This window comes from Micromonospora sp. NPDC049175 (assembly GCF_043197345.1).
GTDB lineage: Bacteria > Actinomycetota > Actinomycetes > Mycobacteriales > Micromonosporaceae > Micromonospora.
Map to the genome: position 1 here is coordinate 1 of NZ_JBICSY010000007.1, position 55480 is coordinate 55480.

Annotated in this window: 55 protein-coding genes (1 of these 55 cut by a window edge); 23 read left to right on the plus strand and 32 right to left on the minus strand. The window is 72.1% G+C overall.

Annotation, left to right across the window (positions count from 1 at the left end):
• Positions 1-61 precede the first annotated feature (61 nt).
• Positions 62-334 (minus strand): hypothetical protein, encoded by a 273-nt coding sequence (locus ACGFH8_RS25925; RefSeq protein WP_393371789.1) that lies wholly within the window; start codon positions 332-334, stop codon positions 62-64.
• 80 nt (positions 335-414) lie between these two features.
• Here ACGFH8_RS25925 and ACGFH8_RS25930 point away from each other — a divergent pair, with 80 nt between their 5' ends.
• Entirely contained in the window at positions 415-807 is a 393-nt protein-coding gene (locus tag ACGFH8_RS25930) for a hypothetical protein (protein ID WP_393371792.1), read from the plus strand.
• Positions 800-1216, plus strand: coding sequence for a hypothetical protein (locus ACGFH8_RS25935; RefSeq protein ID WP_393371795.1), 417 nt, complete (start codon positions 800-802; stop codon positions 1214-1216). Before ACGFH8_RS25930 ends, ACGFH8_RS25935 begins: the two co-directional genes overlap by 8 nt.
• A gap of 151 nt (positions 1217-1367) precedes the next feature.
• Here ACGFH8_RS25935 and fabG read toward each other — a convergent pair whose 3' ends face one another.
• A complete protein-coding gene (gene fabG / locus ACGFH8_RS25940) occupies positions 1368-2126 on the minus strand; it encodes a 3-oxoacyl-ACP reductase FabG (protein ID WP_393371797.1) in 759 nt (252 codons plus the stop codon).
• A gap of 43 nt (positions 2127-2169) precedes the next feature.
• On the minus strand, positions 2170-3822 hold the full coding sequence (locus ACGFH8_RS25945; protein WP_393371800.1) for an alpha-amylase family protein: 1653 nt from the start codon (positions 3820-3822) through the stop codon (positions 2170-2172).
• A 57-nt stretch (positions 3823-3879) separates the two neighbouring features.
• Here ACGFH8_RS25945 and ACGFH8_RS25950 point away from each other — a divergent pair, with 57 nt between their 5' ends.
• Both ACGFH8_RS25950 and ACGFH8_RS25955 read left to right on the plus strand, forming a co-directional pair.
• On the plus strand, positions 3880-4494 hold the full coding sequence (locus ACGFH8_RS25950; protein WP_393371803.1) for a DUF1349 domain-containing protein: 615 nt from the start codon (positions 3880-3882) through the stop codon (positions 4492-4494).
• Between the two features lie 57 nt (positions 4495-4551).
• Entirely contained in the window at positions 4552-5223 is a 672-nt protein-coding gene (locus tag ACGFH8_RS25955; RefSeq protein WP_393371806.1) for a DedA family protein, read from the plus strand.
• 8 nt (positions 5224-5231) lie between these two features.
• Here the strand turns inward: ACGFH8_RS25955 and ACGFH8_RS25960 are convergent, their stop codons facing one another.
• Together ACGFH8_RS25960 and ACGFH8_RS25965 are read right to left on the minus strand one after the other, a co-directional pair.
• A complete protein-coding gene (locus ACGFH8_RS25960; RefSeq protein ID WP_393371808.1) occupies positions 5232-5978 on the minus strand; it encodes a YidC/Oxa1 family membrane protein insertase in 747 nt (248 codons plus the stop codon).
• Positions 5979-6095: 117 nt separating this feature from the next.
• Positions 6096-6389 (minus strand): DUF6412 domain-containing protein, encoded by a 294-nt coding sequence (locus ACGFH8_RS25965; RefSeq protein WP_357246498.1) that lies wholly within the window; start codon positions 6387-6389, stop codon positions 6096-6098.
• Positions 6390-6549: 160 nt separating this feature from the next.
• Between ACGFH8_RS25965 and ACGFH8_RS25970 the strand changes: the two genes are divergently transcribed.
• The 3 genes from ACGFH8_RS25970 (at position 6550) to ACGFH8_RS25980 (ending at position 10132) form a co-directional block, all read left to right on the plus strand.
• Positions 6550-7686 carry a glutamate--cysteine ligase gene (locus ACGFH8_RS25970; protein WP_393371811.1) on the plus strand — a complete coding sequence of 379 codons (1137 nt, stop codon included), beginning with the start codon at positions 6550-6552 and terminating at the stop codon, positions 7684-7686.
• 23 nt (positions 7687-7709) lie between these two features.
• Positions 7710-9089: an FAD-dependent oxidoreductase gene (locus ACGFH8_RS25975; RefSeq protein WP_393371814.1), complete on the plus strand. Its 1380-nt coding sequence runs from the start codon at positions 7710-7712 to the stop codon at positions 9087-9089.
• Between the two features lie 71 nt (positions 9090-9160).
• On the plus strand, positions 9161-10132 hold the full coding sequence (locus ACGFH8_RS25980) for a LacI family DNA-binding transcriptional regulator (RefSeq protein ID WP_393372418.1): 972 nt from the start codon (positions 9161-9163) through the stop codon (positions 10130-10132).
• Between the two features lie 161 nt (positions 10133-10293).
• On the opposite strand, the gene ACGFH8_RS25985 is transcribed toward ACGFH8_RS25980, so the two are convergent.
• The 3 genes from ACGFH8_RS25985 to ACGFH8_RS25995 all read right to left on the minus strand — a co-directional run bounded on the left by ACGFH8_RS25985 (position 10294) and on the right by ACGFH8_RS25995 (position 13383).
• Positions 10294-11247 (minus strand): carbohydrate kinase, encoded by a 954-nt coding sequence (locus ACGFH8_RS25985; protein ID WP_393371817.1) that lies wholly within the window; start codon positions 11245-11247, stop codon positions 10294-10296.
• Entirely contained in the window at positions 11244-12509 is a 1266-nt protein-coding gene (locus ACGFH8_RS25990) for an AGE family epimerase/isomerase (protein ID WP_393371820.1), read from the minus strand. The genes ACGFH8_RS25985 and ACGFH8_RS25990 overlap by 4 nt, the downstream gene beginning before the upstream one ends.
• 229 nt (positions 12510-12738) lie before the next feature.
• Positions 12739-13383, minus strand: a complete 645-nt coding sequence (locus ACGFH8_RS25995; protein ID WP_393371823.1) for a TetR/AcrR family transcriptional regulator — start codon at positions 13381-13383, stop codon at positions 12739-12741.
• 76 nt (positions 13384-13459) lie between these two features.
• Between ACGFH8_RS25995 and ACGFH8_RS26000 the strand changes: the two genes are divergently transcribed.
• On the plus strand, positions 13460-14308 hold the full coding sequence (locus ACGFH8_RS26000) for an arylamine N-acetyltransferase (protein WP_393371826.1): 849 nt from the start codon (positions 13460-13462) through the stop codon (positions 14306-14308).
• Positions 14309-14327: 19 nt separating this feature from the next.
• On the opposite strand, the gene ACGFH8_RS26005 is transcribed toward ACGFH8_RS26000, so the two are convergent.
• Positions 14328-15224, minus strand: a complete 897-nt coding sequence (locus ACGFH8_RS26005; RefSeq protein ID WP_393371829.1) for an NmrA/HSCARG family protein — start codon at positions 15222-15224, stop codon at positions 14328-14330.
• A 101-nt stretch (positions 15225-15325) separates the two neighbouring features.
• Between ACGFH8_RS26005 and ACGFH8_RS26010 the strand changes: the two genes are divergently transcribed.
• The gene (locus tag ACGFH8_RS26010; RefSeq protein ID WP_393371830.1) at positions 15326-15805 is read left to right on the plus strand and encodes a MarR family winged helix-turn-helix transcriptional regulator; all 480 of its coding nucleotides are present in this window, start codon (positions 15326-15328) and stop codon (positions 15803-15805) included.
• Between the two features lie 28 nt (positions 15806-15833).
• Here ACGFH8_RS26010 and ACGFH8_RS26015 read toward each other — a convergent pair whose 3' ends face one another.
• Both ACGFH8_RS26015 and ACGFH8_RS26020 read right to left on the minus strand, forming a co-directional pair.
• On the minus strand, positions 15834-16259 hold the full coding sequence (locus ACGFH8_RS26015) for a nucleoside deaminase (RefSeq protein WP_393371832.1): 426 nt from the start codon (positions 16257-16259) through the stop codon (positions 15834-15836).
• Positions 16256-17107, minus strand: a complete 852-nt coding sequence (locus tag ACGFH8_RS26020; protein ID WP_393371834.1) for an LLM class flavin-dependent oxidoreductase — start codon at positions 17105-17107, stop codon at positions 16256-16258. Before ACGFH8_RS26020 ends, ACGFH8_RS26015 begins: the two co-directional genes overlap by 4 nt.
• A 19-nt stretch (positions 17108-17126) precedes the next feature.
• On the opposite strand from ACGFH8_RS26020, the gene ACGFH8_RS26025 reads away from it, so the two are divergent.
• Entirely contained in the window at positions 17127-18029 is a 903-nt protein-coding gene (locus ACGFH8_RS26025) for an aminoglycoside phosphotransferase family protein (protein WP_393371835.1), read from the plus strand.
• A gap of 260 nt (positions 18030-18289) precedes the next feature.
• Here the strand turns inward: ACGFH8_RS26025 and ACGFH8_RS26030 are convergent, their stop codons facing one another.
• From ACGFH8_RS26030 to ACGFH8_RS26040, 3 genes are all read right to left on the minus strand, one after another.
• The gene (locus tag ACGFH8_RS26030) at positions 18290-19099 is read right to left on the minus strand and encodes an Fpg/Nei family DNA glycosylase (protein ID WP_393371837.1); all 810 of its coding nucleotides are present in this window, start codon (positions 19097-19099) and stop codon (positions 18290-18292) included.
• Between the two features lie 482 nt (positions 19100-19581).
• Entirely contained in the window at positions 19582-19782 is a 201-nt protein-coding gene (locus ACGFH8_RS26035; protein WP_393371840.1) for a DUF397 domain-containing protein, read from the minus strand.
• Positions 19775-20662, minus strand: coding sequence for a helix-turn-helix domain-containing protein (locus ACGFH8_RS26040; protein ID WP_393371842.1), 888 nt, complete (start codon positions 20660-20662; stop codon positions 19775-19777). The genes ACGFH8_RS26035 and ACGFH8_RS26040 overlap by 8 nt, the downstream gene beginning before the upstream one ends.
• Positions 20663-20879: 217 nt before the next feature.
• Here ACGFH8_RS26040 and ACGFH8_RS26045 point away from each other — a divergent pair, with 217 nt between their 5' ends.
• The 5 genes from ACGFH8_RS26045 to rocD all read left to right on the plus strand — a co-directional run bounded on the left by ACGFH8_RS26045 (position 20880) and on the right by rocD (position 25186).
• Positions 20880-21050, plus strand: a complete 171-nt coding sequence (locus ACGFH8_RS26045) for a hypothetical protein (RefSeq protein WP_393371845.1) — start codon at positions 20880-20882, stop codon at positions 21048-21050.
• Complete coding sequence (locus ACGFH8_RS26050; RefSeq protein WP_393371848.1) at positions 21047-21388, plus strand: hypothetical protein; 342 nt, start codon at positions 21047-21049, stop codon at positions 21386-21388. Before ACGFH8_RS26045 ends, ACGFH8_RS26050 begins: the two co-directional genes overlap by 4 nt.
• 202 nt (positions 21389-21590) lie before the next feature.
• Complete coding sequence (locus ACGFH8_RS26055; protein WP_393371851.1) at positions 21591-22538, plus strand: thrombospondin; 948 nt, start codon at positions 21591-21593, stop codon at positions 22536-22538.
• Positions 22539-23159: 621 nt separating this feature from the next.
• The gene (gene ddaH, locus ACGFH8_RS26060; RefSeq protein WP_393372421.1) at positions 23160-23975 is read left to right on the plus strand and encodes a dimethylargininase; all 816 of its coding nucleotides are present in this window, start codon (positions 23160-23162) and stop codon (positions 23973-23975) included.
• Positions 23972-25186 carry an ornithine--oxo-acid transaminase gene (rocD, locus tag ACGFH8_RS26065; protein ID WP_393371854.1) on the plus strand — a complete coding sequence of 405 codons (1215 nt, stop codon included), beginning with the start codon at positions 23972-23974 and terminating at the stop codon, positions 25184-25186. Before ddaH ends, rocD begins: the two co-directional genes overlap by 4 nt.
• 140 nt (positions 25187-25326) lie before the next feature.
• Here the strand turns inward: rocD and ACGFH8_RS26070 are convergent, their stop codons facing one another.
• From ACGFH8_RS26070 to ACGFH8_RS26110, 9 genes are all read right to left on the minus strand, one after another.
• Entirely contained in the window at positions 25327-26481 is a 1155-nt protein-coding gene (locus ACGFH8_RS26070; protein WP_393371857.1) for an FHA domain-containing protein, read from the minus strand.
• On the minus strand, positions 26478-26771 hold the full coding sequence (locus tag ACGFH8_RS26075; RefSeq protein ID WP_393371860.1) for a 4a-hydroxytetrahydrobiopterin dehydratase: 294 nt from the start codon (positions 26769-26771) through the stop codon (positions 26478-26480). Before ACGFH8_RS26075 ends, ACGFH8_RS26070 begins: the two co-directional genes overlap by 4 nt.
• Before the next feature lie 61 nt (positions 26772-26832).
• Positions 26833-27093, minus strand: a complete 261-nt coding sequence (locus ACGFH8_RS26080; RefSeq protein WP_393371862.1) for a MafI family immunity protein — start codon at positions 27091-27093, stop codon at positions 26833-26835.
• Positions 27094-27145: 52 nt separating this feature from the next.
• A complete protein-coding gene (locus ACGFH8_RS26085; protein WP_393371864.1) occupies positions 27146-27460 on the minus strand; it encodes a hypothetical protein in 315 nt (104 codons plus the stop codon).
• 171 nt (positions 27461-27631) lie between these two features.
• Complete coding sequence (locus ACGFH8_RS26090; protein ID WP_393371867.1) at positions 27632-28681, minus strand: fatty acid desaturase family protein; 1050 nt, start codon at positions 28679-28681, stop codon at positions 27632-27634.
• A 139-nt stretch (positions 28682-28820) separates the two neighbouring features.
• Positions 28821-32354 carry an SCO7613 C-terminal domain-containing membrane protein gene (locus tag ACGFH8_RS26095; protein WP_393371869.1) on the minus strand — a complete coding sequence of 1178 codons (3534 nt, stop codon included), beginning with the start codon at positions 32352-32354 and terminating at the stop codon, positions 28821-28823.
• 48 nt (positions 32355-32402) lie between these two features.
• Positions 32403-32723, minus strand: coding sequence for a divalent-cation tolerance protein CutA (gene cutA, locus ACGFH8_RS26100; RefSeq protein ID WP_393371872.1), 321 nt, complete (start codon positions 32721-32723; stop codon positions 32403-32405).
• Positions 32724-32796: 73 nt separating this feature from the next.
• Positions 32797-33801 (minus strand): 1-acyl-sn-glycerol-3-phosphate acyltransferase, encoded by a 1005-nt coding sequence (locus ACGFH8_RS26105; protein ID WP_393371875.1) that lies wholly within the window; start codon positions 33799-33801, stop codon positions 32797-32799.
• Positions 33801-34634 (minus strand): patatin-like phospholipase family protein, encoded by an 834-nt coding sequence (locus tag ACGFH8_RS26110; protein WP_393371878.1) that lies wholly within the window; start codon positions 34632-34634, stop codon positions 33801-33803. The genes ACGFH8_RS26105 and ACGFH8_RS26110 overlap by 1 nt, the downstream gene beginning before the upstream one ends.
• Positions 34635-34799: 165 nt before the next feature.
• On the opposite strand from ACGFH8_RS26110, the gene ACGFH8_RS26115 reads away from it, so the two are divergent.
• Complete coding sequence (locus ACGFH8_RS26115; RefSeq protein ID WP_393371880.1) at positions 34800-36260, plus strand: serine/threonine-protein kinase; 1461 nt, start codon at positions 34800-34802, stop codon at positions 36258-36260.
• Between the two features lie 17 nt (positions 36261-36277).
• Here the strand turns inward: ACGFH8_RS26115 and ACGFH8_RS26120 are convergent, their stop codons facing one another.
• The 9 genes from ACGFH8_RS26120 to ACGFH8_RS26160 form a co-directional block, all read right to left on the minus strand.
• A complete protein-coding gene (locus ACGFH8_RS26120; RefSeq protein WP_393372424.1) occupies positions 36278-37333 on the minus strand; it encodes a glycosyltransferase family 4 protein in 1056 nt (351 codons plus the stop codon).
• Positions 37334-37490: 157 nt separating this feature from the next.
• On the minus strand, positions 37491-38162 hold the full coding sequence (locus tag ACGFH8_RS26125) for a BON domain-containing protein (RefSeq protein ID WP_393371883.1): 672 nt from the start codon (positions 38160-38162) through the stop codon (positions 37491-37493).
• Between the two features lie 185 nt (positions 38163-38347).
• The gene (locus ACGFH8_RS26130; protein ID WP_393371886.1) at positions 38348-40042 is read right to left on the minus strand and encodes a trypsin-like peptidase domain-containing protein; all 1695 of its coding nucleotides are present in this window, start codon (positions 40040-40042) and stop codon (positions 38348-38350) included.
• Positions 40043-40104: 62 nt separating this feature from the next.
• A complete protein-coding gene (locus ACGFH8_RS26135; protein WP_393371889.1) occupies positions 40105-41652 on the minus strand; it encodes a sensor histidine kinase in 1548 nt (515 codons plus the stop codon).
• Entirely contained in the window at positions 41649-42350 is a 702-nt protein-coding gene (locus ACGFH8_RS26140; protein WP_355033347.1) for a response regulator transcription factor, read from the minus strand. Before ACGFH8_RS26140 ends, ACGFH8_RS26135 begins: the two co-directional genes overlap by 4 nt.
• 108 nt (positions 42351-42458) lie before the next feature.
• Positions 42459-43070 carry a PadR family transcriptional regulator gene (locus ACGFH8_RS26145; RefSeq protein WP_357806225.1) on the minus strand — a complete coding sequence of 204 codons (612 nt, stop codon included), beginning with the start codon at positions 43068-43070 and terminating at the stop codon, positions 42459-42461.
• Positions 43067-43891, minus strand: coding sequence for a DUF4097 domain-containing protein (locus ACGFH8_RS26150; protein WP_393371892.1), 825 nt, complete (start codon positions 43889-43891; stop codon positions 43067-43069). The genes ACGFH8_RS26145 and ACGFH8_RS26150 overlap by 4 nt, the downstream gene beginning before the upstream one ends.
• Positions 43892-44104: 213 nt before the next feature.
• Positions 44105-45049 (minus strand): lysophospholipid acyltransferase family protein, encoded by a 945-nt coding sequence (locus ACGFH8_RS26155; protein ID WP_393371893.1) that lies wholly within the window; start codon positions 45047-45049, stop codon positions 44105-44107.
• Positions 45046-45819 (minus strand): GNAT family N-acetyltransferase, encoded by a 774-nt coding sequence (locus tag ACGFH8_RS26160; protein ID WP_393371895.1) that lies wholly within the window; start codon positions 45817-45819, stop codon positions 45046-45048. Before ACGFH8_RS26160 ends, ACGFH8_RS26155 begins: the two co-directional genes overlap by 4 nt.
• A gap of 150 nt (positions 45820-45969) precedes the next feature.
• Here ACGFH8_RS26160 and ACGFH8_RS26165 point away from each other — a divergent pair, with 150 nt between their 5' ends.
• From ACGFH8_RS26165 to ACGFH8_RS26195, 7 genes are all read left to right on the plus strand, one after another.
• Positions 45970-46617: a hypothetical protein gene (locus ACGFH8_RS26165; protein ID WP_393371897.1), complete on the plus strand. Its 648-nt coding sequence runs from the start codon at positions 45970-45972 to the stop codon at positions 46615-46617.
• Positions 46618-46760: 143 nt separating this feature from the next.
• Complete coding sequence (locus ACGFH8_RS26170; protein ID WP_393371900.1) at positions 46761-47696, plus strand: ABC transporter ATP-binding protein; 936 nt, start codon at positions 46761-46763, stop codon at positions 47694-47696.
• Positions 47693-48505: an ABC transporter permease gene (locus ACGFH8_RS26175; RefSeq protein ID WP_393371903.1), complete on the plus strand. Its 813-nt coding sequence runs from the start codon at positions 47693-47695 to the stop codon at positions 48503-48505. The genes ACGFH8_RS26170 and ACGFH8_RS26175 overlap by 4 nt, the downstream gene beginning before the upstream one ends.
• A 274-nt stretch (positions 48506-48779) precedes the next feature.
• Positions 48780-52526: a multifunctional oxoglutarate decarboxylase/oxoglutarate dehydrogenase thiamine pyrophosphate-binding subunit/dihydrolipoyllysine-residue succinyltransferase subunit gene (locus ACGFH8_RS26180; protein WP_393371906.1), complete on the plus strand. Its 3747-nt coding sequence runs from the start codon at positions 48780-48782 to the stop codon at positions 52524-52526.
• A gap of 140 nt (positions 52527-52666) precedes the next feature.
• A complete protein-coding gene (locus ACGFH8_RS26185; RefSeq protein ID WP_007464679.1) occupies positions 52667-52852 on the plus strand; it encodes a DUF6104 family protein in 186 nt (61 codons plus the stop codon).
• Positions 52853-53117: 265 nt separating this feature from the next.
• The gene (gene pta / locus ACGFH8_RS26190; protein ID WP_393371908.1) at positions 53118-55187 is read left to right on the plus strand and encodes a phosphate acetyltransferase; all 2070 of its coding nucleotides are present in this window, start codon (positions 53118-53120) and stop codon (positions 55185-55187) included.
• Positions 55184-55480, plus strand: partial view of an acetate/propionate family kinase gene (locus ACGFH8_RS26195; protein ID WP_393371910.1) — the beginning only. Its footprint extends 819 nt past the window's final position; only the first 297 of its 1116 coding nucleotides appear in the window; the start codon lies at positions 55184-55186; its stop codon lies off the right edge, out of view. The genes pta and ACGFH8_RS26195 overlap by 4 nt, the downstream gene beginning before the upstream one ends.

The window sequence follows — 55480 nt, forward strand, 5'->3', positions numbered from 1 at the left end:
TACCCGGCACCATGAACCAGCACGCCCAAGATCCCTACCGAGTGACACATGTATCGGGACTTCAACACTGACAGATGTCATGGGACTGAATAGTTCCGCGCGAACGGAAAGTGTCCAAGATCTCGCGACGCGCGGCCGAAGCACCGCCGAATCGCGGCCGAAGCGCGACGGGCGGTGCAGGACAGCCGGCCTCGAAGGCGGCCAAGCAAAAGATGGCCAAACCGAGGGCGACCACGCCGGGGGCGGCCACGCCGGGGGCGGCCACGCCGAACACGGCCAACCCGAAGCCGGCCACGCCGAACACGACCACGCCGACCAGGACCACGCCGACCACGGCGAGGTGGGGTCACTTGATTACTACGACGGTTAGTAGGCTGTGCCGGTGACCGAGGCAACGACGACCGGGCAGGTCCGGTGGCAAGCGTGAGCGCCGACTCGCCGGTGGACGGCATCGTCGCGACGGTGTCGATCGTGCTGTCGCTGCTCGTCGCGGTGTGGGCGCTGGTGGCCGCGGTACGCCAACGGCCACCGGACCGGGTGCAGTTCATCGGCCTTGGCGTACTCGAAGTGGCATTGCTCGTGTTGAGCGTGCTGGCCCTGGTCGCGGTCGGCGGCGGCGAGCGGCCCGGTGAGCCCGGCGCATTCTTCGGTTATCTGGTCACGCTTGTGTGTCTGCCGCCGTTGGCCTGGGTGCTGGCCCGGATGGAGCCGACCCGTTGGGGTTCGGCGATCGTCTGCGCGGTCTGCCTGGTGGCCCCGGTGGTGGTGGTCCGGTTGCAGCAGACCTGGGAGGTGCTCGGTGGTTGAGACACGACCGGCCGGACGCGCCACGAACGCCGGCCCCGGTCGGCTGCTGATCGCGGTCTACCTGCTCTTCGCCATCGCGGCGACAAGCCGGGCCGGTCTGCAACTCGCCACCAAGTTCGACGAGGCCCCGGTGGCGTACCTGCTCTCGGGGGTGGCGGCGCTCATCTACATCGTGGCGGCGGTGGGGTTGGCCCGGGCCGGGCACACCGGCCGACGGGTCGCGCTGGCCTGCTGTTCCGTGGAGTTGGTGGGGGTGGTCGCGGTCGGCATCCTGAGCCTCGTCGACAAGGAGCTGTTCCCGGACGAGACGGTCTGGTCGCAGTTCGGCAGCGGGTACGGCTACATCCCGCTTGTGTTGCCGGTGCTCGGCCTGATCTGGCTCTGGCGCACCCGTCGCGCCCCCGCCTGAAAGAACGGACCGTCGCGGGCTCAGCCGCCACCTGCGGCAGCGGCAGCGGCCAGCGGCCAGCGACCAGCGACCAGCGACAGCGACCAGCGACAGTGATCCGCGGCGACGAGGGCACCCCTTCCCGAAGGAGCGCCCTCGTCGGGAGGACGTGTCAGTCCCGGGGCCCGCCGGCGACGTAGATGACCTGACCGGAGACGAAGCCGGCACCCTCGCTCGCCAGGAACGAGATGGTGTGCGCGACGTCCTCCGGGAACCCCGGTCGACGCACCGGGATCTCGGACGCCGCGTGCTTCTTGAAGTCCTCGAAGTCGACCTTCACCCGGGCGGCGGTGGCAGCGGTCATGTCGGTGACGATGAAGCCGGGCGCGACCGCGTTGACTGTCACCCCGAACGGCCCCAACTCGATGGCGAGCGTCTTCGTGAAGCCCTGGAGGCCGGCCTTCGCGGCGGCGTAGTTCGCCTGACCCCGGTTGCCCAACGCGGAGGTGCTGGAGAGGTTGACGATTCGCCCCCACTTCCGGTCCACCATGTGCTTCTGGGCGGCCTGGCTGAACAGGAACGCGCCCCGTAGGTGCACCCCCATCACCGTGTCCCAGTCGGCGTTCGTCATCTTGAACAGCAGGTTGTCGCGGAGCACACCGGCGTTGTTGACGAGCACGGCGGGCGCGCCCAGCTCCGCCGCGACCCGGGCCACCGCCGCCTCGACCTGGTCCCGGTCGGACACGTCGGCGCCGACTCCGAGCGCCCGGCCGCCGGCGGCGGCGATGGCGTCCACCGTCTCCTTGGTGGCTGTCTCCTCGATGTCGACCACGGCGACGGCCATTCCGTCGGCGGCCAGCCGCCGGGCGGTGGCCGCGCCGATACCGCGTGCGGCTCCGGTGACGATGGCGACGCGGGGCTCCTCCGACATGATTACCTCCCGGTAACGTGGGGTCGATCGGAGGAGCTTAACGTCAACAGGCCGGCCCCCGGCATAGGCGAATCCACCGGTATCCGTGGCCGGAGACCTTCACCGCGCCCAGCTTGCCCAACTCGCCGTAGCCACGGTCGGTGAGCACGTCGATCGGCATGTCGGCCTCCGGTTCGAGACTGCTCAGGTCCACCTCGACGTCGTCGGTGCCCAGGTTGTGCACGAAGACCATGGTCCCGGTGGGCCCGTCCGCCCGGTGCGTCAGCACGCCGGGCGGCACCGGCACGTCGATGTGGGTGGTCGAGCCGGAGCCGATCTCCGGAGCCTCCCGCAGCGTGCGGATCATGCGCTCGAACCAGGCGAGCAGCGACTTCGGGTCGCTACGCTGGGCGGTGACGTTGATGTTCTGGTAGCCGAACTCACCCTTGTCGATCACCGGGCGGATCAGCTTCTCCGGGTCCGCCGTGGAGAAGCCGGCGTTCGGCTTGTACGACCACTGCATCGGGGTACGGATCGCGTCCCGACCGCGCAGCGACAGGTCCTCGCCCATCCCGATCTCCTCGCCGTAGCGCAGCACGGGCGTGCCGCGCATGGAGAACTGCAGTGCGTACGCCAGCTCGATGCGCCGTCGGTCGTTGCCGAGCATCGGGGCGAGCCGGCGACGGATGCCCCGGTCGTAGATGCGCATGTTCTCGTCCGGGCCGAACTCCGCGTACACCTGGTTGCGCTGTTCGGTCGTCAGCCGGGACAGGTCGATCTCGTCGTGGTTGCGCAGGAAGGTGGCCCACTGCCCACCGACGGGCAGTTTCGGGGTGTCGTGCAACGCGTCGATCAACTGCTCCGGGTCCTGCCGGGCCAGGGAGAGCATGAGTCGCCCGTTGAGCATGAAGTCGAAGAGCATGTGGATCCGGTTGCCCGACCCGCTGGTGTCGCCGAAGAACGTCGGCAGTTGGTCCGGTTCGACGTTCGCCTCGGCCAGCAGGACGGCGTCGCCGCGACGCCACTGCACGTGCTGGCGCATCTCGGTGAGGAACTCGAAGTCCTTCGGGGAGTTCGGGTTGCCCGGCTCGGTCAGCTCGATGATGAACGGCACCGCGTCCATCCGGAAGCCGGAGACGCCGAGCTGGAGCCAGAACGACATGATCTTCTTGATCTCGGCCCGGACCTGCGGGTTGGCGAAGTTGAGGTCCGGCTGGAACTTGTAGAACCGGTGGTAGAACCACGCCTTGGCGGTCCGGTCGTAGCTCCAGGTCTCGTCCTGCTCACCCGGGAAGACCATGCCCTGGTGCCGGTCGGCCGGCTCGGTGTCGGACCAGACGTACCAGTCGCGGTACGGCGAGTCCGGCGAGGACCGGGCGGACTGGAACCACGGGTGCTCGTCGGAGGTGTGGTTGACCACCAGGTCGATGATCACCCGGATGCCCCGGTTCTGGGCCTGGTGCAGCAGCTCGGCGAAGTCGCCGAGGGTGCCGAAGCGCGGGTCCACGTTGTAGAAGTCGGTGGCGTCGTAGCCGTCGTCGCGGTTGGGCGACGGGTGGATCGGGTGCAGCCACAGGCAGGTCACGCCGAGCCGGGCCAGGTAGTCGAGCCTCCCGATGAGCCCACGGATGTCACCGACCCCGTCGCCGTCGGAGTCGGCGTACGTGTCGATGTCGAGGCAGTAGACGACGGCTTCGGAATACCAACGGTCACCCATGCCGGAGGAACATCTCCGTTCGATCACCGCGGCAAACCCTTGGCTATCGTGCCTGTCATGGGAAACGACCTCGTACCGCCGAGCGAACCGTTGGACTGGTCTGCGGGCCGGTGGCTGCACCCGCCCGTACGCGTCGAGGAGGGCCCGACCGGCCAGCTCGTCGTCGAACCGGCGGCGGAGAGCGACTTCTGGCGGCGGACCAGCTACGGGTTCGTCCACGACAACGGCCCGGCGCTGCTGGCCCCCCTGCCGGTCGGCACCGCCACGGAGGTGAGTTTCCGGCTCGACTTCGCGGAGCAGTTCGACCAGGCCGGTGCGTTCGTCCGTGTCGACGAGCGGACCTGGACCAAGGCCGGCGTCGAGATCAGCGACGGTGAGGCGCAGGTCGGCGCGGTGGTGACCCGGGAGTTCTCCGACTGGTCGGTGGCGCCGGTGCCGCAGTGGGTGGGCCGGGAGGTGACCGTCCGGGTCAGCCGGGCCGGCGACGCGCTGACCGTCCGCGCCCGCGCCGACGACGAGCCGTGGCGACTGGTCCGGCTCACCCCGCTGGATCCGGCGGCCGAGGCGGTGGCCGGGCCGTTCTGCTGTGCGCCGTCGCGCGCCGGCCTGACCGTGGTGTTCACCGGCTGGCGGCAGGGGCCGGCGGACGCCGCGCTGCACCCCGAGGTGTAGCAATCGCCTTACCGGGTAAGACCTTCTGATCCCCGACAGCCGACCGGAAGGACGACCATGGCGTACGCCCAGAGTGGCGACCCGGCCGAGTTCACCGGGTTGACCGGTTGGGTGGCCTCGGTGATCGAGGTGATGGGCCCGGTGGGCGTGGCGCTGTTGGTGGCGTTGGAGAGCATCGTCCCGCCGATCCCCAGCGAGATCGTGTTGGCGCTCGCCGGCTTCCTGGCCCACGAGGGGCAGTTCAACGTCCTGCTCGTGATGCTTGCCGCGACGGTCGGCTCGCTCGTCGGCGCGCTGGTGCTGTACTGGCTCGGCGCGGCGCTCGGCGAGGAGCGGCTCAAGCGGTGGTTGGACCGCATCCCGCTCGTCGACAGCGACGACCTGGAGAGGGCCGACAAGTGGTTCGAGCGGCACGGCCGGTGGGCGGTGCTGATCGGTCGGGTGGTGCCCGTCGTCCGCAGTCTGGTCTCCGTTCCGGCCGGGGCCAACCGGATGCCGCTGGGCGAGTTCATCCTGTTCACCACGATCGGCAGCGGCGTGTGGAACGGTCTGATCGTCGGGGCCGGCTACGGGCTCGGGAGCCGTTGGCAGGACGTGGCGCGCTACAGCGACTGGTTCAACTACGCGATCGGCGCGGTCTTCGTGGTGATGGTCGCCAGTTGGGTGATCCGCAAGGTTCGCAAGCGCCGGGAGCGCGACGACCGGCGGTCGGTGACCGCCGGTCGCTGATCCGCGTCTTACCTGTCGGCCGGCGCCGCCACGGCCTGCGGCCGGCGCAGGATCGCCTGCTCGACCGCCGACCACACGCTCGTGGTCACGAGATAGATGACCGCGGCGAGCGGCAGCACCAGCGCCACCAGCACAGTCGTGAACGGCAGCAGGGGCAGCAGCCGCCCGAGCACGGCCGCCCCCGGCCCCTCGGTGGGCGTACCGGCCACCGTGCCGACGGCCGCCGACGCACGCCGTGCCCGCCGCGACGACCACCAGGCCACCGCGACCAGCACTGCCAGCAGTACGGCGAAGAGCGGGCCGGCCGCCCCGGTCACACCGTCGGTGAGGTGGTGGCCCAGCGGCACCCCGGCGAGCCGCTCGTCGAGCAGCCCGGTGCCGCCCTCGTTGGTGCTGAACAGCCGGTAGAGCACGAGCAGGAACGGCGCCTGGAGCAGCAACGGCAGGCAGCCGGTGATCGGGTTGGCGCCGGCCTCCCGGTACAGCGCGAACACCTCGCGCTGAAGCGCCGCCGGGTCGTCGGCGTACCGCCGCTGGAGGTCGCGCACCTGCGGGGCGAGCGCCGCGCGGCGCCGCTCGCCGCGGACCTGCGCGACGGTGAGCGGCGAGATCAACAGCCGGACGGCGATGGTGAACAGCACGATGGCGGCGGCGGTCGCCATGCCGCCGGCGAGCGGTGCGAGCAGGTCGGTGAGCCAGGACAGTGCCGTGCCGGCAGCGCCGACGACGTCGTGCAGTGGTGCGAAGGCAAGCATGGACAACCCCTCGGGTCCGATTCCGGTGGGGTCCTCCCCTGAGCGACGGCCGACAGCACGAGCGACGCTCGACAGGGGGACCGGTGACGGCGGGATCGGCCGCGTGGCGGCGTGGCGCTACGCGGCCGAGGGGTGTCCCGGTGCACGGGGGCGAGGGCGACCGGCGGCGTCCGGGTCGATCTGCCGGGGCATTCGGCGACCACGGGACCGGGCCCGCAGCCCGGCCCACCGCGGCCCGGTGCCGGGCGTGCCCGATCTGCCGAGCACCCGCGCCGCGAGCACCACGGCGAGCAGCACCAGGGCGGTCAGCGCGGCACCCGCGAGCAGGTCGGTCGGACGGCCGGCGAGCAGGGTGAGCTGGGCGAACGCGACCATCCACGCGACCCCGACAAACCCCAGTGGCACCGGCACGGGCTCAGCATAGGACCCGCTGTCACGTCGTCTCGCCGAAACCGGCGGCACGCCCGGGCACGGCAAGCCACGCCACGTTTCCCGGTGTCGCCACGTTGGGTAACCAGACAGGGCACCGACGCGGATGGACCGCGAACGGTAGGAACGGACGGTGGTGTCGATGACCGGTCAGGTGGCGGAGGCGCCCAGCGAGATGGCTGGGGCGACCGGATTGCTCACCGTGGGTGTCGAGGAGGAGTTCCTGCTCGTCGACCCGCACACCGGGGCCGCGGTCCCGGCCGTCGACCTGGTGATGGAGCAGGTGCCGGCCGAACTTCGCGGGCAGGTGGAGCGGGAGTTCCAGACCAGTCAGATCGAGATCGGCAGTCCGCCCGGCCTGGAGCTTTCGTCGATCAGGCACTCCCTCGGCGTACTGCGGCGGGCACTCTCCGACGCCGCCGAGCGGGCCGGCGTACGCCTACTCGCCATCGGCACGGGTCCGGTGGACGGTCCGGTGCCGCCGGTGGTGGACAAGCCCCGCTTCGACCGGATGATCGAGCGGTTCCGGCTGCTCGTCCCGGGTCCGGGCAACAACGGCATGCACGTGCACGTCGGTGTCCCCGATCCGGAGACCGGTGTGCAGGTGCTCAACCACGTACGCCCCTGGCTGCCGATGCTGCACGCGATGACCACCAACTCCCCGTTCTCCCGGGGCGAGGACACCGGTTACGCGAGTTGGCGCTCGGTGGAGTGGGAGCGCTGGCCCTCGGTGGCGCCGACGCCGTGGCTGGAGTCGCACGAGCACTACCAGCGGCTGATCCGTCAGTTGATCTCCAGTGGGGTGATGCTCGACGAGGGGATGCTCTACTGGTACGCCCGCCTGTCGGCGAAGTACCCGACGGTGGAGCTGCGGATCGGCGACGTCTGCCCGTCGGTGGACGACGCGGTGCTGGTCGCCGCCCTGGTGCGGGCCCTGGTGGCCACCGCGATGGCCGATGTCGAGGCCGGCCGGCCGGCGTTGCAGACCGACCACCACCTGCTGGTCGGGGCACACTGGCGGGCCGCGCACGACGGCCTGGAGGGCGACGCCGTCGACGTCACCACCGGCGAGGTGCGCCCGGCCTGGGAGTTGCTGGACCGGTTCGTCGAGCGGCTGCGGCCGGCGCTGGAGCAGCACGGCGACTGGGCCGAGGTCACCGACCTGCTGGGTGGGTTGCGTCGGCACGGCAGCGGCGCGGCCCGGCAGCGCGCGGTGTACGAGCGCACCGGCCGACTCACCGACGTGGTGCAGGACGTCGCACGACAGACCCGTGGCTGATCACGACGTGACAGGATGAGGCCGTGGCGCAACGGCTGATCGTTATCGGCGGGGACGCCGCCGGCATGTCGGCGGCGTCCCAGGCCCGACGCCGCCGCGACCGCGACGACCTGGAGATCGTGGTCTTCGAGCGGGGCCACTTCACCTCCTACTCGGCGTGTGGCATCCCGTACTGGATCAGTGGTCTGGTGGACGGCCCGGAGGCGTTGATCGCCCGGGACCCGGAGACGTTCCGCACGAAGTACGCGATGGACGTCCGGCTGCGCCACGAGGTCACGGCCATCGACCTGGACCGCCGCGAGGTGGTCGCCCGGGACCTGGAAGGCGGCGGCGAGGTCCGCGAGCGCTTCGACGACCTGATGTACGCCACCGGCGCGGTGCCGGTGCAACCGCCCTGGGCGGCCACCGACGCGGGCGGCGTGTTCGGCATGCAGACCCTCGACGACGGGGCGGCGCTGCGCGAGTGGCTGGACGCCGAGCCGCGGCCGGGCCGGGCCGTGGTGGTCGGCGGCGGCTACATCGGCGTCGAGATGGCCGAGGCGCTGATCCTGCGCGGCCTGTCGGTGACCCTGATCGAGGCGGGCTCACAGCCCATGGCGACCGTCGACGGCGACATGGCCGAGCTGGTCGCCGCCGCGATGCGCGACGTGGGTGTCACGATCCGTACCGACCTGCCGGTGACCGGCCTGGACCAGCGGGACGGCCGGGTGTCCGCGGTGGTCACGGCCGAGGGGCCGATCCCGGCCGACGTCGTGGTCCTGGGCCTGGGAGTACGCCCCAACACCGCGCTCGCCGAGGCTGCCGGTTTCCCGATCGGGCCGACCGGAGGAATCCGGGTGGACCGCCGGATGCGGGTGGCCGGGTTGTCCGGCGTCTGGGCGGCGGGCGACTGTGTGGAGACGTTGCACCGGGTCAGCGGGATGCCTGTGCACGTGCCGCTGGGCACGCACGCCAACAAGCAGGGCCGCGCGGCCGGGATCAACATCGGCGGCGGGTACGCCACCTTCGCCGGCGTGATCGGCACGGCCGTGACGAAGGTCTGCGACCTGGAGGTGGGGCGCACCGGCCTGCGGGAGCGGGAGGCCACCCTGGCCGGCTTCGACTTCGTCTCGGTGGTCGCCGAATCGACGAACCGGGCCGGCTACTACCCCGGCGCGCGGCCGATGACCGTCAAGTTGATCGCCGAACGGCCCAGCGGCCGGTTGCTCGGCGCGCAGATCGTCGGCTGGTCCGAGGCGGCCAAACGGATCGACACGCTTGCCGTGGCACTCTGGAACGGCATGACGGTGGACGATATGACATCACTGGACCTGGGCTACGCTCCGCCGTACGCGCCGGTGTGGGATCCGGTGCTCGTCGCCGCCCGGAAGGCGGTCGACGCGCTCGCTGCCCTCGACCGCTGACCGGTGCCCGCCGTGGAGGACCACCCGTGACCCAGACTCCGACCCGGCCGACGACGCGTCGGCGCCCGACGATGGTCGACGTGGCCCGGCACGCCGGGGTCAGCCTGAAGACGGTCTCCCGGGTGGTCAACGACGAGCCGGTGGGTCAGGAGCTGGTCAACCGGGTGCTGGCGGCCATTGCCGAGCTGGGTTTCCGGCGCAACGACATCGCCCGCAACCTTCGGTCCCGGCAGCTCAACGCCACGGTGGGGCTGCTCATCGAGGAGATCGCCAACCCGTTCTACGCGACGATCGCCAGTGTCGCCGCCGAGATCGCCGCCGCCCACGGCACGATGCTGATCACCGCCTCGTCGGAGGAGGATCCGGAGCGGGAACGCGCCCTGCTCCAGGACTTCACCCAGCGTCGGGTCGACGGGCTGCTCGTGGTGCCGGCGGGCCTCGACCACTCGTTCCTGAGGCGCGAGGTGGAGCTGGGGATGCCCGTGGTGTTCCTGGACCGGCCGCCGCAGGGGCTGCACGCCGACGCCGTGTTGTTGGACAACCGGGGCGGCAGCCACGCCGGTGTCGGCGCGTTGCTCGACCAGGGGCACCGCCGGATCGGCCTGCTGCTCGGCGCGCCGAGCGTGCCCACGATGCGCGAACGACTGGCCGGGGCGCGGGCGGCGCTGGCCGGGGCCGGGGTCGACGCGGACGATTCGCTGATCTGCGAGCGGCTCATCGCGCCCGAGGAGGCCGGGCGGGCGGTCGCCGCGCTGCTCGACCGGGCGGACCCGCCGACGGCCTTCTTCTGCGCCAACAACCGGCTCACCGTCGGCGCGCTCCAGGAGCTGCACCGCCGGGGCAGTGCCGCCGCGCTTGTCGGCTTCGACGACTTCGAACTGTCCCACCTGATGCCCCGGCCGCTGACCGTGGTCGCCTACGACACCCGAGAGCTGGCCCGGGTAGCCACCGAGCGGCTGTTCCAGCGAATCGCCGGCGACGACGACACCCCGCCGTCCACCACGGTCCTCCCCACCAAACTCCTCAAACGAGGCCTAACCTAACCCGCCCCCACCCCGCCCTCGCCCTCGCCCTCGCCCTCGCCCTCGCCCTCGCCCTCGCCCTCGCCCTCGCGATCTTGCACTTTCGGTTGTCGTTTCGCCCGAGATAGGGCGGTTCATCACCGCAGAAAGTGCAAGATCGCGGGGCAGGGTGGGGGCAGGGGTTACGGGGTCGGGGTGAGGAGGGCTTGGACTTCTGCTTTGCGGGGCGGGTCGGCGCCTTGGCGGGCGCAGGTCAGCGCGGCCACCGTCGCGGCCTGTCGGAGCACCGCGTCCCACTGCTGCTCGGTCACCCCGGCGAGCCGGTCGGCCGGCCGGTCGCCGAGCGCGTCGAGGTCGGCCAGCGCGGCCAGCAGGCCGCCGGTGAACGAGTCACCGGCCCCGACGGTGTCGACCACTGTGGTGCGTACCGCCGGTTGCTCGTACAGCGATCCGTTCGGGGCGAGCAGCCAGACGCCCTCGCCACCCCGGGTCACCAGCGCGCAGGACACCCCGGCGTCGCGCCACTCGGCCAGCACGTCGCCCACCGACCGGTCCGGGTAGAGCCAGGCCAGGTCCTCGTCGCTGGCCTTCACCAGGTTCGCGAGGGGCACCTGGCGTCGTACCCTGGCCTGCTCGGCCGCCCGGTCGGTGACGATGCTCGGCCGCAGGTTGAGGTCGATCGAGACGGTGAGCCCGTTCCGGCGGTGTTCGCGGGTGAGCAGGTCTTCCAGCACCTGCGCTCCGGGCGCCAGCGCGAGCGCGAGGGACCCGGTGTGCAGCGCGGTCGCCGGCGCCCCGGTCAGGTCGGGCAACTCCTCCGGCGTCCACTGCCAGTCCGCGGTGCCCGCCAGCCGGAACTCGTAGCTGGCCTGCCCGTTGGCGTCCAACGTCGCCACCGCCACCGAGGTGGGCTCCGGGGCGCGGACCGCCCAGTCCAACTCCACCCGGTTGGCGCTGAGGTGCGCGGCGAGCTGCCGACCGTACTCGTCGGCGCCGAGCCGGGCCAGCAGCCGCACCGGCTGGTCGAGCCGGGCCAGGGTGACGGCCACGTTCGCCGGGGAGCCACCCGGCACGGCCCGCTCCCCGTCGGCGGTGACCACCAGGTCGATGAGCGCCTCACCCGCGACCACGATCATGCGGTCACCTCGCCCGGCGCGAGCGGGCCGGGGCCACCGAGCCCGGTGGCCGAGCGGGACAGCAGCACCGCCTGGTACGCGTGGTAGACGTCCGGCCGACCGTGCCAGACCGTGTCGGCGGGCAGATTCCGCGCGTCCAACTCGTGCCGCCAGCCGGTGCCGTCGACCAGGTAGCGGCGCGCGTACGCCCAGAAGGCCCGGTACCAGTCGGCGTAGACGTCGTCGCCGGTGCGGCGGTGCAGGGTCACCGCCGCCCCGATGGCCTCGGCGAGCACCCAGTGCATCCGGGAGCGCACCACCGGCCGGTCGTCCCAGTCGATCGTGTAGACGAAACCGTCGGCGCCGTCCACGGCCCAGCCCCGGCGTACGGCGGCGGCGAACAGGTGACGGGCGTCGGTGAGCAGCCAGCGGGGCGGATGCGGCAGGACCGCCTCCAACTCCAGCAGCAGCCGGGCCCACTCCAACCAGTGGCCCATCGTCGAGCCGTACGGCCGGAACTGGTCGGCGGGCTGGTCCCGGTTGTAGTCGAGCTGCGGCGTCCAGTCGGCGGTGAAGTGCTCGGGCAGCCGCCAGTCGTGCCGGGCGGCCTCGGTGTGCACCAGGTGGTAGGCGATCCGCAGGGCGCGGTCGGCCCAGTTAGCGTCGCCGGTGGCGGCGGCAGCGGCGAGGAACGCCTCGACCATGTGCATGCTGCTGTTCGCGCCGCGGTAGTCCTCGGTGACCGTCCAGTCCCGGTTCCACGATTCGCGGACCGCGCCCACCTCGTCGTCCCAGAACCGGTCGCGCACCACGGTCAGCACGTCGGCGAGCAACTCCTCCGCGCCGGGCCGGCCGGCGCGCGCGGCGCTGGATGCGGCGAGCAGCACGAACGCGTGGTCGTAGCCGGCCTTGCGGTCGTCGACGGGCGTCCCCTGCTGGTCCACCGCGCCGAACCAGCCGCCGTACCGGTCGTCGCGCAGCAGGGTGCCGAGCGCGGCGATTCCGTGGTCGACAAGGGCGGCGGCGTCCGGGTCGCCGCCCAGGTGGGCGAGGGCTGCCACGTGGGTCATCCGGCAGGTGATCCAGGTGTACACCGGTTCGCCACGATCCGGGGTGCGGTCGTCGGTCAACCACCAGAAGCCGCCCTCGGCCCGGACCGCGCGGCGGGCCGTGTCGAGCAGCGTGCGGGTCTGGTCGGCGAGGAAGTCGTCCAGGTCGGGTAGGTCGGGTGACCCTGCGGGAGCCGGGGTCGTGGTGGCGTCGGGTCGGGGCACGTCGGTCATCTCAGCTGGTCACCGTCGGGTAGGAAAGGGACATACGGCCAGGATCGGCGGACGGACCGGGTCCGCGCCGCAAAACCGTCAACGGTACGGCCTCACGCCGCAGGCGCAACGAAGGATCATGAGCGTTTTCCTCCTGTTTGCCCGTTGACATCGTTGTCACAACTCAACCCTGCTCCGACAGCCGGCCGACTGTCAATTCCGGCCCGCCACGCTGGCTGGTCCCCACAATTCATCGGGCGCCCCCGAGGTCGGTCAGGCCGATCTCGGCGGGGGGAAGGTCTTGGATGTCCGGGCCGGCACGCAGACCCTCGAGCATGAGGATCAGGAAGCGGTCCACGCTGCGTTGGGTGAGTTCGGCGCGCAGACCGGGCAACGGCCGCAGCAGCAGCGCCATCATGAGGGTCAGGTCGCCGGCGTCCACGTCGCGACGCAGATCACCGTCGGCCTGGGCACGGCGGACGAGCCGGTCGAGGATCTTCAGCAGGGCTTGACGCAGCCGCTGCTCCTCGGGCTCGGCGTGCAGTTGCTCCCAGGTGCTGGTGAACCAGATCGACAGCCAGGTGGCCAGCCGCAGCTCGGCGGCGGCCCGGCGGATGAAGCGTGCCAGCGCACGCCACGCGTCCGGCTCCTCGTCCTCGGCATCGCGCGCGATGGCGACCACACGGTCGAAGCCGTCAAGTGCCACCCCGCGCACCAGAGCCTCACGGTCGGGGAAGCGGCGATAGAGGGTGGCGGCCCCGACACCGGCACGGCGGGCCACCTCCTCCATCGGCACGTCGACCCCGCGTTCGGCGATGAGCGCGCGGGCGGCCTCGATGATCTGCTCGCGGTTGTGCCTGGCGTCGGCCCGGAGCCGAGGGCTCTCGTTCTTCACCCAGCCAGTATACGGATGGAAGTCTTTCACTTACACTGCGCAAGTGGAGGAACAACTATCACTTAGGAGTCCGCCGATGACCACAGAACGGGCATTGACCCAGATGCTGCACCGGATCGGCCACCACGGGCGCGTGGCAGCCGATGTGGAGACGCTGTTCGCCCTGCATCAGGACTGGCGGCAGACCGTGCCGTACGAGAATCTCGACATCCAGCTCGGCCGGCCGATCGCCCTCGACGCGGAGGCCCTCTTCGACAAGCTCGTGCGGCGTCGGCGCGGCGGTTACTGCTACGAGCAGAACGCCGGTCTGGCCATGCTGCTGCGTCTGGCCGGCTTCCAGGTGACCATGGTGGAGGCCGCGGTCCTGCGCGCGACCCGAGGCGAGGCGATGTGGGGCAACCACAACGCGCTCCTGGTCGACCTCGACGATCGACGCTGGCTGGCTGACGCCGGCATCGGCGACGGGTTCGTCCAGCCACTGCCGTTACGGGAGGGCCCGCACGTGCGGGGACGCCTGACCTACCGGCTCGAGCGGCTCGACCCGGACACCTGGCGCTTCCACCACCACCCCGGCGGCACCATCGCCTCCTACGACTTCCGCCTCCGGCCACGGGACATCGCCGACTTCGCCGCCCACTCCCGGGACATGTCCACGTCCCCGACCTCGGCCTACGTCACCACACTCATGGCCGCCCGGCCGACCGCCGACCAGACCCTGATCCTGCTGTCCCGGACGCTGCGCCGGCTGGGCGCCGACGCCAGCGCCCCCCACACGATCACCGACGTCGACGAATTCGCCCGGACGCTTGCCACGCACTTCCTCGTCCCCCTCGACGACCTCGGCCCGGACGGCGTCGCGCGCCTCTGGCAGAAGGCAGGCGCGCAGGACGACCTGTGGCGCGCACGCGTCCGCAACACGTCCTGAGTTTGGGCGGCGGCCCTCGTCAGGACGTGGACGACGCGTGGTCGCGGGGCGCGGTGGACAGCAGCGTGGTCCAGTCCTGGGCGGCGGCCCAGTCGGCGAAGCCGTGCCAGCCGACCTCCGGGTAGTCGCGACGCAGTCCGACAACGTCGAGGTGCAGGCCGACATCGGTGAAGTACGCGAACATCGCCGCCAGGTCGGTGGACCACTGTCGTACGCGGGCCAGGGGCACCCGCCGGTGCTCGATAGCGGCGCCGATGGCACCGGCGAGGATCTCGGCCATCTCCGCGGGCGTGCGCTGATCGGAGGCGATGTCGATCCGACGGCCGGCGAACTCGCCGGCGCGCCCCAGCACGAGCGCGGCGAACGCGCCGATGTCGATCGCCGGAATGAGGGCGAGCGGCTGGTCGGCGGGCATCGGCCACGCGAAGACGCCCTCGCGCAGGCCGTCGAGGGTCCAGCCGCTGGCGTAGTTGTCCATGAACGCCGCCGGCGCGATGATCGTCCACGGCACGCCGGAGTCGCGCAGGTGCCGTTCGACGAGGCACTTGCTCTCGTAGTGCGGGACGCCGGTGCCCCGGTCGGCGTGCGCGACAGTGGTCAGCACGACGTGGTCGAGGCCAGCGGTTGCCGCGGCGTCGACGAGGGCCGTGCCGTGCCGGACCTCGGTGGCCAGGTCGGTGCCGAACGGGGTGGTCACCGCGAACAGCGAGTCGGCTCCGGCGAGCGCGGCGTCCAGGGAGGCGCGGTCGCCGAAGTCGGCTCGGCGCACCTCGGCGCCGAGATCGCGCAGGACGTCGGCGGCCGGGGAGGTGGGTTGGCGGGTGAGCGCGCGTACCCGGTGGCCGGCCTTCAGCAGGGCGCGGGCCGTGGCCCCGCCCTGCGCTCCGGTGGCACCGCTGACGGCAACGGTGAGCATGAGTCCTCCTGAGGTAAGATAGCTGCGTGACGCATTAACTGCGCCACGCAGCAGACTAGGAAGAATCGCTGCGTCGCGCAACTAATTCGGAGGTGATGTGGGTGACCCCACCGCGTCGGGCCCGGCTGTACGAGGAGTTGTCGACGGCGTCCCGTCGCTATCTGGCCTCGTATGTGCTGTTCAACCAGGCCATCGCCGACCACCTCGGCCTCCATCCGACCGACGTGCAGTTCCTGAGCCTGCTCACCGCGGCGCCGGGTCCGCGCACGGTGCGAGAGATCGCCGAGATGACCGGCCTGACCACGGGCTCGGCCACCCGCCTGGTCGACCGACTGGAACGCGGTGGCTACGTGGAACGCACGCCCGACCGGGAGGACCGCCGCCGGGTGCTGGTCAGCCCCGTGCCGGAGCGCGTCGACCGGGTCACGGCGGTCTGGGACGACCTCGGCCAGTCCTGGCAGGCGATCCTCGACGACCACACCGACGAGGAGCTTGAGGTGATCACCCGCCACCTGGCGCGCGCACACGACCTGAGCCACGCCCAGATGGGTTATCTGCGCTCCCGGCCGAAGCCCGACTGAGCCGCGACGGCAGCCCTTACCGGTCCGATCAGTAGTAGTCGTCGATCGGCTGACGCGCCTCGTCGAACAGCGCCGGCCCCTCGTAGCGGACCGGAGGCAGCGGCGGGGTGGCCGGCTTGACCTCCTCGAACTGCTCCCCGGACAGGGCGTACACCACACGCCCGAGCCCGGAGCGGTCGATCGCCGTCGCGCACATCGGGCAGGGCTGGCAACTGGTGAACATGGTGGTGCCGGCGGCCACGTCGGGCGCGAGTTCCCGGGCGGCCCAGCGGGCCAGCTTGAGCTCCGGATGGGCGGTGATGTCCGAGTCGGAGACCACCGTGTTGTGGTCCTCGATCAGGACCGTGCCGTCCGCGCCGACAAGCAACGAACCGAACGGCCGCTCGCCGGCAGCCCCCGCCTGGCTGGCGATCTCCACGGCACGGCGGAGAAACCTCTCGTCGTCGGGCGTCATCGAACCTCCTGGGTCTTGGCGTACGCGGCCACGGCCGCGAGGGTCCGCCAGGCGCGTTCGGGTTGGCGGATCTCGGCCAGGTCACCGTTGAACGGGTCGAGCACCACCGCCTCCGCGCCGAGCAGCCGGATCTGGTCGAGGTCGGCGATGATCTGCTCGATGGTGCCGACACCGGCGAGCCGGTCCGGGGCGGTGACCGGATCGCGGGTCTCCTGCAGCGCGATGCGCGGCACCAGCGCCGGCGCGGGAAGGCCCAGCTCGTCGGCGACGGCGCCGAGGCGCCCGGCCGCGTCCGCGAGGTCGCCGGGCGTGAGACGCAGCGGATGCCACGCGTCGCCGAGTCGAACGGCGCGACGCATGCCCGCGTCGCTGTTGCCGCCGACCCAGATCGGGATCGCCGGGCTGTCGTAGTCGTCGGTGTCCTGCCAGGCGTCGCGCATCGCGCGCAGATGGTCGTCGGTCAACGCGCCGCGCCGTTGGAACGGCACGCCGAGCGCCTCGAACTCCTGCCGGGCCCAGCCGACCCCGACCCCGAGGACGAGCCGGCCGCCGCTGAGCCGGTTGAGGTTCGCCGCCATCCGGGCGGTGAGCAGCGGGTGCCGGTACGGGACGATGAGCACCGTGGTGCCCAGCCGGACCCGGCGGGTCATCCCGGCCAGCCAGGACAACGTGGTGAACGGCTCGTAGAACGGCGTCGGGTACTGCTGGGCCACGTCCGGGGTCACCGCGATGTGGTCGGAGACCATCAGCAGGTCGAACCCGAGGCCCTCGACCGTCTGCGCCCACCGTCGCAGCACGTCGGGGTCGGTGCCCGGGCCAAAGTTCGGGACGTTCACGCCGATCTCCACGGGCCATACGCTAGCCACTGTGGACGAGCGTGGGAACGCCCTGCACCAGGATGGCCGGATGGAGCTGCCCGAGGGCCTCGACTGGGTAGGCGCAACACCGGCCGGTCGGGCCTGGCTCGCCACCCTCCCGACGCGGCTGGCGGAGTGCGCCGAGCGGTGGTCGCTGCGACTCGGCCCACCCTTCCGACAGGCCCACGCCTCGCTGGCGCTTCCGGCGGACCTACCGGACGGCACGGCTACGGTGCTGAAGCTCCAGTACCCGGACGACAGCCGGCACGAGGCCGACGCGCTGGCCCACTGGGACGGCGACGGCGCGATCCGGCTGCTCGCACACGATCCGGAACGACGCGCCCTGCTCGTGGAGCGCTGCCGGCCCGGCAGTCCGCTGCACGAGTTGCCGATGGACCGGGCGCTGGACGTGGTGACCGGGCTGCTCCCCCGGCTCTGGCGACCCGCTGGCACACCGTTCACCCCGCTCGCCGAGGAGGCCGCCGGCTGGATCGACCGGATGCCCCGGGCCTGGGAGCGGGCCGGCCGCCCGTACGAGCGGCGGCTGCTGGACGCGGCGCTCGCCCTGCTCACCGCTCTGGTGTCGAGCCAGGGCGAGCAGGTGCTCGTCAACCAGGACCTGCACGCCGGCAACGTGCTCGCCGCCGACCGGGAACCGTGGCTGGCGATCGACCCGAAGCCGCTGACCGGCGAACGTGAGTTCTCGGTCGTGTCGATGGTGCGTGGTCCGGAGCTGGGCCACTCACCGGCCGCCGTCCGGCACCGGCTGCGCCGGCTCAGCGCCGACCTCGGACTGGACCGGGATCGGGTGTGGGGTTGGACGATCGGGCACACGCTGGCCTGGAGCGTCGCCGACGACGGCGTCTTCCCGCACCAGATCGAGGTGGCCCGCTGGCTGCTCGACGGGCAGTGACGCACGCTGGGCGATCGAGCGGGTGGTCACGCCCGATCCTTGGCGACCAAGCCCATGATCGTGTCCGCACCTGGGCGACCAAGCCATGATCGCGCCCACTCCCGGGCGACCAGCCCATGATCGTGCTCGATCATTGTTGTCGTGGTATCTGCGCGCCGGGAGGCCACTACAACCTTGTTGCAGCACGATCAAGCGCGGGGCGGGGGCCGGCAACCCCGTTGCAGCACGATCAAGCGTGTGACGGGGCCGGCTTCGGCGGATCAACCGGCCTGGCAGGTACGGCACCAGTAGAGGTTGCGCCCGGCCAGCTCACCGCGGCTGACCTCGGTGCCACAGACGTGGCAGGGCGCGCCGGGGCGGCGGTAGACGTACACCTCGCCACCGTGCCGGTCCACCCGGGCCGCCCGGCCCATCGCCTCCGGCAGGTGCGCGTCCCGCACGGTGTCGATCCGGCCGTGCGCGACCGCGAGCCGCATCAGCCCGACCAGGTCGGTCCAGAGCGCGTCCCAGCCGGCGCGTCCCAGCCGGCGGCCGGGCATCGTCGGCGGCAGTCCGGCCCGGAACAGCGCCTCGGTCACGAAGATCAACCCGGTGCCGGCCACCACCGACTGGTCGAGCAGCAGCGCCGCGAGGGGTGTCGGGCTACGCGAGATCCTCCGGTACGCCCGCTCCGGGTCGGCGTCGGCACGCAGCGGATCCGGTCCGAGGCGGTCCCGCAGTGCGGCCACCTCGGGTGGGGTGATCAGCTCGCAGGCGGTGGGCCCCCGCAGGTCCAGCCAGTGTCGATCGCTGGCCAGCCGCAAGCGCACCTGACCGACGGGCTCGGGCGGCTCCCCCGACCCGTCGGTGAACTTGCCGTACAACCCGAGGTGCACGTGCAGGGTCAGCTCAGGGGCGTAGTGGTGTAGCAGGTGCTTGCCGTACGCCTCGGTGCCCTCCAACACGATGCCGGAGAGCCGGGCCGCGCCATCGGCGAAGCGACCCTGCGGGCTGGCGGCGTGCACCTTGTCCCCGGCGAACAGCTCGGCGTGCCGGGCCGCCAGGCGGTGGATCGTGTGTCCCTCTGGCACAAGCGCCAAGGATAGCCAGCGCCGCCCGACCGGGCCGCGCACCGATCCACGCGGGCCCCGCCGCCGCGCAGGTCGACCCAGGCCCCGCCGCCGCGCAGGTCGATCCGGGCCCCGCCGCCCCACAGGTCGATCCGGACCCAACCGCCGCGCAGGTCGACCCGGGCCCCGCCGCCCCACAGGTCGACCCGGACCCAACCGCCGCGCAGGTCGACCCGGGCCCCGCCGCCCCACAGGTCGACCCGGACCCAACCGCCGCGCAGGTCGACCCGGGCCCCGCCGCCGCGCAGGTCGACGCGGGCCCTCGCTGCGCAGGTCGACGACGCGAGCCTTCGCCGCGCAGGTCGACGCGTGCCTCCCGCTCCGCAGGTCGACGCCGTCCCCCGGGCCCGCAGATCGACTCGGGTTTCAGGAAGGTGGGGTGTTCAGGTGGGCGGAACGGCCCGACTTGCGGGAAGGCGAGTCGATCAGGGTGGAGGGGTCGGTCAGCTCCAACGCTGGGCGCGGATGCCGCCCACGAACGCGGCCCAGGTGGCGGGAGCGAAGGCCAGCGCCGGGCCGGTCGGGTCCTTGCTGTCGCGTACGCCCACGACGCCGGGCAGGTTGTCGGCCACCTCGACGCAGTTGCCGCCGCTCCCGCCGCTGCGGGTGCTCTTGCGCCAGGTCGCACCGGAAAGGTCAGTCATGATGCTCCTCGATGATCGAAGTGATCATTTTCTCTGATTCTGCCTCACTCGGGGCGAGGGCTTCCAGGTCCGACCAGACATGTTCGTACGCGGCCACCTCGGCCGACTTGTCCAGATAGAGCGCCCCGGTGATGTTCTCCACGTAGACGGTGGTCGGCTCGGTGGACGCCCTCCCGAACGCCTGCGGGAAGTCCAGCAGGACGAAGGTGCCACTCTCGCTGGCCAACGGCGGCCCGGCCGCGAGCGGCAGGACCCGCAGACTCACCGTCGGCAGCGCGGCAACGTCGAGCAGGTGCCGCAACTGCTGCGCCATCGCCCGGCGGTCGGGGATCGTGCGCCGCAGCACGGCCTCGCTCAGGACGACCCGCAGGGTGGGAGCGGTGGGCAGCCGGCGCACGAGGATGCCCTGCCGTTGCAGCCGGATCTCCACCAGCTTCTCCCGATCCTCCTCCCGCATCGTCGGGTTCTTCCGGCGGAACAGCTCGCTGGCGTACTCCCGGGTTTGTAGGAGTCCGGGAATTAACTCGGCGTCATATTGGCGCAGGGTCGAGGCGGAGGATTCCAGCCCGACGTACAGCGAGAACCACGACGGGACGACATCGCCGTACGAATGCCACCAGCCCCCGGCGCGAATCTCCTTCGCCAGCCCGGCAACAATCTCGCCCATGGCCTCGGGCACCCGATAGAGAGCACACATCGCGCGGGCGTCCACCACGCGGACGGGGACCAACCCCTTCTCGATGCGCCACACCTTCTGCCGTGAGCAGTCCAGCGCGTCGGCTGCGGCGTCCAGCGAGACCGAGGCATCCTCACGGAGCTGCGTGAGCAGCCGTCCGAGCTGCCGCCGAGGGACCGTGGACCCGCTTGTTTCATCCGTCATGCAACATCACCGCGTCCCTCCTGCAACATCGAACGTTTCGCCCCGTACGCAATTCTTTTCCATTCCTCGTGCGTCAATATGGCCTGACATTAGGGCGGCGGTGCGGATTGCACAAGGTGGCCAGCGTGGAACATGCTGTCACGCGTTGGCACCTCCCATGAAACAGCATCGGGAATAGCGTCAGCACAAGACCGTTATTGCGTGGAAGGACACCGCCATGCGCGTGTCGTACAACGAATACCTCTTGGTCACCGCGCTGACCTTCGCCCGTCGACACCGGCCCGTGTGGAGTTGGGTGCGCTGGCGCACCGTGTGCCGCTGCGGTGCGGAACTGCCCTGCCGGGCCCGCCACCGCATCCCGATCAATCGCGGCCACTGGCCGACATGACCGAGTGGAAGCCCGGCGACCTGCTGCTGATCGGCGGGGCGTGCTCGGTGCAGTTCTCCGGCGAGCGGGCGCTGCGCCTTCGGCTGGTGAGTGTCGATCCGCGTCCGACGTACCACGGATGGGTTTGGCTGACGGGCTACGTACTGAATGGCAAGGGCCTGGCCGTCGACAGGCGGGAGGTGTTCGTGCAGCAGGCCGGGGTGCGGTTGCTCCCTGCCGCGCCTCCGCCGGCCACGCCCGCGCCCAGGTCGAACAGGTCGGCGCGGCCCGGCGCTGATCGACTCGGCATCGCCGGCGCTGATCGACTCGGCATCAAGGAAACCGGGCGGTCCCAGTGAGCCGGACACCCCGACTTCCTGCAAACCGAGTTGATCACCGCTGAGGCCCGGTCACGGCCCGGGCGTGGGGGCTCACGGCCCGAGCGTGGGGGCCCCGTACCCGGGATTGGTGTCAGGAAACGCCCAGGTGGGTAATTCAGGACGGAACCGCGTGGGTGCCACCCCTTCCATCGGCCACCACGCATTTATCAGGAGGTGTGTAGTGGTCAGGATTCCTTCGCTGTCCCGCCGGTCCGAGCCGGCACCGACGCGGGACGAGAACCTCGACGGCCGCGTTGACGGCCGCGACACCCAGGTCGCCGGCCGGGACAGCACGGCGGCCAGCGACGCGGGCCGGTCCGACGACGTCGCCGGCCGGCCGGTGGTCACCGACCGGGACGCCGACCAGACGACGTACCGCAGTGCCGCCGCGCCCAGCGGCCAGCTCGGCGAGGCCGAGCGACGTGCCGCCGAGCGGGCCGCGGTGGCCCGAGCCGCTACCGCCCGCCCGATCGACGGCGAGCCCCGCACCGGCACCGCACGCCCAGTGGTGACCGAGGCCCGGCCCGGCACCGCCCGTCCGCAGAGCGAGTCCCGGACCGGCCGGGCGGCGGAGACCGAGTCCCGGACCGCCGGCCCGCTGGAGACCGAGTCCCGCACCGCCGGCCCGCTGGAGACCGAGTCCCGCACCGGCACCGCCCCGACCCTGGCGCGCACCGCCGAACGGGACGCCGACCTCGACACCACCACCCGCCGGCCCGACGCGACGGACGGGGTCACCACCGGCCGCCCGGTCGACCCGACCCCGGGTGAGACCACGCCGGAGCCGCCGGTGACCCGTGGCCCGAAGCCGCGAGCCAGCCTGCTCGCCACTCTCGGCCTGATCGTCTCCGTCGCCGGTGCGCTGTTCGTGCTGACCGGCACCCTGGCCGGGTACGGCATCGGGCTCGGCGCGTTCGGCGCGGTGCTCGCGGTGCTCGGCCTGATGGCCACCCGCCGCCGGCACGTCGCCGGCAAGACCGACGCGCTCTTCGGCGTGCTGATCGGCCTGGCCGCGGTGGTGATCGGGGTGCTCGCGATGACCGGGCAGTTCGACTGGCCGACCACCGACGGCGACTGGGTGGCACGCTTCCGGGAGTGGCTTGACTCACAGTTTGTCGATCGTTTCTAGCGGGCACTGTTCCGCTCGCCGGTGATGCACCGGCAAATAACCGGCGGTTCGCCGGCAGCCCGATCTCATCCGGTGGTTCACCGGCCGGGCAACACCCTTTCAGGGGCGGCGATTCGCCGCCCCTGAAGTGTTTTCCGGGCCGTGATCGACTCAGCTTCCGGAAACTCGGGGTGTCCCGGCCGCTCCGACACCGCGCTTTCCTGCAACCCGAGTCGATCACGGCCGGCGCATCCCGATCACGGCCCGCACCCCACCATGGCCCGCGCACCCCCGACCAACGGCCCGCGCCCGACCACGGCCTGCACCCTGACCACGGCCCGCGCACCCCGGCCACGGCCCGCGCGCCGGGCGTGGCCCGCGCATCCCGACCAACGACCCGCACCCCACCACGGCCCGCGCCCTAACCACGGCCCGCGCCCCGATCACGGCCCGTGCGCCAGGCGCGGCACGCGCTGACACAACGAATCGCTCCTGCTGACCGCTGACACGCAATGAATGTTCGGTCTGCGCAACTCTCGGTGGTGGATCCTGCCGCTGGGGCCGCATAGCGTTGAGCCACGGCGCCAGCCCGTGGGCCACGGTGGCCGGGCGCGCCCAACCCCTGGGAGCAGGACAATGACGATGGACGCCACCAGCCAGCGCCTGTTGATGTGCCGGCCGACGTACTTCGCCGTCGACTACGCGATCAACCCCTGGATGGACCCGAGCGGCCCGGTCGACGCCGCGCTCGCCGTCCGGCAGTGGGAGAAGCTCCGCCAGACGTACCTTGACCTGGGCCACACCGTCGAGGAGATCACTCCGGTGCCCGGCCTGCCCGACATGGTCTTCGCCGCCAACGGTGGCACCGTGATCGACGGCAAGGCGATGGCCGTGCAGTTCCGCGACCCGCAGCGCGCCGACGAGGCGCCGGCCTACCGGGCCTGGTTCGAGGACGCGGGCTTCGAGATGTACGACCCGAAGCACGTCAACGAGGGCGAGGGCGACGTCCTGCTGGCCGGCGACCACCTGCTGGCCGGCACCGGCTTCCGCACGGCGCACGCCTCGCACGCCCAGTTGCAGGAGGTCTTCGGCTACCCGGTGATCACCATGCAACTGGTCGACCCCCGCTTCTACCACCTGGACACCGCGCTGACCGTGCTCGACGAGCGGACCGTGGCGTACCTGCCGGAGGCGTTCTCTCCCGGCAGCCAGGCCGTGCTGCGCCGGCTCTTCCCCGACGCGGTGCACGCCACCATGGCCGACGCCGAGGTGCTGGGGCTGAACGCGGTGAGCGACGGACGGCACGTCGTGCTGCCCGCGCAGGCCACCGACCTGGCCGCCAAGCTGCGCGACCGGGGCTACGAAACCATCGGTGTCGACCTCTCCGAGCTGCGTAAGGCCGGCGGCGGACCGAAGTGCTGCACGCTGCGACTCCGTCAGGGAAAGGCAAGCAAGTGATCGAGGACATGCTGCGGACCCCGTCCGCCGTCCGGGACGCGGAGAAGTACACCGCGCACAACTACCACCCGCTGCCGGTGGTGATCTCGTCCGCCGAGGGCGCCTGGCTCACCGACGTGGACGGCAAGCGCTACCTGGACTGCCTGGCCGGCTACTCGGCGCTGAACTTCGGCCACCGGCACCCGCAGCTCATCGCCGCCGCGCACGCACAACTGGACCGGCTCACGCTGACCAGCCGGGCGTTCATCCACGACCAGTTCGCCGACTTCTGCCGGGAGCTGGCCGAGCTGTGCGGCAAGGACCTGGTGCTGCCGATGAACACCGGGGCCGAGGCCGTGGAGACCGGGATCAAGGTGGCCCGCAAGTGGGGCTACCAGGTCAAGGGCGTGCCCGCCGGCCAGGCCAACATCGTGGTCGCGGAGGGCAACTTCCACGGCCGGACCACCACCATCGTGAGCTTCTCCACCGACGAGGACGCGCGCGCCGACTTCGGGCCGTACACCCCGGGGTTCACGGTCGTGCCGTACGGCGACCTGGACGCCCTGACGGCCGCGATCGACGAGAACACCGTGGCCGTGCTGTTGGAGCCGATCCAGGGCGAGCAGGGCGTGGTGGTGCCACCGGAGGGCTACCTGCCGGGTGTACGCCAGGTCTGCACCGACCGCGACGTGCTCTTCATCGCCGACGAGATCCAGTCCGGTCTGGGGCGTACCGGCAAGACCTTCGCCTGTGACCACGAGGGCGTCGTGCCCGACATGTACCTGCTCGGCAAGGCGCTCGGCGGCGGCATCATCCCGGTCTCCGCGGTGGCCGCGAACGCCGACGTGCTGGGCGTGCTCAAGCCCGGCCAGCACGGCTCCACCTTCGGCGGCAACCCGCTCGCCTGCGCGGTCGCCATCGAGGTGGTCCGGCTGCTGGCCACCGGCGAGTTCCAGCGCCGCTCGGCCGAGCTGGGTGAGCGGCTGCGGACCGGCCTGGAGGGGCTGGTCGGCAAGGGCCTGGTCGGGGTACGCGTCCGTGGCCTGTGGGCCGGTCTGGACATCGACCCGGCGTTGATGAGCGGGCGGGAGGCGTGCGAGCGGCTCGCCGCCCGTGGTGTGCTCGCCAAGGACACCCACGGCTCCACCATCCGGCTCGCCCCGCCCCTGGTCATCACCGAGGAGGAGATCGACCTGGCGGTGGCGACGCTGGCCGAGGTGCTCGCCGGCTGACGCACCGCCCCGCCGAACCAGCGTTGATCATGGAGTTATTGCCACGACACGCCGCAGTGCCGGGCAATAACTCCATGATCAACCGGGGTTCGGGCCGGGACCGGGCCAGGCCGGGGCGCGGGGGCGGGGGCGGGGCAGGGTTAGGGGCGGGGTAGGCGCATCGCCATCGTCGGTGCCTCGGCCATCACCGAGGTGGGGGTGAACGGGGCGCCGGTCGGCAGCTCCTCGGCACGGCCGATCTGCACTCCGGGGTACAGCTCCACCATGTCGTTCTCACCGAGCACCCGGGACTGCTGCGGGGCCAGGGGAACGCGGTCCGACTCGGTCATCGAGCCGGCCGGACGGATGCCGGACCCGTTGGTGCTGACGTCGGTCACGATGACCTCGCCGACCCGCAGCTCGAACTGGACGTGACCACGGCTGATCCACCGCCGGGCCTCGTCGTTGAGCCACTGGCCGAGCATGATCCCGCCGTCCTGCTCGGGCGCCCGGCCGGCCACGATCGGCTGCTCCTCGGTGAGCACGAACCGCCGCCGGACCAGGCCGCCGACGCGCACCGCGAGCACCTCGCTCCGGGGTCGGGGACCGCCGTCGCCGAGGCGTGCCCCGTGTCGGGGGCAGGTCGGCACGCCGTTGCGCAGCGCGGGCGGTGGCTGCGCGGCCGGGCTGCGGTCGGCGCCCCCGGCCAGGTCGGCGAACGCGCCACCCCCACCACCGCCGCCGAACAGCGCGCAACCCGACTCCGGGCAGCGCCACTGTCGGGCCAGCAGCTTCGCCCCGGTAGGCGAGCGCTTGCCGGCGACCGGGGCGTGCCCGCCGCCGACGTGCGCGATGAACGCCGGCCCGCCGGCGCCCGGCACCGGGGCCACCACCCGACCGGGCTGCTCGACCAGCCACGGGAACCGCCCCCGCAGCCCGTCGAAGCGGACCCGGCTGAGCACCGGCAACCCGAGCAGGTCGGCCACCTCCAACATCCGGTCACCCGGATTGTCGAGCACCTCGACGAGCCCGTCGTCGGCCCAGCGACGCACCACCATCCGCTCGTTGGACGTCAGATCGGCGTCGGAGAGCAGAGCCCGGTGTACGACCGCGTAGACCTGGACGCTGTCCTCCTCCAACTCGCGGGAGAGCGCGTCGATGACCATGCCGAGTCGCAGCAGACTGGCCGGCCGGCCGCCGTCGATGTCCTGGTAGCGGATCACCTCGGCCAGGTCGAGCACCGCGCGGGCCAGCGACGGGTCCGTGCAGACCCGACCCTCGATGGCATCCAGAACCTTGCTGATCTCGAATCTCATGCCGCACTCCGGACGATGTCGTCGATTCGCCGGGCCAGCTCGATGTCCCGGTGGGTGACCCCACCGGCCGAGTGCGTGACACAGCGGAAGGTCAGGGTCCGCCATCGGATGTCGATGTCGGGATGGTGGTCAAGCTCCTCGGCCACCGCCGCCACCCGGTCCACCACCGCGATGGCGGCCGGGAAACTGCCGAGCTGGGCCGTACGACCGATACCGGTCGGGTCACCCGACCAGTCGGGCAACCCGCCCAGCTCTTCTCGCACCGCGTCCGCGGTGAGCAGGTCTGCCATGAGCAGACCCTACCGGTGGCGCGGCCGACGAGCCGGACACGCCACCGGCGAAGGTCGGGCCCTAGTCTTCGACGAGTTCGTCGAGTCGGGTAATCGAGTTCAACGTGCCCAATTCGCGAGCCGCCGCCACGAGGCGGTCGTGGTAGGCCGAGGTGATGGGGAGCGAATCCTCGAAGATCCAGGAGCACATCGTGTCGAATGCCAACTCTTCCTCGCCCACGCTCATCAGATGACGGACGTCTTCGACAACTTCCTCCGACGTCAGCGGAGAATCCTCAAGCAGGCGGGAGACGAGATCCCGTAGGTACAGGTAATGCTCCACGTCATCCTCCTGCCGTCACTTCAGGGACAGTCGACTCAGCCGGTTGACCAGCTCACTCGGATTGGGACCACACCAGTAGGCGGCCATCGCATTCGCGAATCAGCATGTCGTCTCGCACGCTCAGTCCCTCGGCTACCTCCCGGACGTCACCACGCGCCAGAAAGAACATGACGTGGAGTGGAACCGGTGGGCGACTCCGGGGAAGGCCATCCGTATCGGTCATCCTCCGCGAGTCCAGCCTTCGGACGACGCCGCCGGAGGCGAATGCCGCCACCTTCTCCCGGGCCACGCGGTCGTCGTCCCGAGCGACCACCACCCAGGGCGCGATCGGCAGCGCGAGGTCGAACGACGCCACGGAACTGCTCACGGATGGTCCCCGCTGAAATGGAAGGTGCCGCGACGACGCTAGCAAGCCCCGACCGACCATGGCTACCGGTTGCGTTCGCCCGGGACCGGATAGGTCGGCCAGAAACACGTCGATGGGGCGGCACCGTCAGATGCCGCCCCACCGATCAAACCTCACGTCCGCCGGACCCGTTCAGCCGCGCAGCGGCCGGCCCACCTCGTGGAGGTGACCGAGCGCCTGCCGGTACGACTCGATCAGCCCGGTCTCGGCGTACGGGATGCCCTGCTCGGCGCAGTATGCCCGCACGATCGGCTGGGCCCGGCGCAGGTTGGCGCGCGGCATGTTCGGGAAGAGGTGGTGCTCGATCTGGTAGTTGAGCCCGCCGAGCGTGGTGTCCACCAGGCGGCTGCCCCGCACGTTGCGGGAGGTCAGCACCTGCTTACGCAGGAAGTCCAGCTCGTCCTCGGCGGTCGGCATCGGCATGCCCTTGTGGTTCGGGGCGAACGCGCAGCCCATGTAGAGGCCCCACAGCGCCTGGTGCACGACGGCGAAGAGCAGCGCCTTGACCGGCGACATGACCGCCAACAGCAGCGCCACGTAGCCGACGGTGTGCGCGACCAGCAGGGCGGCCTCGACCGCCCGGTGGCGCATCGGAACTGTGTACTTGCCGTCCTCCCGGCCGACGATCGCCCGGATGCTCGCCACGTGCAGGTTCAGACCCTCCAGAAGGAGCATCGGGAAGAAGAAGTACGCCTGCCGCTGAGCCATCCAGCGGCCGAACCCACGGGTCTCCAGCGCCTGCTCGTGCGTCCACACCAGTGCGCCCGCGCCGACGTCCGGGTCCTCGTCCTCGTGGTTCGGGTTGGCGTGGTGCCGGTTGTGCTTGTCGACCCACCAGCCGTAGCTGATCCCCACCGCCACGTTGCCGGCGAGCAGCCCCACCAGCTCGCTCGCGCCCCGGCGTCGGAACATCTGTCGGTGACCGGCGTCGTGCCCGAGGAACGCGACCTGGGTGGTGGCGACCGCCATCACCGCCGCGAGCGGTAGCTGCCACCAGGAGTCGCCGAGCAGGAAAACGGCGATCCAGCCGGCCACGAAGCCGCCGAGGGTGAGCGTGATGCGGGTGACGTACCAACCGGGGCGCCGCTCCAGCAGGCCCGCCTGGCTGATCCGCCGGGACAACTGTGCGTAGTCACTGCCTCGCCGTCGTACCGGCGGTTCCGCCACCGCTCCGAGCGCCATTGCTGCTCCCGATCCGCTTGTGCCTGAACCGGTGCGGCTCGGGCCTGTTGTCGATTCTCCGGCTCAGCAGTAGCGCTGAGTAACCCTGACAACCCCCGAATCGGGGGTAGGGCGGGCACTACCCCCGATGGTGTGCGGCTCAGCCCAGCCGGGCCACCGTGGCCCGCAATCGCGCCAGATCACGCCGCCGCCGCTCGTAGGTGGCGGCCAGCCCGACCAGCGCCAACCCGCCCACACCGAGGTAGATCCACCGGGGCAGCAGGTCCCAACCTCGCGCCAGCTCGTGCAACGCCAACAGCGCCAGCACGCCACCGCCGAGCAGCACCGGCGCCTGCCATCGGCGGGTGGCGCCGGCCAGCACCACGCCCAGGGCCGCCGCACCGAGGAACAGTCGCCGCCACGGCTGCGGATCCGCCCCGGCCAGCACCGACACGAGGCTCGGGAGCAGCGCCGCGACCAGCCCCGGGCCGAGGGCCGGCCAGCTGGTCAGCCCCGGCCGGGTGCGCAGCGCCAGCAGACCCGCGCCGAGGGCGAGCGCCGAGGCCGGCAGGGTGTACGCCTCCAGCACTGTCACGCCGCCGGCGGCGAGCAGCACCCAGGCCCCGAGCAACTCGCTGCCGGCGGCGATGCCGGCGAACGCCCACCGCCGGCCGACCGGCTCACCCCGCCGCAGCAGCCGCAGCGCGACGGCCACGCCCCAGAGCACACACACGGTGGCGAGATGCCGCGCCACCTCGACGGCGAGCACCGCCGCCACGAGCGCGACCGCCTGCGCGGCAGCGTCCAGCACCCGCCCGACCCGGGCCCGCGACGAGGTCGCCGCGGCGACGGCCAGCACCAGCGCGGCCACCGCCAGCAGCGGGTACGCCGCCGCCCGCAGCGGCAACCCTCCGGCGAGCGGTGCGGTCACCGCCAGCGCGGACGCCGCCCCCACCGCGGCCAGGCAACCCGTGACACGTACCTCGACCACGCGCGCCCCGACGGCGACGACGACCGCCGCCACCAGCAGCACTCCCTGCGCGGCGAGCGTGCCGGCTCGGGTGGCCAGCAGCCCCGCCACACCGGACGCGGTCAGCACCACCCCCACCGGTACGAGGACCGGTGCGAGCGCCGGGCGCGCGGCAAGCGCCGCGAACAGCAGCGCGGCCAACCCGGCGAGCAGGACAGCAGCCGGTAGCACCGGCCAGGGCGTGCCGATCGCGACGAGCAGCACCGGCAGGGCGACCGCGACGAACGGCAGCGCGGGCAGCACCCGTGGGCGGACCCGCCGACCGGCCAGCACGACGGCCACCGCCAGCACGGCCAGCGCCAGCCCGCGCGGAAGCGCCGTCGGGTCGGTGACGATCGTGGGCACGCCCGACCACACCCGCCCCCGATCGCCGTACGGCGACACGATCGCCGTCAGCACCGTCGGCAGGGCCGTCAGGACCGCGACCACCGCAAGTACGCCACCCGCCGCCACCGGCAGGCCCCGCCGGGTTGGCTCCCGCTCGCCGGCCGCCGGCCGGTCCCACCGGTCGACGAGCGCGACGCCCAGTGCCGCCAGCGCGGCGTACAGCGGAACGGACTCGTTCCCCGCCACGACGAGCGGCGCGAGTCCGGGCACGGTCACCGCGACCACGGCGCCGGTCACCGCGTACCCGGTCAGCTCCATTCGGTGGCGACGCGCCGCGAGCACCGCGACCAGCGGCAGCCCGGCGGCCAGAAGTGCCAGCCGCGCCTGCCACCAGGTGGGCGCACCTGCGGCGAACAGCGCCACGGCGGCGACCCCGGGGAGCGCGAGCTGCGCGACCAGCAGCCCCACGCCGGCCACCTGCCGGTACGGCCCGGTGTCCGGTCGTGCGGCCAGGGCCAGCCCGACCACGGCGATGCTGCCGAGCGCCACCAGGGCGCCGGTCGGGGTGGCCAGGGCGACGAGCAACCCGTGCCCGAGCAGGACAGCGCCACCGAGCGCGCGGGTGCGCAGCGTGACCGGGCGGCTCGCCGGGCGGGCCAGCACGGCGACAAGCAGCGCCGCCCCGCCGATCAGGTCGACGGCCACCACCGCCGGCCAGGGGGCCGCCCAGCCGACGGGCAGGGCGAGCAGCGCCGCCACCGCGCCGGCCAGGGCGAGCACCGTTCGCGCCCGGCGGGGCAGCAGCAGCACCGTCGCGCCGAGCGCCACCACCACGGCGGGTGCGAGCTGCCAACCCCAGTCCAGGTCCGGGCCCGTCGCGGCCCCGCGCCACGGCGGCAGCGAGCGGCTCACGGCCGCCACCGCGAGCACGGCGGTGATCAGCGCGGCCACCTGGGCCGTGCCGGCCGCGACCAGCAGCGCACCGGCACGCGGCCCGCTCCGCCAACCCCCGACGCCCACCACGGCCGACCCGAGGGCGGCGGAAGGCCCCCGCCCGGACACCTCCGGCCCGGCCACGCCCGGCGACTCCGACTCCGCCGCACCCGGCGACTCCGACTCCGCCGCACCCGGCGACTCCCGCACCGGCAACTCCGCCGCGCCCGGCAGCAGCCGCACCGCGCCGGCCAGCACGAGGGCCACCGTCGCCGCCGCGATCAGCAGCAGTGACGGCCGCAGCTCGACCACCGGGCGCAGCAGCGCGGCGGCGAGCACCGGCACCACCAACCCGCCGGCCACCGCCCGCAGCGCCGGGCCACCGACCAGCCAGGCCGCGCCGACCCCGGTAAACGCGACGAGCAACAGCGGCAACCCGGCCAGCAGCGGCGAACCCGCCGCCCGCCCGACGGCCAGCGGCACCAGGGCACAACTCGCGGCACCGACGAGCGCGGTCACCAGGCCGACCGCCGCGAACACCCGGCCGACCAGCAGGGCCACGCCGTCCCGGCCGCGCAGCGCAACGAGCACGGCCAGGTCCAGCAATGCCACGGCGAGCAGGACCAGCGCCCATCCGGCCGCACCCGGCTCGGCCTCGACGGCCAACAGCGGCACCACCGGCTGGGCGGCCAGCAGGGCGGCGAACCAGGGGCCGGTCAACCTGCTCCACCGGCCGTACGCCACGGCGACCGCCGCGCTGGCCCCCCCGACCAGCGCGGCGTACCGGCTGCCGGGCCAGCCGGCCACCCCGGCCAGGTCCACCGACCAGGCCGCGTAACCGTCCAGCAGCACCAACAGCAACCCGACCGCGGCGAACGTCTCCGCCGTGCCGCGCAGCCCCCGACGGACCGCCAGCAGCGGTACGGCCAGCATGAGCGCGGTGAACGCGGCCAGGATCAACGCCCGTCCACCGACCCCCACCGCCGCCCAGGCCACCGCGGTGAACACCACCGCCGCGGTGCCCAGCAACAGTCCACCGAGGATGAAGAGCAGACCCTGGACGGTCCGGGTGGAGGCCTCCGCCGCACCCGCCGGTGCGCCTGGGCGGTCGACCGGCAGTGGTCCGACGACAGGCGTGGGGCGCGCCGCCGCCGGAACGGCCAACCCCGCGCGGACGACCGCGGCCAGCTCGGCCCGCCGCCGCGACGTGGCCGACAGGCGTCCCGCCAGCTCGGTGTACGCGAGACGGGCCCGCTCCACCTCCGGCTCAAGCTGGGCCACCTCTCGGCCCAACCGGAACACCTCGGCGGCGATCGGGTCGGGCGCGCGCCGGCAGCCGGTGCAGCCGGTGCTCAGGCCCGCGGGAGCACCACAGGCCGGGCAGGGATATCCGGTGTCATCCACCCGGTCATCATCGGCAGCCGACCCGGGCACGGCCCAGAGTCCGCGTACTCAGGGTCGGGTGTGCTCGAACACCCAGGTGACGTACGCGGGGTCACCGCTGTCCACCCTGGACACCAGGATCTCCGGCACCTCGTACGGATGGCTGACCCGGATCTGATCCACCAACGCGGCCAACCGGTCCGGTGCGGTCTTGAACTGCACCGACCACTCGGAGCTGGTCTCCACTCCGGACCGCCACCAGTAGGTGCTGTCCACCTGACCGCCCACCTGTGCACAGGCGGCGAGCCGACCGGCAACGGCCGCGGCCGCCAGCACGTCGGCGACCGAACGCGCATCCACCACCGTCGTCACCACGCAGATCTGATCCACGCCCGCACCCTACGCGGCGACATCCCTTCGAGCCGGCTTTTCGCTCCCGACCGCGAGGCCGCGCGGCGCACGCTCATCGATTCGCCGCGATCCAGGCGTCGATCTGCGCCCACCAGTCGAACAGCCAGTCGATGCGCTGCTGCCGTCCGGCCGGCACGTCCTCCGGCGGCACCGACCAGAACCGCATCACGATCTGCTTGTCCATCGGCAGTTCCCGCCACACGTCGGCGACGGTGAGCATCCGGTCCAGCCCGGTGTGGGCGACGAAGATGACCCCGGCGTCCGGGGCCGCGTCCAGCGCGGCGAGCATCCCGCCGGGCTGCGGGGCGAGGACGTGCCGCATCCGCTCCGCGCGCAGGGCCATCCGTTCCAGGCCGAGGGAACGCAGCCGGGCGATGGCGCGCAGTCGCCGCTTGGGGGTGAAGTTGCCGCCCTCGGGAAAGATGACGAACGCGTCGTTGTCGTCCAGGCCCGCGGCCAGGTTGCCGACCTGGCGTACCGTCTCCTCGCCGCGCTCCGGCGTCGGCGCGATGAAGCGGTTCGGCAGCCGGTTGAGCAGCACGTCGATCGCCGGGTCCCACTGGAGGCTGTCCTTCAGGACGATCCGTGGCTCCCGTTTGAACCAGTTGACCAGGCCGTGGATCAGGATGAACGAGTCACCCGGCCCGGCGTGCCGGCAGAGCACCAGCTCGGGCCGGCCGGGCAGTGCGGTGTCCGGGTCGGTGCCCACCACGTCGATACGCAACCGCAGTGTCCAGCGGGCCTGCCAGAACAGCACCCGCAGGAACCAGCCGGCCAGCACGTAGTGTGCGCGCTGGAAGGCCGGGGACCGCACCCGCCAGCCGAAACCGGAGACGACCCAGAGCACGAAGAGCGCGAGCAGCGCGGCGGCGTTCCAGACCAGGTAGACACAGCCGATCCAGAGCAGCCGCAGCGGGCGTAACCGGCCCGGGACCAGCGGCGACGCGGCCGCGGCGAGGAATGCCCAGACCGGCAACGTGGTGACCACGACGAAGGCGAGCACCACCACGGCGGGGGCGAACAGCAACCGGCGTAGCCACCTCGGGGGCAGCGGCATCACCGCTCCTGGTGGGTGGCGAGGTAGCGCCGGGAGGCGGTGTACGCCCGGCTGATCCGCCGCCCCACCGCCGCCATGTCCCGGTACGCCCACGGGGTGTCGTCGCGTGGGTTCAGCCCGCCGGTCGGCAGGACGTGCACCTCCACCCCCTCGGGCAGCGCGGCCATCTCCCGGAAGAAGCGGTGCCGGCGGGAGATCTCGAACGCGACCTGCGCGATCTCCCACGGCCGTCGGGGAGGCGTCAGCTCACGTTCGATCCGACCCACCTGGAGGACGTAGATCCGACGGGCGCCGACGGCCACCGCCTCGCCGATCGGGATGGAGTTGACGATGCCGCCGTCCACGTAGTGCGCGCCGTTGATCTCCATGGGCGGGAGCAGGCCCGGCACCGACGCCGACGCCATCACCGCCGGCACCACCGGACCGGTGTCGAACCAGTGCTCGGCGGCCCGCTCGATGTGCGCGGCGCAGCAGCGGAACGGCACCCGCAGGTCGGCGAACGTGGTGTCCACCCCCAGCTCGGATTCGAGCAGCCGGCGCAGTGGCCGGGGCGAGTGCAGGTGGGTACGGGCGGCGAAACGACGCAACTGCCGGGCGACCGAGTCGCCGTACACCTCGCTCGCCTCCGGCGAGGCCCAGAGCCGGACCAGCCGGTCGGTCACCGCCTCCGACGGGTCGGCGGCGACAAGCGCGCCGTTCACCGCGCCGATCGAGGTGCCGAGCACCATGTCGGGCTGGATGCCGGCGCGGAACAGCGCGCGCAGCATGCCCACCTCGACCGCGCCGAGCACTCCCCCGCCGCCGAGCACGAACGCCACAGGTCCCGCCGCCATGCCCCTCATCCTGGCACGGGCCCGCCGCCGACCGACCGGCCGCCGTCGCCGGGCGGTCGGCGCACGCCAGACACCGCCCGGCGACCGGAGCCGTTGACGGCGTTGACAGGCCGGACGCATTCGCGCAACCTGATACCGCTCCCACCCCTGAGGCAGGTGCGATCGGTGAAGGCAGCACTGCATCCGGGCCGGTTGCTGGCCCAGAGATACCGACTTCTCGACCAGATCGGCGCCGGCGGCATGTCCGTGATCTGGCGTGCCCGCGACGAGGTGCTGGACCGGGTCGTCGCGCTCAAGGTGCTCGCCCCCTCGCTGGCCGCCGACGCGCGGTTCCGGGGCATGGTGCGGGACGAGGCGCGGGCGGCCGCCCAGTTGGTGCACCCCCATGTGACATCGGTGCACGACTACGGCGAGACGGTCGCCCCGGACGGCTCGATCACCTCGTTCGTGGTGATGGAGCTGCTCAGCGGCGAGGAGTTGGAGCTGCGACTCACCGAGGGGCCGTTGCCGTGGACCGAGGCGGTCCAGGTGGGCGCGCAGGTCGCCGACGCCCTGGCCGCCGCGCACCGACTCGGCATCGTGCACCGCGACATCACACCGGCCAACGTGATGATGACCGGTTCGGGGGTCAAGGTCCTCGACTTCGGCATCGCCACCCGGATCGGCGCGCCCGACGAGGACGAGGACGGCGGGACCTTCGGCACCCCGGCGTACGTCGCCCCGGAACGGCTGGACGGCGCACCGGCCCAGCCGTCCACAGACGTGTACTCACTCGGCGTGCTGCTGCACGAGGCACTCACCGGCCGCGTCCCCTATCCGGCGGAGACCTGGGAGCAACTCAGCGCCGCGCTGGCCGACGGTCCGGCGCCGACGCTCGCCGAGCTGCCGGAGCTGCCTCCGGCGGTGGCCCGGATCTGCCTGCGCAGCCTCGCCCGGGACCCGGCGGACCGGCCGACCGCCCGACAGGTCGCCACCACGCTTCGCGACCAGTTGGCGTCGGCCGACCCGCCACCCACGACCGTCCGGGTGCCCACCCGGCCCCTGCCACCGCAGCCCGTGACCGTCGCGGCGGCGACCGGTGACACGGCGGCCGGCGGGACCCCCACCGGAGACACCGCCGTCGGGTCGCGCTGGTCGCGGCGGCGGCTGGCGCTGCTGCTGGTACCCGTGGTCCTGGTGGTCGCGATCGCGCTGATCGGCGTGGCCCTGCGGCCCGACCAGCAACCCACCCGGCGGGCGCAGCCCACGGCCGGCCCCGTGACGACCCCGACGACCGCGCCGCCGACCCCCGCGCCGCCCGAGCCGACGACGGTACCGCCGGCGGTGCCACGGACCGGCGCACCCACCTCGGACCCGACCACCCTCGTGGAGGCCGCCAACCGGGTCGACGAGCTGATCACGGCAGGGCTCAGCGCCGGCGAGATTCGCAGCGACGTCGGCCTCGACCTGCGCAACGAGCTCCGCAACCTGACCGCCGCGGTCAGCTCCGGCCGCGACGAGCTGGCGCCACCGGTGGCCCGGCTGCGCAACAAGGTCGCGGTCCGCCTCGGCGAGGGTGGCATCAGTCCGGCGTACGCGCAGCGGCTCGACGTCGCCATCGTCGAGTTGGGTATGGCCCGGGTCTGACCACACGGCGATCCGGGTCAGCGGGCCGAGACCCCGGCCGATTCGCGGACGTCGTGACCGCCGGCGGCGAAGCGCCGGTAGATCTCCGCGTAGCCGTACGCCATCCGCTCGACCGAGAAGTTCCGCGCGACGTGCGCCACGCAGTCCTCCGGGTCGAGCTGCTCCGCCGCGCGCAGGGCCCCGGCCAACTCCCCCGGGTGCGCACAGGCCAGCCCGGTCACCCCGGGCCGGACCAGCTCCGGCACCGCACCCCGGTTGAGCGCGACCACAGGTGTCCCGGTCGCCATCGCCTCCAACATGACCATGCCGAACGGCTCGTCCCACTGGATCGGCATGATCAGGCAACGGGCGTCGACGAGCATCCGCAGCGTCGCCGCGCGGTCGGCGTTGAGCACGACTGTCACGTTCTCGTCGACCAGCGGGGCGACGACCTGCTCGTAGTAGCGGCGCTCGGCCGGCTCGTTGCACTTCCCGGCGAGCAGCAGGGGCAACCCGGCCTCCCGGCAGGCCTGGATGGCGACGTCGGGCCCCTTGTCCGGGCTGAACCGGGCCAGCCACAGCACCGGCCCCCGGCCGGGCTCGGTCTTGCGCGGGAAGCCGCGGATGTCGAGCGCGTTGTGCACGGTGCCGGCCCAGGGCAGGCTCGGGTTCAGTCGGCGCTGGGCATGCGAGATCGCCACCAGGGCCACGTCCGAGTCGATCTCGCTGAGCACGTCGCCGTACTCCCCCACCGGGTTGCCGTGCACGGTCGCGACAGTCGGCACGGCCCGGCGGCCGGCGATCAGCGGGCCGATCGTGGTGTGGTCGTGGATGACGTCGAAGTCGGCCGCCGTGATCAGCCGGTTCACCCGGGCCAGGTGGGCAAGCTCGGGCAGTGACTCGCCGAGCCGCTCGTACTGGACGTCGGGCACGGTCGAGACGAAGCCGCCGGCGGCGGTGCCGTGGTGGCTGCCGGCGCCGAACAGGGTCACCGCGTGTCCCTGGCCGCTCAACGCGTCCACGAGCGCGGCGACGACCTGCTCAAGGCCGCCGTAACCGGGTGGCGGCACGGACAACCAGGGCGGAACCACCATCGCGATGCGCAGCGACCGCTCCGGAGGGCGGCCCGCGGGCGGGTGGTTCACGGCCACGAGTCCTCCCCGTTGATCCCCGGTACGACGTGACCGCCGACCGGCGTGGTCGGCGGCGGGTTCCCGGTGACGTCCCGGGTAAACCGGACAAGGCGGACGCTCACCCGCCGACCAGCAGCTGGTCGTGCACCACCCGCACTCCCGGCGCAGACCAGGCGACCCGTTCGACCTGGTCGCGTTCCCACCAGGACCGGACCACCCCGGCGAGGACGAGTGTGTCGCCGTCGACCTCGACGGTCACCCGCTCGCCGCCGATCGTGCGGGCCAGCGCCCGCTGGACGTCCCGACGCAGTCGGTCAGCGACCGGCGGGGCCAGCGGTCGTACCTCGATCAGGTTGGTGATCCCCCGTACGCCGTCGAGCCGGCGCACCTCTCCCTCGGCGGCCCGCCGCTGCCACCCGAACTCGACCTCACCGCGCAGCATCAGCCAGCCGTTGGCCACCGTCACGTCGATCCGTTCGGCGGGCACGAAGCTGTCCCACTCCAGGGCACGGGAGGCGGCGACGGCGATCTCGCCGTCGGTACGCCCCGGCGTGCCCGGCAGCCGCACCTCGATCTCGTCGGCCACCGCCCGTACGCCACGGACCCGCTGGGCACACCGGGTCGCGGCCCAACCGTGGGCGGCACCGTCCACGTACCCGGTCAGGGTGACCACGCCCGCATCGACGCTCACGCCGATCTCGTTCGGTCGCAGTCTTGCGTCCCAGGCCAACTCCGCCAGGACGTCGCGTTGGATCCGCTCGTCGTCGCGGACGTCCACCACCTCGGTCATGGCACCCACCCCCGGTTCCGGTCGCCGAGACCCGCTTCCCGCAACCTGCCGGGCACACGGGTGACGGCGGTTCACCCGATCCGGGTGAACCGCCGTCTTGGGGAGAAAAGCGCGGCGGGTGACGGAGCCGACCCCCTCGGCCCCGCCACCCGCCGCCGGAGGGAGGAAGCAGGTTCAGATATCTGTCAGGACGTCTCGGCGAGCGTCACGGACACCGACTTCTCGGCGCCGTTCCGCTTGAACTGGACCTCGACCCGGTCGCCGACCTTGCCGGCCTGGACCGCGCCGACCAGGTCGTCCGAGTCGTTCACCAGCTTGTCGCCGAACCGGGTGACGACGTCGCCGCGCTGGAGGCCGGCCTTCTCGGCCGGGCTGCCCGGGGCGACCGAGGCGACGAGCGCACCGCCGCCCTCGGCCTGGTTGACGCCCACGCCGAGCGACGGGTGGCTGACCTTCTCGCCGCGCTGGAGCTTGCCGGCGACGTCCTTGGCCTTGTTGCTGGGGATGGCGAACCCGACCCCGATGTTGCCGGTGCTCTGCCCGGAGGTCGCGATGGCGGTGTTCACGCCGATCACCTCACCCCGGGTGTTGACGAGCGCGCCGCCGGAGTTGCCCGGGTTGATCGGAGCGTCGGTCTGGAGGAGACCGGAGATCGAGCTGACCGGCTGGCTCTGCTGGGTCGGGTCCTCCTGCTGGCCCTGGCCGGCCCGGATGGTGCGGTCCCGGGCGCTGAGGATGCCCGAGGTCACCGAACCCTGCAGGCCGAGCGGGCTGCCCAGGGCGAGCACCTGGTCGCCGACCTGCATGGCGTCGCTGTCGCCGAACTTGGCCGGCTTGAGGTTGGTGACCCCGTCGGCCTTGACCACGGCCAGGTCGGTCTTCGGGTCGGTGCCAATGATCTTCGCGGGCGCCTTCGTGCCATCGGCGAAGACCACCTCGACGGTGTTACCGCTGGCGGAGGCGACCACGTGGTTGTTGGACAGCACGTAGCCGTCGGCGGTGAGCACCACCCCGGACCCCTCGCCGCTGCCGGTGGTGATCGAGACGACGCTGTCCTGCACGGACGCGGCGATCTTCGGCAGGTCGGCGCTGTTGAGCACCGGCGCCGCGGTGTAGGTGCGGGTGACGCCGCCGCTGTCACCGTCGAGAGCGAGGGCGAGCGCCCCACCGGCCACGCCGGAGCCCAGCATCAGCGCGAACACCGCCACGCCGGCGCCGGCGAACTTCGCGATCCGGCCCGGCCGGGGACCGCTCCCGGGCGGCGCGACCTGCGGACCCCACGGCGGAACCGGCTGACCCGGGTGCTGTCCGGGGTGCTGCGGGTGCTGTCCAGGATGCTGGGCGTGCTGCCCCGGGTGCTGCTGGTGCTGCCCGGGGTGCTGCTGGTGCTGCGGGTACGCCATGCCCGGCTGTCCCCCGCCGGCCCAGCCGGACTGCTGGCCCGCGTACCAGGGAGCACCTGGGTACTGGCCGGCGTTCGGCTGCGGGTAGCCGGACTGGCCGGGCGCGGGGTAGCCGGACTGGCCGGGCGCCGGGTAACCGGAGACCGGGTACGGCGGCGCGGACGGGGTAGCGGCCGGCGGCTCGTACCCGGTCGGCTGTGCGGCGGCCGGCGGCGTGCTGGCGGGCTGCTCGCCGTAGGCGACGGGTGCGGCCTCGGTGACCGCGGTGGTCTCCGTGTCACGGGTGGTCGGCGTGTCACCCGTGGTCGGCGCGTCACCGGTGACCTGCGCGTCACCTGTGGTCGAGACGACCTGGACGGGAGTGGTCGGGGAGTCGGACTGCGCGCGCTCGTCGCGTGGCAGCTCGGCGGTGGGGTGCGACGGCTCGGCGTCGGTGGGGGCCGGCCGGCGCTGCGGGTCGGACTCGTACTCGGTCATGGCACTACCTTCTCCCTCGGCACTGCAATCAACCTGGAACCGTCCTGGAAGTTGGCTGAAAGTCACTCGCCGACGTCGTCGACGTGGGGCAGCAGCGGCAGCCGGACCCGGAAGGTGGCCCCGCCGCCGGGTGTCTCGGCCACCTCGACCGAGCCGTGGTGGGCCGCGACGAGCGCCGCCACGATCGCCAGGCCGAGGCCGGTGCCGGTGTTGCCGTCGGCCCGCCGCGTGCGTGCCGCGTCGGCCCGGTAGAACCGCTCGAAGACCCGTTCCGCCTGCTCCGACGAGAGGCCCGGACCGCTGTCGGCCACCTCGATGACGGCGTGACCTCCCGGTTCGGCCCGCAGGCGCACCCGGATCTCGGCGTCCGGCGGGGTGTGGGTGAGCGCGTTGGTGACCAGGTTGCCGATCACCTGACGCAGCCGCGCGTCGTCGGCGGAGACGACGAGCGGACCCGATCCGGGCGCGATCTCCAGCTCGATCCGGCGGTCCGGGGCGATCACCCGGGCGGCCTGCACCGCGTCGGAGGCGAGCACCGGCAGCTCCACGGGGGTCAGCGAGAGTGGCCGTTCCCGGTCCAGCCGGGCGAGCAGCAGCAGGTCCTCCACCAGCAGCCCCATCCGGGCCGCCTCGTCCTCGATGCGGCGCAGCAGGCCGGCGGTCTGCTCGGGCTCCCGGGCGGCGCCCTGCCGGTACAGCTCGGCGAAACCACGGATGGTGGTCAGCGGGGTCCGTAGTTCGTGCGAGGCGTCCGCGACGAACCGTCGCATCCGCTCCTCGGAGCGGATGGCCCGCGCCTCGGACGCCTGAGCGGCGTAGGCGGCGTCCCGCGCGGAGCTCTCCGCCGAACGCGCCGACATCTCCGAGGCGGCTCGGGCGGTGAACGCCGCCTCGATCTGGGTGAGCATCGCGTTCAGCGCGCGCGAGAGGCGGCCCAGTTCGGAGGTGGGGTCGGCCTGGCCCTCCTCCGGGTCGGGCACGCGCCGGGTCAGGTCGCCGCCGGCGATGGCGGCGGCCGTTCGTTCGATCTCCACAAGCGGTTTGAGGCTGGTCCGCACGATCGCCGCGCCCACCGAGGCCAGCATGATCAGCACCGAACCGCCGACCAGCAGGTCGATCCAGACCAGCCGCTTCACCGCCTTGTCGACGTCGGTGAGGTGCTGACCGATGGCCAGGGGCTGACCGTTGGGCAACTGGGTGTAGAGCATCCGCCAGCGCACCTTGCTGTCCCGGGCCCGGACGGTGAAGGGTTTGCCCTCCAGCTTCTCGAAGCCGGCGGCGTCCGACGGGATCGGTGGCAGGTCGTCCAGCGCGAAACGCTTGGTGTCGTAGAACACTTGCCGGCCGGATATCGGATCGATGACCGCCAGCAGGTAGTCGGTCGGAAAGCCCACAGTGCCCTGCTGGGCGGTGACAACCTTGTCGATGCTGCGTGCCGAGACACTCAGCTCAGTGTCGACCTGGGTGACCAGGTAACTGCGCAGGAAGATAGTGGTCAGCGAACTGATCACCAGCAGCGCGGCGGCGACGAGCAGCAGCACCGCGGTCACCAACTTGATCCGCAGCGGTACGCCCCGCAGCCGTCCCTTCGCCTGCTGGACCGTGTTCACGCCGCCGGCTTGCGCAGGACGTACCCGACTCCACGCAGCGTGTGGATCAACCGGGGTTGGGTGGTGTCGACCTTGCGCCGCAGGTAGGAGATGTAGGACTCGACGATGTTGTCGTCACCACGGAAGTCGTAGTTCCAGACGTGGTCGAGGATCTGCGCCTTGGACAGCACCCGGTTGGCGTTGAGCATCAGGTAGCGCAACAGCTTGAACTCGGTCGGCGAGAGCTGCACCCGCTGACCGGCCCGGTGCACCTCGTGGGTCTCCTCGTCCAACTCCAGGTCGGCGAAGGTGAGCCGGGAGGGCGCCTGCCCGCCGGTCGTGGTGCGGCGCAGCACGGCCCGGATCCGGGCGGTCAACTCCTCCAGGCTGAACGGCTTGGTGACGTAGTCGTCCCCACCCAGGGTCAGCCCACGGATCTTGTCGTCGGTGGCGTCCCGAGCGGTCAGGAAGACCACCGGGGTACGCGTGCCGCCCTCACGCAGCATCCGGATGACCTCGAAGCCGTCCAGGTCCGGCAGCATGACGTCGAGCACCACCAGGTCGGGCCGGTGGTCCTTGGCGGCGTTGAGCGCCGCGCTCCCACTTGTCGCGGTGGCCACGTCGAAGCCCGCGAAGCGCAGGCTCGCGGAGAGCAGTTCGAGGATGTTGGGGTCGTCCTCGACGACGAGAAGTCGCGCCTCGGTCTGGGTAGCGGGCATGCGCCCATCATCGGCGACAGGACTGCGCCCGCGCTGGGCACTTCCTGGAAAAAAGCTGTGAGTCACCGCCGCTCGGCGACGGCTTGCACCGCCGCTCGGCGACGCCGGTCAGCGCAGCAGCCTGCGCAGCCCGTCCAGGGCGCCGTCGAGCAGCCGGATCGCGGTGCGCAACTGGGTGTCGCTGAACTGCCGGGCACGCGTCAACCGGCCCACCTCGGCGCTGAACGCGTGCAGCCGCTTGTCGAGCTCGTCGAGCAGCTCGGCCTGCGGCCCGGCGGTCGACGCCGGCCGGGGCGGCGGGGCCGGCGCGTCCCACCGGGTGCGCCGGGTCTGCCGGGTGGCCTCGCTCAGCTCCCGCTTGAGGTCGCGCACCGAGCCGCGTACCTCGCTGCGGATCTCGCCGGCCAGAGTGGAGAGGTCTGCCACCGAGGCCGCGATGTCCGCTTCGAGCGCTTCCAACTCGCCGGCCCGCTGGCGCAGCTCCGCGCGACCGGCGTCGGTGATGTCGTACGTCTTGCGGCCACCGGCGGCGGTGTGGCTGACCAGACCCTCGACCTCAAGCCGTTGCAGCCGGGGGTAGATGGTGCCGGCGCTGGGCGCGTAGAGCCCGAGGAACCGGTCCTCCAGCAGGCGGATCAGCTCGTAGCCGTGCTTCGGGCCGTCGTCGAGCAGCTTGAGCAGGTAGAGCCGGAGCCGCCCGTGGCTGAACACGGCGGTCACGGCAGCTCCTCCCCATCGTGGTCGACAGCGCGGGCGAGCAGGGCGATGCTCCCCGAGGTCGCGGAAGCCCAGAGCTTACCTTCGCCGGCGCCGAGCACTCCCTCGCTGCTGCGCAGTGGGAACGTCGACGTGCGTACCTGCGGAAAGCCGCTGGTGATCCGGCCCGAGGCGGTCTGCAACTGGACGGTGAGGTCGCTGTCCTCGCGGACCCGGACGGTGATGCCGCCCGAGATCGTGGTCAACCGGATCTCGCTGCGCCGAGGGTTGTCCAGGTCGCAGGTGATCGCGCCGGACACGGTCTGCGCCCGCACCCGATCGGCGGCGCTGTCGGCGATGATCACCTCGCCGGAGACCGTTTCCAGGGTGAGATCGCCGCGGACGCCGAGCGCCTCCACCGGGCCGGAGGTGATGTTCGCGGTGGTGTTGCCGCGCAGCCCCCGGAGGGTGATCTGGCCGGCGGTGACGTGGATCCTGGTCTGCCGGCGCAGGCCGGAGGCGACGAGCGAGCCGGCGACCAGGCCCAGGTCGGCGAGGACGTCGGCGGACACGGCGACGGAGACGTCCACCCGGGGATAGCGGTGGATCATCCGGAACCACCGCAGGACGTCCGACCAGCTCCGGCCGCGTTCCTGACGGATGCTGAGCCGGCCGTCGGCATGCTCGATCCGGACCGGCCGACGGCCGACCTGGGTCACGTCGATCCGGGTCGGCCCGTCGGCGGCGACCACGTTGAGCCGCCCGCTGACCAGGCGCACGTCCAGCCGGGTGACCGGCCCGTCCACGGTGAGCCGCTGCGGGCTCTCGACCGTCCATGCGGCCATGGCATCCCCCTCTCGACGGCGCGCGGACACGCGCCTGACAGGGAGCACAGTAACGCGATACATCGCGACACCACAAGACAGTCGCGAGTCGGTCCCCCTCCGACCGTGGGCCGGCCGCGCCCGTTGATCATGGAGTTATCGTCCGACACGCCGACGACACGCGCGGATAACCTCATGATCAACGCGCGAAGTGGTGGGTGGGGTTACGCAGGGTCAGGCCGCTAGATCTAGCCCTCCTCCTACGGCCGATGTCGGCACCGTGGGCACCGCCAGGGCTGCCGGGGTTGCCGTGGGAGCCGGGTGCGGCCGGGTCCGCGTCCGCGCGCCTGCCGCGGGCACCAGGTGTACGGCCGACTCGGCGGCCCGAGCCAGCAACCGCCGGTCGGCGGTACGGGCCGGATGCAGCGCGGCGGCGATCGTCACCGACACCACCAACTCCCGTGCCGCGACCACCCGGACCATCGACCGCAGCAACGTGTCCGCGCCGAGGAAGGCAGCGGCCGTGGTGGTCGTACCGGTGGCCGCGCAGCGGTAGGCGAGCCGCAGCGGCACCACCGGGCTGCCGGCGTCGATGGCCGCCTGGAACGTCGCGGGCCGGAAACCGCCGCCGGGGCGGCAGTCGCCGGCGGCGGCGCACCAGGTCGTCCCCTCCGGAAAGACCGCCACGGACCGGCCGGCGCGCAGCGTGTCCGCGATCCGGCCGACCATCGCCGGCAGCGCGCGCGGCCGGGCACGGTCCACGAAGACGGTCCCCGCCGCCGCGGCCAACAGGCCGAACACCGGCCAGGAGCGGATCTCCCGCTTCGCCACCATCCGGCTGGGCGCGACGGCAAGCACCGCGAGGACGTCCAGCCACGAGACATGGTTGGCGACCAGCAGCGCCCGCCGCCGAGGCAGCCGACCCCGGATCACCAGCCGGACCCCGAAGGCCCGCGCGGTGCACCGGGCCCAACCGCGCACCGCCGCCTGCCGTTCCCGAACCGGCAGTACGGGCAGCAGCACCACCAGGCCGACACCGGCCAGCAGCATGCCGGCCACGGCGACCAACCGCAGCACCCGACGGGCCACCGACACGGTGGGCACCGCGCCGGTCGGCGGCAGACAGTCGTCGTCGCAACCCGACGACGGCCGCCACAGGTCGTGCGACCCGGCGGTCATCGCTGTGCCTCGCCCAGGAAGTGCCGCAGGTAACGCGGATTCATCCGGTCCAGGCAGAAGAGCACGTAGAAGTCCGCGCAGCCGAAGTCGCTGTCGTACGACGGCTCGCCGCAGATCCACGCGCCCAGCCGAAGGTAGCCGCGCAGCAGCGGCGGTACCGCGACACGGCCGGCCGGATCGGCGGCGGCCACCGAGCCGGCTGTCGCCTCGGCGAACCAGGGCCGCAGCGGGCGCACCCGGAGCGGCGGCGGTGACAGGTGCCGGGCCTGGGCCTGGGTCCACACCTCGGCGACCGTCCGCCCACCGTCGGCCACCGGCACCGACGCGCAGCCGCCGAGCCAACGGGAGCCCCGCAGGTGCAGGTACCGGACGATGCCCGCCCACATCAGGTTGATCACCGCGCCGGAGCGGTGGTCGGGGTGCACACAGGACCGGCCCGCCTCGACCAGGTCATCGCGGAGCGGATCGAGCGCGCGGAGGTCGAACTCGTCCTCGGCGTAGCGTCGGTTGGTGCGGCCCGGCGGCAGCAACCGGTACGTGCCGACCACCTCGCCGGTGCTGTCCTCCCGGACGATCAGGTGGTCGCAGTACGCGTCGAAGGGATCCACGTCCAGCCCCGCCGCACCGGGGAGGAGGGTGGCGCCTAACTCGGTGGCGAACACCTCGTGACGCAGGCGTTGCGCGGCCGCGACCTGGATGGGGTCGTCGGCGATCAGCAGGGTGTATCCGCTGGTCGTCAGGGGTGCGCCAGCGGCATGCAGAACGGCCATGCAATCTGTGTAGGTGCTCGGGTTGCCATTCACTCGGACCACCGGTGTCGGCAGGATGAACGCCGGCCGGCAGATGCGCCCCACAGGTGGTCGTGCGAGGCTGCGCGACGGACCGGCGACGACGCCGGCAAGCCCCACCGGAGGTCGACGATGCGGATCGAGTCCCGCTACAACGGGCCGCCCGGCTCCGGCAACGGCGGCTGGAGCGCGGGAGTGTTCGCCGCCGGGTCGGGCGGCACGGGCACGGTCGAGGTGACGTTGCGCCGACCGCCACCACTGGACACCGAACTGAGTCTCACCGACGGCGAGGTCCGTGACCCGGCCGGCGACCTGGTGGCCGAGGTGCGCCCGGCCGGCGTGGTCGATGTCGTCGTACCCCCGGTCGACCTGGACACCGCGGTGGCCGCGGCGGACCGCTACCCCGGCCTGGTCGAGCATCCGTTCCCCGGTTGTTACGTCTGCGGGCCGCAGCGGACCGACGGGCTGCGGATCTTTCCCGGCCGGTTACCGGACGGGCGGACCGCGGCGCCGTTCCGGGTGCCCGAGCGGGTCAGCGCGGCCACGATCTGGGCGGCGTTGGACTGCCCCGGCGGTTGGACGGTGCTCGCGCCGGGCCGCCCGTACCTGTTGGGTCGGATCGCCGCCGTGGTCACCGCGCTGCCGGAGCCGGGCGACGACTGCGTGGTGACCGGGGCGTTGCGCGGCGTCGACGGGCGCAAGGCGCTCGTGCACACGAGCCTGTACGGCCCGGACGGCACGCTGCTCGGCGCGGCCCGGGCAACCTGGATCGCCCGCTGACCTCCGGCCCGTCGTCCGCAGGGCGGATGCGTCTCCACCCTGCGGTGGAGGCGAACATACGGACCGCGCCTGATTGACCTTGTTGCCCCGGGCCGTCACGCTGTGCCACGGCGTACCTCGACGCCACACACGGGAGGAGAACGATGACTGACGGGCAGCGAAGCCCCACCAGCGACGGTCAGATCGTGGTGTCCGGTCTGACGAAGCAGTACAAGAACGTGCGGGCGGTGAACAACCTGTCCTTCACCGTGGCACCGGGGCGGGTGACCGGCTTCCTCGGCCCGAACGGCGCTGGCAAGACCACCACCCTGCGCATGCTGCTGAACCTGGTCACGCCGACTGCCGGCACGACCACCATCAGCGGCCACCGGTACGTCGACCTCACGGACCCGCTGCGGCACGTCGGCGCGGTGCTGGAGGCCTCGAGCGCGCACAAGGGCCGCACCGGCATCAACCACCTGCGGGTCATCTGCGCGGCGGCCGGGCTGCCCCGCCAGCGGGCCGACGAGGCGCTGGCCCTGGTCGGGTTGACCCCGGCGGCGAAGCGCAAGTTCAAGGGCTACTCGCTGGGCATGAAGCAGCGGCTGGGCATCGCCGCCGCGATGCTCGGCGACCCCCGCGTGCTGATCCTCGACGAGCCGGCCAACGGGCTGGACCCGGAGGGCATCCGGTGGATGCGTGGGTTCCTCAAGAACCTCGCCGTCGAAGGCCGCACCGTGCTGGTCTCCAGCCACCTGCTGTCGGAGATGCAGTTGCTCGCCGACGACGTGGTGATCATCGCGGCCGGGCAGTTGGTCCGGCAGGGACCTGTCGACCAGGTCCTCGGCTCGATGGCGCAGAGCGCCCGGGTGCGGGTGCGCACGCCGCAGGCCGAGACGCTCGTCGCTGCCCTGAAGGCGCAGTCGGCGACCGTCGACACCGACGAGCAGGGCGTGCTGCTGGTCGCCGGGGTGGACGCCCCGACGATCGGCAGGGCCGCCCTGGCCGCCGGCGTCGAGCTGCACGAACTGTCCACCGAACGGCCCGATCTGGAACGGGTCTTCCTGGAGCTCACGGCCGGAAAGGCGGGCATCCGATGAACCTGGTCCGAGCCGAACTGCTCAAGATCCGTACCACCAGCACCTGGTGGTGGCTGGCCCTCGGCGCGTTCCTCTCGATCGCCCTGGCGTTCGCGATCAACGCGTGGTTGCTCGTCACGGCGCTCGGTGGCGACGCCGAGAACATCGGCGTCAGCGCCGAGCAGGCGACCGCGCCGGCGCAGGCGGCGAACCTCTACACCTCGGGCCAGTACCTCGGGCTGATGTTCGTAATGCTCATCGGCATCCTGATGGTCACCAACGAGTTCTTCCACCAGACCGCGACCACGACGTTCCTGACGACTCCCCGGCGCACGTCGGTCATCGTCGGCAAGCTCGTCGCCGCCAGCCTGCTCGGCTTCATGTTCTGGCTGGCGACCACACTCATCGACCTGGCCGCCGGCTCGATCTTCCTGTCCCTGAACGACTACGGCACCCAGCTCGGTGAGTGGCCGGTGCAGCGGGCGCTGCTGTTCAACCTGCTCGCGTACGCCATCTGGACGATCCTCGGCGTGGGCATCGGCACGCTGATCACCAACCAGCTCGGCGCGGTGATCACGGCGGCGGTGCTCTATCTGATCGGCACGCAGGTGGTCGGTCTGCTGTTCCTGCTCCTGTCGAACGTGCTCGACAGCGAGGCGGTGCTCAAGTGGCAGGTGGTCTGGCCGGCGGTGGCGTCCCAGGTCATGATCACGGAAGGCACCACGGAGTTCACCCCGTCCTGGTGGGTCGGCGCCCTGGTGCTCATCGGCTACGCGCTCGTCAGCGGGGTCGCCGGAGTCCTGATCACGCGACGTCGCGACATCGCCTGACGGCGGTTCCGACCCCGGGGGCGGCGGCGACACGCCCCGCTCCGGGGTCGGTGCCCGCTCCGCGCGGGTGACCATGCGTTACCAGTCCCGCACCGGACGCGCAGCGGTTGCTGAACTTCTGGCATCTTCTGTGAAACCGGCCACGGGACCGAGGCTGAAATGCCTGCGGGATCGGTACGGCGTAGCCTGGGAGACGTCCAGTCCGTGCTCCTAATCGGGCACGAGGGACACACCGCGTGCCACACAACCCGCGTGAAAGAGGCGATTACCGGCCGTGTCGACCCAGCAGACTTCGCAGGAGAACCCACTGGCGGGTTTCGGCCCGAATGAGTGGATCGTCGAGGAGATGTACCAGCGTTACCTCGCCGACCCAACGAGCGTCGATTCGGCCTGGCACGACTTCTTCGCCGACTACCGACCGGCGCCCGGGGCGGCCACGCCCCGCAAGGCCGAGTCGGCGGAGAAGCCGGCCGCCGCTCCGGAGCCGGACGGGCAGCCGGAGCCGGCCGCCGCGGTGAGCCAGCCGAGCGCCACCGCGCAGCCGGCCGCCGCCAGCAAGCCGGCCGCCGCGCCGTCGGCACCGGCCAAGGCCGCGCCGGCGAAGGCCGCACCGGAGAAGGCCGCCCCGGCCAAGCCGGCCGCCAAGGCCGCCGCCCCCACCGCCGACGGCCCGCAGACCACGCCGTTGCGGGGCGTCGCCGCGAAGATCGTCCAGAACATGGACGCCTCGCTGAGCGTGCCCACCGCGACAAGCGTGCGCGCGGTGCCGGCCAAGCTGCTCGTCGACAACCGCATCGTGATCAACAACCACCTCGCCCGGGGGCGCGGTGGCAAGGTCAGCTTCACCCACCTGGTCGGCTACGCGCTGGTCCGGGCGCTGGTGCAGCACCCCGAGATGAACAACTCCTTCGCCGAGGCCAACGGCAAGCCGGCGATGGTCCGCCCGGCGCACGTCAACCTGGGCATCGCGATCGACCTGGCCAAGCCGGACGGCAGCCGCAACCTGGTGGTCCCCTCCATCAAGGGCTGCGAGTCGATGGACTTCCGGCAGTTCTGGCAGGCGTACGAGGACGTGGTCCGGCGGGCGCGGCGCAACGAGCTGACCATGGACGACTACGCCGGCACCACGATCTCGCTCACCAACCCGGGCGGCATCGGCACCGTGCACTCGATGCCGCGCCTCATGCAGGGGCAGAGCGCGATCATCGGCGTGGGCGCGATGGAGTACCCGGCCCCCTACCAGGGCATGTCCGAGGCCACCCTGGCCGAGCTGGCCGTCAGCAAGATCATCACCCTGACCAGCACGTACGACCACCGGATCATCCAGGGCGCGCAGTCCGGCGAGTTCCTCAAGGTGATGCACGAGCTGATCCTCGGCGAGCACGGCTTCTACGACCAGATCTTCACCTCGCTGCGCATCCCGTACGAGCCGGTGCGCTGGATGCGCGACGTCGCGGTCAACTCCGAGGGTCAGATCAACAAGACCGCCCGGGTGCACGAGCTGATCCACGCGTACCGGGTGCGCGGTCACCTGATGGCCGACACCGACCCGCTGGAATTCAAGATCCGCAAGCACCCCGACCTGGACGTCCTCCAGCACGGGCTCACCCTGTGGGACCTGGACCGCGAGTTCCCGGTCAACGGCTTCGCCGGCCGGCAGCGGATGAAGCTGCGCTCGATCCTCGGCGTGCTGCGCGACTCGTACTGCCGCCGCGTCGGCATCGAGTACATGCACATCCAGGACCCGGAGGAGCGGCGCTGGGTGCAGGAACGGATCGAGCGCAAGTATGAGAAGCCGGCCGCCGACGAGCAGAAGCACGTGCTCAACCGGCTCAACGCCGCCGAGGCCTTCGAGACCTTCCTGCAGACCAAGTACGTGGGCCAGAAGCGCTTCTCGTTGGAGGGCGGCGAGTCGCTGATCCCGCTGCTCGGTGAGGTGCTGGAGTCCTCCGCCGAGAACGGCCTGGACGAGGTCGTCATCGGCATGGCGCACCGGGGCCGACTCAACGTGCTGGCCAACATCGTCGGCAAGCCGTACGAGAAGATCTTCTCGGAGTTCGAGGGCCACCTGGACCCGCGCTCGACGCAGGGTTCCGGTGACGTGAAATACCACCTGGGCCAGAACGGCAAGTTCACCACCCCCGACGGCGCGCACTCGGTGAAGGTGTCGGTGGTGGCCAACCCGTCGCACCTGGAGGCCGTCGACCCGGTGCTGGAAGGCATCGTCCGGGCCAAGCAGGACCGGATCGACCTCAAGCTGGAGGGCTACACCGTGCTGCCGCTGGCGGTGCACGGTGACGCGGCGTTCGCCGGGCAGGGCGTGGTCGCCGAGACCCTCAACCTGTCGCAGTTGCGCGGCTACCGCACCGGCGGCACCGTGCACGTGGTGGTCAACAACCAGGTCGGCTTCACCACCGCCCCGGAATACAGCCGGTCCAGCCTCTACAGCACCGACGTGGCCCGGATGATCCAGGCGCCGATCTTCCACGTCAACGGCGACGACCCCGAGGCCGTGGTCCGGGTTGCTCGGCTGGCCTTCGAATACCGGCAGACGTTCAACAAGGACGTCGTGATCGACATGGTCTGCTACCGGCGGCGCGGGCACAACGAGGGTGACGACCCCTCGATGTCCAACCCCCAGATGTACAAGATCATTGATTCGAAGCGCTCGGTGCGCAAGCTCTACACCGAGGAGCTGATCGGTCGCGGCGACATCACCGTGGAGGACGCGGAAGAGCTGCTGCGCGACTACCAGGCGCAGCTGGAGAAGGTCTTCAAGGCCACCCGGGACGCCGCCTCGGCGCCCCGGCAGCTCAACCGGCCGCGCCGCGAGGAGGAGCCGGAGCCGCAGGTCGACACCGCCACCGACGCGTCCGTGGTGAAGGCGATCGGCGAGGCGCACACCAACCTCCCGGAGGGCTTCACCCCGCACAAGCGGATCCAGCAACTGCTGGACCGGCGGGCCAAGATGTCCGTCGAGGGCAACATCGACTGGGGCTTCGGCGAGATCATCGCGCTCGGGGCGTTGCTGCACGACGGGGTCACCGTCCGGCTCGCCGGGCAGGATTCACGTCGCGGCACGTTCGTCCAGCGACACGCCTCGATCGTCGACTCCCGCACCGGCGACGACTACCTGCCGCTGAAGTCGCTCACCGGCGACGGCGAGCGCTCCCGGTTCTTCGTGCACGACTCGCTGCTGAGCGAGTACGCGGCGATGGGCTTCGAGTACGGCTACTCGGTGGAGAACATCAACGCCCTGGTCGCCTGGGAGGCCCAGTTCGGCGACTTCGTCAACGGCGCCCAGTCGGTGATCGACGAGTTCATCTCGTCCGGCGAGGTGAAGTGGGGTCAGCGCTCCGCCGTCACCCTGCTGCTGCCGCACGGCCACGAGGGCCAGGGGCCGGACCACACCTCCGGCCGGCCGGAGCGGTTCCTGCAGATGTGCGCCGAGGACAACATGCGGGTGTCCATCCCGACCACCCCGGCGAACTACTTCCACCTGCTGCGCCGCCAGGCCCTGTCGCCCAAGCGCAAGCCACTCGTGGTGTTCACGCCGAAGTCGCTGCTGCGGCACAAGCTCTGCGTCTCCCCGGTGGAGGACTTCACCACCGGCACCTTCCAGCCGGTGCTGCGCGACACGGCAGCCCCGGCCCCGGAGGCGGTGAAGCGGGTGCTGCTCTGCTCCGGCAAGGTCTACTACGACCTGTTCCAGGCCCGGCAGGAGCGTGGCGTCACCGACACCGCGATCCTCCGGATCGAGCAGCTGTACCCGCTGCCGGTGGAGGAGATCCGGGCCGCCCTCGCGCAGTTCCCCAACGCGGAGGACTTCGCCTGGGTGCAGGAGGAGCCGGCCAACCAGGGTGCCTGGTCGTTCGTCGCGCTCAACCTGCTGGAGCACCTCACGGACGTCCGGCTGCGGCGGATCTCCCGCCCGGCCGCGGCCGCCCCGGCGGTCGGCTCGGCGAAGACCCACGAGGTCGAGCAGAACGCGCTGATCGAGGCGGCTCTCCCCCGCCCGTGACCTGACCTGTGCACGGAAGCCGGGGCAGGGCCGTTTCACCACGGCCCTGCCCCGGCTCTCGTAGGCCCCGCCGGCCGGTCGACCATCCACCCACCCATCACCCGCCCGGCCCGAGCCGGGCCGAGCACGAGGACGTACCCATGTACTTCACCGACCGTGGCATCGAGGAGCTGGTCGAACGCCGGGGCGACGAGCAGGTGACCCTGGAGTGGCTGGGCGAACGCCTGCGCGACTTCGTCGACCTCAACCCCGACTTCGAAACCCCCATCGAACGCCTGGCCACCTACCTGGCCCGCCTGGACGACCCCGACGACGAAGACGCCTAACGAACCCCCACCCACCTCCACCGCCCACCCCCACCGCACCCCCACCCCCACCCCCACCGCGTTGATCATGAGGTTATGCGCGCGTGTCGTCGGCGTGTCGCGCGATAACTCCATGATCAACGGGGCGGCGGGGCGGAGCGGGGCGGGGCGGGCCGGCGGGGCGACGGGGACGGGGCGGGGCCGCGGGGGCGGACGGGGCGGGGTGCAGGGGTGGTCGGGGTGGGAGGGGACCGGTCGGGGGTTCGCGATCTTTTAGGGTGGGGCTGTGGCTCGCAGTGTGTATCTGACTAGCGTGGGGTCCGGCGGAGGCAAGTCGACGATCGCCCTCGGGCTGGCGGAGTTGCTGTCCCGTCAGGTCGGGCGGATCGGCGTGTTCCGGCCGCTGGTCGCCGACACCGGTCCCGACCCGATCCTCGCCCTGCTCAGCGAGCGCTACCGGGTCGAACTGCCACTGTCGGAGCTGGCCGGGGCGACGTACGCCCAGGCGGCGGCGCTTGTCGCCGACGGCCGGCGTGAGCAACTGATCTCCACGGTCGTCGAGCGGTACCGGGCGGTGGAACGGCAGTGCCCGGCCGTGGTCGTGGTGGGTAGCGACTTCGACGACCCGGGCGATCCGGCCCATCCTCGGGAGTTGGCCTTCAACGCGAGGCTGGCCACCGAGTTCGGCAGCGTGGTGGTGCCGGTGGTGGACGGCTTCGGGCAGGAGCCGGCGGCCGTCGCGTCGGCGGTGCGCGGGGCGTACCACGATCTGGCCGACCTGGGCGCGACGGTGCTCGCGGTGATCGCCAACCGGGTGTCCGAGCCGATGACGCTGCCCGATCTGCCGGTCCCCGCGTACACCATTCCGGAGGTTCCGAGCGTCTCGGCGCCGACGGTGGCCGAGGTGGCGGCGGCGCTCGGCGCCACCCTGCTGGCCGGGGACGACGCCGCGCTCAGTCGCGACGTACTGGACTTCGTGGTCGGCGCGGCGCACGTGCCGACGCTGCTGGACCACCTCACCGAAGGCGCCCTGGTGATCACCCCCGGGGACCGGGCCGACCTGCTCGTGGCCGCGAGCGCCGCGCACGTCGCCGGTCAGGCGTCGGTGGCCGGGCTGGTGTTGACGCTCGGCGAACAGCCGGACCCCCGGGTCATGCGGTTGGTGGAGGGGCTGAACACCGGGTTGGCGGTGCTGTCGGTGCCCAGTGACAGCTACGACACGGTGGCCGCGTCCAGCCGGATCGAGGGCCGGCCCAGCACGGCCAACCCGCGCAAGGTGGAGGCGGCGCTGGGCGCGTTCGAGCGCTGCGTGGACACGGACGACCTGGCTCGCCGGCTGCGGGTCAGCCGGTCGACCCGCGTCACCCCGCTGATGTTCGAGAACGAGCTGATCGACCGGGCCCGTTCGCAGCCCCGGCACCTGGTGCTGCCGGAGGGCACCGAGGAACGGATCCTGCGCGCGGCGGAGATCCTGCTGCGCCGCGGGGTGGCCGAGCTGACGCTGCTGGGCCGGCCGGACGACATCACCCGGCGGACCCGCGAACTGGGCATCGACCTCGGCGACGCGAACGTCGTCGACCCGGTCACCAGTGGGTGGCGGGACGACTTCGCGGACGAGTACGCCCGGCTGCGCGCCCACCGGGGCGTCACCGCCGAGCTGGCGCACGACATCGTGGCCCAACCCAACTACTTCGGCACGCTCATGGTGTCGACCGGACGGGCCGACGGCATGATCTCCGGCGCCACGCACACCACCGCCGCGACCATCCGACCGGCGTTCGAGATCATCCGTACCGTGCCGGAGGTCTCGGTGGCCTCCAGCGTCTTCTTCATGCTGCTCGCCGACCGGGTGCTGGTCTACGGCGACTGCGCGGTCAACCGCGACCCGGACGCCGCGCAACTCGCCGACATCGCGATCTCGTCGGCCGACACCGCCGCCCGGTTCGGCATCGAACCCCGGGTGGCGATGCTGTCGTACTCCACCGGCAGCTCCGGCGCGGGCGAGGACGTGGAGAAGGTCGCCGCGGCCACCGCCCTGGTCCGGGAGCGCCGGCCCGACCTGCTGGTCGAGGGGCCCATCCAGTACGACGCGGCGATCGACCCCGCGGTGGCGGCGACGAAGCTGCCGGGCAGCCCGGTCGCCGGCCAGGCCACCGTCTTCATCTTCCCGGACCTGAACACGGGCAACAACACGTACAAGGCGGTGCAGCGCTCCGCCGGGGCGGTCGCCGTCGGCCCGGTCATGCAGGGCCTGCGCCGGCCGGTGAACGACCTGTCCCGCGGCGCGACCGTGCCGGACATCGTCAACACGGTGGCGATCACCGCCATCCAGGCGGCCACCGAGGAGGCATCGTGAGTCGGGTGCTCGTGCTCAACTGCGGGTCGTCGTCGGTGAAGTGGCGCCGGTACGACGGGGACCAGGCGCTCGACCACGGCACCGTCGAGCGGATCGGTGAGCCCGGTGGTGGTCCACCGGACCACGCCGGCGCGGTCCGGCAGATCCTGGACGGACTCGACCTGAGCGGGCTCGCCGCGGTCGGGCACCGGGTGGTGCACGGAGGCCGGACGTTCAGCGCGCCGGTGCTCGTCGACGACGCGGTCCTGGCCGCGATCAAGAACCTGGTGCCGCTCGCTCCGCTGCACAACCCG

What these genes read in the sequence shown, in the direction of transcription:
- ACGFH8_RS25950 (WP_393371803.1), top strand. Translation starts at nt 3,880, where the DNA reads ATGGGAAACGACCTCGTACCGCCGAGCGAACCGTTGGACTGGTCTGCG.
- ACGFH8_RS26090 (WP_393371867.1), bottom strand. Translation starts at nt 28,681, where the DNA reads ATGGCGCTCGGAGCGGTGGCGGAACCGCCGGTACGACGGCGAGGCAGT.
- ACGFH8_RS26170 (WP_393371900.1), top strand. Translation starts at nt 46,761, where the DNA reads ATGACTGACGGGCAGCGAAGCCCCACCAGCGACGGTCAGATCGTGGTG.
- ACGFH8_RS26165 (WP_393371897.1), top strand. Translation starts at nt 45,970, where the DNA reads ATGCGGATCGAGTCCCGCTACAACGGGCCGCCCGGCTCCGGCAACGGC.
- ACGFH8_RS26130 (WP_393371886.1), bottom strand. Translation starts at nt 40,042, where the DNA reads ATGACCGAGTACGAGTCCGACCCGCAGCGCCGGCCGGCCCCCACCGAC.
- ACGFH8_RS26070 (WP_393371857.1), bottom strand. Translation starts at nt 26,481, where the DNA reads ATGAGATTCGAGATCAGCAAGGTTCTGGATGCCATCGAGGGTCGGGTC.
- ACGFH8_RS26015 (WP_393371832.1), bottom strand. Translation starts at nt 16,259, where the DNA reads ATGACGCCCGACGACGAGAGGTTTCTCCGCCGTGCCGTGGAGATCGCC.
- ACGFH8_RS26045 (WP_393371845.1), top strand. Translation starts at nt 20,880, where the DNA reads ATGCGCGTGTCGTACAACGAATACCTCTTGGTCACCGCGCTGACCTTC.
- ACGFH8_RS26175 (WP_393371903.1), top strand. Translation starts at nt 47,693, where the DNA reads ATGAACCTGGTCCGAGCCGAACTGCTCAAGATCCGTACCACCAGCACC.
- ACGFH8_RS26050 (WP_393371848.1), top strand. Translation starts at nt 21,047, where the DNA reads ATGACCGAGTGGAAGCCCGGCGACCTGCTGCTGATCGGCGGGGCGTGC.
- ACGFH8_RS26075 (WP_393371860.1), bottom strand. Translation starts at nt 26,771, where the DNA reads ATGGCAGACCTGCTCACCGCGGACGCGGTGCGAGAAGAGCTGGGCGGG.
- ACGFH8_RS26155 (WP_393371893.1), bottom strand. Translation starts at nt 45,049, where the DNA reads ATGACCGCCGGGTCGCACGACCTGTGGCGGCCGTCGTCGGGTTGCGAC.
- ACGFH8_RS26040 (WP_393371842.1), bottom strand. Translation starts at nt 20,662, where the DNA reads ATGACGGATGAAACAAGCGGGTCCACGGTCCCTCGGCGGCAGCTCGGA.
- ACGFH8_RS26140 (WP_355033347.1), bottom strand. Translation starts at nt 42,350, where the DNA reads ATGCCCGCTACCCAGACCGAGGCGCGACTTCTCGTCGTCGAGGACGAC.
- ACGFH8_RS26005 (WP_393371829.1), bottom strand. Translation starts at nt 15,224, where the DNA reads ATGCTCACCGTTGCCGTCAGCGGTGCCACCGGAGCGCAGGGCGGGGCC.
- ACGFH8_RS25980 (WP_393372418.1), top strand. Translation starts at nt 9,161, where the DNA reads ATGGTCGACGTGGCCCGGCACGCCGGGGTCAGCCTGAAGACGGTCTCC.
- ACGFH8_RS26185 (WP_007464679.1), top strand. Translation starts at nt 52,667, where the DNA reads ATGTACTTCACCGACCGTGGCATCGAGGAGCTGGTCGAACGCCGGGGC.
- ACGFH8_RS25945 (WP_393371800.1), bottom strand. Translation starts at nt 3,822, where the DNA reads ATGGGTGACCGTTGGTATTCCGAAGCCGTCGTCTACTGCCTCGACATC.
- ACGFH8_RS26035 (WP_393371840.1), bottom strand. Translation starts at nt 19,782, where the DNA reads ATGACTGACCTTTCCGGTGCGACCTGGCGCAAGAGCACCCGCAGCGGC.
- ACGFH8_RS25955 (WP_393371806.1), top strand. Translation starts at nt 4,552, where the DNA reads ATGGCGTACGCCCAGAGTGGCGACCCGGCCGAGTTCACCGGGTTGACC.
- ACGFH8_RS26105 (WP_393371875.1), bottom strand. Translation starts at nt 33,801, where the DNA reads ATGCCGCTGCCCCCGAGGTGGCTACGCCGGTTGCTGTTCGCCCCCGCC.
- ddaH (WP_393372421.1), top strand. Translation starts at nt 23,160, where the DNA reads ATGGACGCCACCAGCCAGCGCCTGTTGATGTGCCGGCCGACGTACTTC.
- ACGFH8_RS26120 (WP_393372424.1), bottom strand. Translation starts at nt 37,333, where the DNA reads ATGGTGGTTCCGCCCTGGTTGTCCGTGCCGCCACCCGGTTACGGCGGC.
- ACGFH8_RS26160 (WP_393371895.1), bottom strand. Translation starts at nt 45,819, where the DNA reads ATGGCCGTTCTGCATGCCGCTGGCGCACCCCTGACGACCAGCGGATAC.
- ACGFH8_RS26000 (WP_393371826.1), top strand. Translation starts at nt 13,460, where the DNA reads ATGACCACAGAACGGGCATTGACCCAGATGCTGCACCGGATCGGCCAC.
- ACGFH8_RS25985 (WP_393371817.1), bottom strand. Translation starts at nt 11,247, where the DNA reads ATGATCGTGGTCGCGGGTGAGGCGCTCATCGACCTGGTGGTCACCGCC.
- ACGFH8_RS26110 (WP_393371878.1), bottom strand. Translation starts at nt 34,634, where the DNA reads ATGGCGGCGGGACCTGTGGCGTTCGTGCTCGGCGGCGGGGGAGTGCTC.
- ACGFH8_RS26125 (WP_393371883.1), bottom strand. Translation starts at nt 38,162, where the DNA reads ATGACCGAGGTGGTGGACGTCCGCGACGACGAGCGGATCCAACGCGAC.
- ACGFH8_RS25990 (WP_393371820.1), bottom strand. Translation starts at nt 12,509, where the DNA reads ATGACCGACGTGCCCCGACCCGACGCCACCACGACCCCGGCTCCCGCA.
- fabG (WP_393371797.1), bottom strand. Translation starts at nt 2,126, where the DNA reads ATGTCGGAGGAGCCCCGCGTCGCCATCGTCACCGGAGCCGCACGCGGT.
- ACGFH8_RS25970 (WP_393371811.1), top strand. Translation starts at nt 6,550, where the DNA reads ATGACCGGTCAGGTGGCGGAGGCGCCCAGCGAGATGGCTGGGGCGACC.
- ACGFH8_RS25960 (WP_393371808.1), bottom strand. Translation starts at nt 5,978, where the DNA reads ATGCTTGCCTTCGCACCACTGCACGACGTCGTCGGCGCTGCCGGCACG.
- ACGFH8_RS26150 (WP_393371892.1), bottom strand. Translation starts at nt 43,891, where the DNA reads ATGGCCGCATGGACGGTCGAGAGCCCGCAGCGGCTCACCGTGGACGGG.